This is a genomic window from Aeromonas veronii bv. veronii, from assembly GCF_000820225.1.
GTDB classification, from domain to species: domain Bacteria; phylum Pseudomonadota; class Gammaproteobacteria; order Enterobacterales; family Aeromonadaceae; genus Aeromonas; species Aeromonas veronii.
In genome coordinates, this window is record NZ_CDDK01000029.1 from 1 (window position 1) to 57,671 (window position 57,671).

Annotated in this window: 48 protein-coding genes and 1 riboswitch (1 of these 49 running past the window's edge); of the genes, 28 read left to right on the top strand and 20 right to left on the bottom strand. The window is 59.5% G+C overall.

Annotation, left to right across the window (positions count from 1 at the left end):
- Window positions 1–163: 163 nt before the first annotated feature.
- Genes hemG through pepQ form a run of 4 tightly spaced genes read right to left on the bottom strand, consistent with a single transcriptional unit; the run spans window position 164 to window position 4,129 of the window.
- Entirely contained in the window at window positions 164–688 is a 525-nt protein-coding gene (gene hemG / locus BN1139_RS12215) for a menaquinone-dependent protoporphyrinogen IX dehydrogenase (protein ID WP_005339483.1), read from the bottom strand.
- Window positions 689–695: 7 nt separating this feature from the next.
- Window positions 696–2,153, bottom strand: a complete 1,458-nt coding sequence (locus BN1139_RS12220; RefSeq protein WP_005339482.1) for a TrkH family potassium uptake protein — start codon at window positions 2,151–2,153, stop codon at window positions 696–698.
- A gap of 36 nt (window positions 2,154–2,189) precedes the next feature.
- A complete protein-coding gene (locus BN1139_RS12225; RefSeq protein WP_005355964.1) occupies window positions 2,190–2,807 on the bottom strand; it encodes a YigZ family protein in 618 nt (205 codons plus the stop codon).
- Entirely contained in the window at window positions 2,807–4,129 is a 1,323-nt protein-coding gene (gene pepQ / locus BN1139_RS12230; protein ID WP_005355963.1) for a Xaa-Pro dipeptidase, read from the bottom strand. Before pepQ ends, BN1139_RS12225 begins: the two co-directional genes overlap by 1 nt.
- Before the next feature lie 191 nt (window positions 4,130–4,320).
- Between pepQ and BN1139_RS12235 the strand changes: the two genes are divergently transcribed.
- The 6 genes from BN1139_RS12235 to BN1139_RS12260 all read left to right on the top strand — a co-directional run bounded on the left by BN1139_RS12235 (window position 4,321) and on the right by BN1139_RS12260 (window position 13,481).
- A complete protein-coding gene (locus tag BN1139_RS12235; RefSeq protein WP_005355961.1) occupies window positions 4,321–6,258 on the top strand; it encodes an acetoacetate--CoA ligase in 1,938 nt (645 codons plus the stop codon).
- A 204-nt stretch (window positions 6,259–6,462) separates the two neighbouring features.
- Window positions 6,463–8,610: a fatty acid oxidation complex subunit alpha FadB gene (gene fadB / locus BN1139_RS12240; protein ID WP_005355959.1), complete on the top strand. Its 2,148-nt coding sequence runs from the start codon at window positions 6,463–6,465 to the stop codon at window positions 8,608–8,610.
- A gap of 21 nt (window positions 8,611–8,631) precedes the next feature.
- The gene (fadA, locus tag BN1139_RS12245) at window positions 8,632–9,795 is read left to right on the top strand and encodes an acetyl-CoA C-acyltransferase FadA (RefSeq protein ID WP_005355952.1); all 1,164 of its coding nucleotides are present in this window, start codon (window positions 8,632–8,634) and stop codon (window positions 9,793–9,795) included.
- Window positions 9,796–10,073: 278 nt separating this feature from the next.
- A complete protein-coding gene (locus BN1139_RS12250) occupies window positions 10,074–10,796 on the top strand; it encodes a response regulator (RefSeq protein WP_005339475.1) in 723 nt (240 codons plus the stop codon).
- Window positions 10,793–12,238 (top strand): ATP-binding protein, encoded by a 1,446-nt coding sequence (locus tag BN1139_RS12255; protein WP_005355948.1) that lies wholly within the window; start codon window positions 10,793–10,795, stop codon window positions 12,236–12,238. The genes BN1139_RS12250 and BN1139_RS12255 overlap by 4 nt, the downstream gene beginning before the upstream one ends.
- 4 nt (window positions 12,239–12,242) lie before the next feature.
- A complete protein-coding gene (locus BN1139_RS12260; RefSeq protein WP_005355946.1) occupies window positions 12,243–13,481 on the top strand; it encodes an ABC transporter substrate-binding protein in 1,239 nt (412 codons plus the stop codon).
- 75 nt (window positions 13,482–13,556) lie between these two features.
- On the opposite strand, the gene BN1139_RS12265 is transcribed toward BN1139_RS12260, so the two are convergent.
- Window positions 13,557–13,748 carry a hypothetical protein gene (locus BN1139_RS12265; RefSeq protein WP_005339471.1) on the bottom strand — a complete coding sequence of 64 codons (192 nt, stop codon included), beginning with the start codon at window positions 13,746–13,748 and terminating at the stop codon, window positions 13,557–13,559.
- A gap of 169 nt (window positions 13,749–13,917) precedes the next feature.
- Here BN1139_RS12265 and tusA point away from each other — a divergent pair, with 169 nt between their 5' ends.
- Window positions 13,918–14,163 carry a sulfurtransferase TusA gene (gene tusA, locus BN1139_RS12270; RefSeq protein WP_005342448.1) on the top strand — a complete coding sequence of 82 codons (246 nt, stop codon included), beginning with the start codon at window positions 13,918–13,920 and terminating at the stop codon, window positions 14,161–14,163.
- 21 nt (window positions 14,164–14,184) lie between these two features.
- Complete coding sequence (locus BN1139_RS12275; protein ID WP_005355943.1) at window positions 14,185–14,532, top strand: RidA family protein; 348 nt, start codon at window positions 14,185–14,187, stop codon at window positions 14,530–14,532.
- 134 nt (window positions 14,533–14,666) lie between these two features.
- Here the strand turns inward: BN1139_RS12275 and BN1139_RS12280 are convergent, their stop codons facing one another.
- Both BN1139_RS12280 and BN1139_RS12285 read right to left on the bottom strand, forming a co-directional pair.
- The gene (locus BN1139_RS12280) at window positions 14,667–15,323 is read right to left on the bottom strand and encodes an OmpA family lipoprotein (protein WP_005339468.1); all 657 of its coding nucleotides are present in this window, start codon (window positions 15,321–15,323) and stop codon (window positions 14,667–14,669) included.
- Window positions 15,324–15,452: 129 nt separating this feature from the next.
- Window positions 15,453–16,025: a DNA-3-methyladenine glycosylase I gene (locus tag BN1139_RS12285; RefSeq protein ID WP_005355941.1), complete on the bottom strand. Its 573-nt coding sequence runs from the start codon at window positions 16,023–16,025 to the stop codon at window positions 15,453–15,455.
- 222 nt (window positions 16,026–16,247) lie between these two features.
- On the opposite strand from BN1139_RS12285, the gene glyQ reads away from it, so the two are divergent.
- The 5 genes from glyQ to BN1139_RS12310 all read left to right on the top strand — a co-directional run bounded on the left by glyQ (window position 16,248) and on the right by BN1139_RS12310 (window position 21,633).
- Window positions 16,248–17,171 carry a glycine--tRNA ligase subunit alpha gene (gene glyQ / locus BN1139_RS12290; protein ID WP_005339464.1) on the top strand — a complete coding sequence of 308 codons (924 nt, stop codon included), beginning with the start codon at window positions 16,248–16,250 and terminating at the stop codon, window positions 17,169–17,171.
- A 9-nt stretch (window positions 17,172–17,180) separates the two neighbouring features.
- Complete coding sequence (gene glyS, locus BN1139_RS12295; protein WP_005355939.1) at window positions 17,181–19,250, top strand: glycine--tRNA ligase subunit beta; 2,070 nt, start codon at window positions 17,181–17,183, stop codon at window positions 19,248–19,250.
- 230 nt (window positions 19,251–19,480) lie between these two features.
- Window positions 19,481–20,050, top strand: coding sequence for a hypothetical protein (locus BN1139_RS12300; RefSeq protein ID WP_013724220.1), 570 nt, complete (start codon window positions 19,481–19,483; stop codon window positions 20,048–20,050).
- Window positions 20,051–20,260: 210 nt separating this feature from the next.
- On the top strand, window positions 20,261–21,025 hold the full coding sequence (locus tag BN1139_RS12305; protein WP_005355934.1) for an EAL domain-containing protein: 765 nt from the start codon (window positions 20,261–20,263) through the stop codon (window positions 21,023–21,025).
- A gap of 113 nt (window positions 21,026–21,138) precedes the next feature.
- Window positions 21,139–21,633 carry a DM13 domain-containing protein gene (locus BN1139_RS12310; RefSeq protein ID WP_005355933.1) on the top strand — a complete coding sequence of 165 codons (495 nt, stop codon included), beginning with the start codon at window positions 21,139–21,141 and terminating at the stop codon, window positions 21,631–21,633.
- A gap of 74 nt (window positions 21,634–21,707) precedes the next feature.
- On the opposite strand, the gene BN1139_RS12315 is transcribed toward BN1139_RS12310, so the two are convergent.
- Window positions 21,708–23,972: a methyl-accepting chemotaxis protein gene (locus tag BN1139_RS12315; protein ID WP_005355932.1), complete on the bottom strand. Its 2,265-nt coding sequence runs from the start codon at window positions 23,970–23,972 to the stop codon at window positions 21,708–21,710.
- 219 nt (window positions 23,973–24,191) lie between these two features.
- Window positions 24,192–24,896: a GntR family transcriptional regulator gene (locus BN1139_RS12320; protein WP_005355931.1), complete on the bottom strand. Its 705-nt coding sequence runs from the start codon at window positions 24,894–24,896 to the stop codon at window positions 24,192–24,194.
- Window positions 24,897–25,178: 282 nt separating this feature from the next.
- Between BN1139_RS12320 and BN1139_RS12325 the strand changes: the two genes are divergently transcribed.
- Both BN1139_RS12325 and BN1139_RS12330 read left to right on the top strand, forming a co-directional pair.
- Window positions 25,179–26,768, top strand: a complete 1,590-nt coding sequence (locus BN1139_RS12325; RefSeq protein WP_013724222.1) for an alpha-glucoside-specific PTS transporter subunit IIBC — start codon at window positions 25,179–25,181, stop codon at window positions 26,766–26,768.
- Complete coding sequence (locus BN1139_RS12330; protein ID WP_013724223.1) at window positions 26,765–28,090, top strand: 6-phospho-alpha-glucosidase; 1,326 nt, start codon at window positions 26,765–26,767, stop codon at window positions 28,088–28,090. Before BN1139_RS12325 ends, BN1139_RS12330 begins: the two co-directional genes overlap by 4 nt.
- Window positions 28,091–28,154: 64 nt before the next feature.
- Here BN1139_RS12330 and BN1139_RS12335 read toward each other — a convergent pair whose 3' ends face one another.
- The gene (locus tag BN1139_RS12335; RefSeq protein WP_005355925.1) at window positions 28,155–29,159 is read right to left on the bottom strand and encodes a substrate-binding domain-containing protein; all 1,005 of its coding nucleotides are present in this window, start codon (window positions 29,157–29,159) and stop codon (window positions 28,155–28,157) included.
- Window positions 29,160–29,593: 434 nt separating this feature from the next.
- Here BN1139_RS12335 and BN1139_RS12340 point away from each other — a divergent pair, with 434 nt between their 5' ends.
- The 7 genes from BN1139_RS12340 (at window position 29,594) to glpG (ending at window position 35,837) form a co-directional block, all read left to right on the top strand.
- On the top strand, window positions 29,594–30,715 hold the full coding sequence (locus BN1139_RS12340; protein ID WP_005339442.1) for a branched-chain amino acid ABC transporter substrate-binding protein: 1,122 nt from the start codon (window positions 29,594–29,596) through the stop codon (window positions 30,713–30,715).
- 65 nt (window positions 30,716–30,780) lie between these two features.
- The gene (gene livH, locus BN1139_RS12345; RefSeq protein ID WP_005339439.1) at window positions 30,781–31,707 is read left to right on the top strand and encodes a high-affinity branched-chain amino acid ABC transporter permease LivH; all 927 of its coding nucleotides are present in this window, start codon (window positions 30,781–30,783) and stop codon (window positions 31,705–31,707) included.
- Complete coding sequence (locus BN1139_RS12350) at window positions 31,707–32,975, top strand: high-affinity branched-chain amino acid ABC transporter permease LivM (RefSeq protein ID WP_005355922.1); 1,269 nt, start codon at window positions 31,707–31,709, stop codon at window positions 32,973–32,975. Before livH ends, BN1139_RS12350 begins: the two co-directional genes overlap by 1 nt.
- 100 nt (window positions 32,976–33,075) lie before the next feature.
- Window positions 33,076–33,849 (top strand): high-affinity branched-chain amino acid ABC transporter ATP-binding protein LivG, encoded by a 774-nt coding sequence (gene livG / locus BN1139_RS12355; RefSeq protein ID WP_005355916.1) that lies wholly within the window; start codon window positions 33,076–33,078, stop codon window positions 33,847–33,849.
- A 10-nt stretch (window positions 33,850–33,859) separates the two neighbouring features.
- A complete protein-coding gene (locus BN1139_RS12360) occupies window positions 33,860–34,561 on the top strand; it encodes an ABC transporter ATP-binding protein (RefSeq protein ID WP_005339433.1) in 702 nt (233 codons plus the stop codon).
- A 122-nt stretch (window positions 34,562–34,683) separates the two neighbouring features.
- The gene (gene glpE, locus BN1139_RS12365) at window positions 34,684–35,007 is read left to right on the top strand and encodes a thiosulfate sulfurtransferase GlpE (RefSeq protein WP_005355913.1); all 324 of its coding nucleotides are present in this window, start codon (window positions 34,684–34,686) and stop codon (window positions 35,005–35,007) included.
- The gene (gene glpG, locus BN1139_RS12370; protein ID WP_005355910.1) at window positions 35,004–35,837 is read left to right on the top strand and encodes a rhomboid family intramembrane serine protease GlpG; all 834 of its coding nucleotides are present in this window, start codon (window positions 35,004–35,006) and stop codon (window positions 35,835–35,837) included. The genes glpE and glpG overlap by 4 nt, the downstream gene beginning before the upstream one ends.
- Before the next feature lie 66 nt (window positions 35,838–35,903).
- On the opposite strand, the gene BN1139_RS12375 is transcribed toward glpG, so the two are convergent.
- Complete coding sequence (locus tag BN1139_RS12375; protein ID WP_005355908.1) at window positions 35,904–38,339, bottom strand: VolA/Pla-1 family phospholipase; 2,436 nt, start codon at window positions 38,337–38,339, stop codon at window positions 35,904–35,906.
- A gap of 300 nt (window positions 38,340–38,639) precedes the next feature.
- On the opposite strand from BN1139_RS12375, the gene ubiK reads away from it, so the two are divergent.
- A complete protein-coding gene (ubiK, locus tag BN1139_RS12380; protein WP_005339429.1) occupies window positions 38,640–38,897 on the top strand; it encodes a ubiquinone biosynthesis accessory factor UbiK in 258 nt (85 codons plus the stop codon).
- Between the two features lie 54 nt (window positions 38,898–38,951).
- On the opposite strand, the gene BN1139_RS12385 is transcribed toward ubiK, so the two are convergent.
- The 6 genes from BN1139_RS12385 to trxA all read right to left on the bottom strand — a co-directional run bounded on the left by BN1139_RS12385 (window position 38,952) and on the right by trxA (window position 45,430).
- The gene (locus BN1139_RS12385; RefSeq protein ID WP_005355901.1) at window positions 38,952–39,965 is read right to left on the bottom strand and encodes a GGDEF domain-containing protein; all 1,014 of its coding nucleotides are present in this window, start codon (window positions 39,963–39,965) and stop codon (window positions 38,952–38,954) included.
- A 219-nt stretch (window positions 39,966–40,184) separates the two neighbouring features.
- Window positions 40,185–40,883, bottom strand: a complete 699-nt coding sequence (fre, locus tag BN1139_RS12390; RefSeq protein ID WP_005355899.1) for an NAD(P)H-flavin reductase — start codon at window positions 40,881–40,883, stop codon at window positions 40,185–40,187.
- Between the two features lie 146 nt (window positions 40,884–41,029).
- Complete coding sequence (gene ubiD / locus BN1139_RS12395; protein ID WP_005339421.1) at window positions 41,030–42,499, bottom strand: 4-hydroxy-3-polyprenylbenzoate decarboxylase; 1,470 nt, start codon at window positions 42,497–42,499, stop codon at window positions 41,030–41,032.
- 33 nt (window positions 42,500–42,532) lie between these two features.
- Window positions 42,533–43,525: a hypothetical protein gene (locus BN1139_RS12400; protein WP_005355898.1), complete on the bottom strand. Its 993-nt coding sequence runs from the start codon at window positions 43,523–43,525 to the stop codon at window positions 42,533–42,535.
- A gap of 108 nt (window positions 43,526–43,633) precedes the next feature.
- Window positions 43,634–44,899, bottom strand: coding sequence for a transcription termination factor Rho (gene rho / locus BN1139_RS12405; RefSeq protein ID WP_005339417.1), 1,266 nt, complete (start codon window positions 44,897–44,899; stop codon window positions 43,634–43,636).
- Window positions 44,900–45,103: 204 nt separating this feature from the next.
- Complete coding sequence (gene trxA / locus BN1139_RS12410) at window positions 45,104–45,430, bottom strand: thioredoxin TrxA (protein WP_005339416.1); 327 nt, start codon at window positions 45,428–45,430, stop codon at window positions 45,104–45,106.
- A 113-nt stretch (window positions 45,431–45,543) separates the two neighbouring features.
- Between trxA and rhlB the strand changes: the two genes are divergently transcribed.
- The 3 genes from rhlB to BN1139_RS12425 are packed head-to-tail and all read left to right on the top strand — an operon-like array spanning window position 45,544 to window position 48,620.
- Window positions 45,544–46,833 (top strand): ATP-dependent RNA helicase RhlB, encoded by a 1,290-nt coding sequence (gene rhlB, locus BN1139_RS12415; RefSeq protein WP_005339414.1) that lies wholly within the window; start codon window positions 45,544–45,546, stop codon window positions 46,831–46,833.
- Window positions 46,834–46,844: 11 nt separating this feature from the next.
- Window positions 46,845–48,335 carry a guanosine-5'-triphosphate,3'-diphosphate diphosphatase gene (gppA, locus tag BN1139_RS12420; RefSeq protein WP_005355894.1) on the top strand — a complete coding sequence of 497 codons (1,491 nt, stop codon included), beginning with the start codon at window positions 46,845–46,847 and terminating at the stop codon, window positions 48,333–48,335.
- A 30-nt stretch (window positions 48,336–48,365) separates the two neighbouring features.
- Complete coding sequence (locus tag BN1139_RS12425; RefSeq protein ID WP_005355890.1) at window positions 48,366–48,620, top strand: Rho-binding antiterminator; 255 nt, start codon at window positions 48,366–48,368, stop codon at window positions 48,618–48,620.
- Between the two features lie 71 nt (window positions 48,621–48,691).
- On the opposite strand, the gene BN1139_RS12430 is transcribed toward BN1139_RS12425, so the two are convergent.
- On the bottom strand, window positions 48,692–49,441 hold the full coding sequence (locus BN1139_RS12430; protein ID WP_005355887.1) for a class I SAM-dependent methyltransferase: 750 nt from the start codon (window positions 49,439–49,441) through the stop codon (window positions 48,692–48,694).
- Window positions 49,442–49,517: 76 nt separating this feature from the next.
- Here BN1139_RS12430 and BN1139_RS12435 point away from each other — a divergent pair, with 76 nt between their 5' ends.
- Window positions 49,518–50,258, top strand: a complete 741-nt coding sequence (locus BN1139_RS12435; RefSeq protein WP_005355886.1) for a substrate-binding periplasmic protein — start codon at window positions 49,518–49,520, stop codon at window positions 50,256–50,258.
- A gap of 6 nt (window positions 50,259–50,264) precedes the next feature.
- Here the strand turns inward: BN1139_RS12435 and BN1139_RS12440 are convergent, their stop codons facing one another.
- Both BN1139_RS12440 and prlC read right to left on the bottom strand, forming a co-directional pair.
- On the bottom strand, window positions 50,265–52,811 hold the full coding sequence (locus BN1139_RS12440; RefSeq protein ID WP_005355885.1) for a putative bifunctional diguanylate cyclase/phosphodiesterase: 2,547 nt from the start codon (window positions 52,809–52,811) through the stop codon (window positions 50,265–50,267).
- 207 nt (window positions 52,812–53,018) lie between these two features.
- Window positions 53,019–55,061, bottom strand: coding sequence for an oligopeptidase A (prlC, locus tag BN1139_RS12445; protein ID WP_005355884.1), 2,043 nt, complete (start codon window positions 55,059–55,061; stop codon window positions 53,019–53,021).
- 437 nt (window positions 55,062–55,498) lie between these two features.
- Window positions 55,499–55,584, top strand: a riboswitch (cyclic di-GMP riboswitch).
- Window positions 55,585–55,634: 50 nt separating this feature from the next.
- On the opposite strand from prlC, the gene BN1139_RS12450 reads away from it, so the two are divergent.
- Window positions 55,635–57,671: the 5' portion of an immunoglobulin-like domain-containing protein gene (locus BN1139_RS12450; RefSeq protein WP_005355882.1), read on the top strand. Its footprint extends 153 nt past the window's final position; the window shows 2,037 of its 2,190 coding nt (coding positions 1–2,037); it begins with the start codon at window positions 55,635–55,637; its stop codon lies off the right edge, out of view.

The window sequence follows — 57,671 nt, forward strand, 5'->3', positions numbered from 1 at the left end:
CTGGTAGGGGCGCATTATAGAGAGCCGCGCCGTGAAGACAAGAGGAAAACTGCAAAAATTGGCACTTTTTACAGTTTTCCGGTTCAACCGTTGTTTTATTAAACAAAAGCCCCGCATCGGCGGGGATGTTTCGGGCAAGAAACCCTGATTTCACATCACGCTGCTACCTTTTCGACCAGAATTCGCGTGCAAAGCTGCGCACCTTTTCCCAATCGGTAAACTCAATGTCCTTACTAGTGTCAGTACTGCCACCGGTAATCTTCATGATCAGCTGGATGATGCGAGTCTGCCACCAGTTATAGCGGGAGTACTGCAGCGCGCCGGCAAACACCCCCAGAGTTTTCGGCTTCCAGGGGGAGAGGCGCAGGAACTTCTTCATATAGGCATTGGTTTGCGGCGTCTGCTTCTCTGGCTTGCGGGCCGTCAGGTTGACACAGAAGAAGGCCGCATTGGCCACCTCCAGCTGCTCCTGATGAGCGTGAATAAAGCTGAACAGGCTGGGGTGGAAGTTGCCATAACGAATGGAGGCGCCGATCAAGACCTTGGCATACTTGCTGAGGTTGCACATCGGCAAGGTGTGCAGGTCGTGCATCACCACTTCGCATCCCGGCATCTGCTCCAGCATGACATCGACTATTTTGCGGGTTTGGCCATCCCGAGAGGAATAAAGCACCAGAATCTTGTCCATAACAACCTCAACTACGCCAGAATGCAGGAGTAAACAGTACCAGAAGCGTGAAAATTTCCAATCGACCAAACAACATGGCCAACACCAGTACCCACTGGGCCGCTGGCGAGATATTGCCGAAGTTGGCTGATACCTCTCCCAAACCCGGGCCTACGTTGGTGAAAGCCGCAGCCACAGCGGTGAATGCGGTCACTTCGTTCAGCCCCGTCATCAGCAACAGCAGCATGAACATAAAGAAGAGAATAATATAGGTGGCAAAGTAGCCCCACACTGCCTCGACGATGCGCTCGGGCACCGCCCGATTCCCCAGCTTCAAGGTATAGATGGCTCTGGGGTGAACCAACCGCTTCAACTCGCGCATCCCCTGCATGAACAGGATCATAAAACGCATCACCTTGATGCCACCGCCGGTACTGCCCGCACAACAGCCGATAAAGGCGGAGAACATCAGCAGCATGGGCAAGAACGAGGGCCAATCTGCATAGGTCGTGGTGCTGTAGCCGGTGGTGGTACCCAGAGAGACTGCCTGGAAAAGGCCGTGGTTGAGCGCCTCTTGCCAGGTGGCGTAGTGCCCGTGGGTCAGCAAAGCGACAAAGCAGATCATCACCAGGGTCGCCTGAATGGCCAGGAACACCTTGAGTTCAGAATCATAGAGGTAGCGCCCGAGCCGAACCGGGCGGTGAGAGAAAACGGTAAAGTGGAGCGCAAAGTTCACGCTGGCCAGCAGCAGGAACACCACGGTAATCAGGTTGATGACCGGACTGTTGAAGAAACCGATGCTGGCATCGTGAGTGGAGAAGCCACCGACCGACAGCGTCGAGAACGAATGGCAGACCGCATCGAACAGCGTCATTCCGGCGAGCCAGTAGGCCAGCGCACAGAGCGCGGTCAGCAGCAGATAGATGAACCAGAGCGCCTTGGCCGTTTCGGCGATGCGCGGCGTCACCTTGGTATCCTTCACCGGCCCCGGGATCTCGGCGCGATAGAGCTGCATGCCCCCGATACCCAGCAGTGGCAGAATGGCCACCGCCAGTACGATGATCCCCATGCCCCCCAGCCACTGCAGCAGCTGGCGATAGAACAGAAACGCCTTGGGCAGATTATCGAGCCCGGTCAGTACCGTTGCCCCTGTGGTGGTCAGGCCGGAAAAAGATTCGAAGAAAGCCTCCGAGACCGACATATCCGGCACATCGCTCATGATAAAGGGCACCGCCCCCACACTGCCCAGCACGGTCCAGAACAGCACCACAATCAGAAAGCCCTCTTTCGAGCGCATCTCCTTCTTGTGATAGCGATTGGGAAACCAGAGCACCACGCCGAGCAGCAGGGCGATCAGAAAAGAGCTGACGAACTCGGCACCACCACCATCCCGATAACCAAAGGCCACCAGTGCAGGCAACAGCATGGTCGAGCTGAACAGCGCAACCAGCAGGCCAACAATGCGAATAATGCTCAGAATGTGCATTACAGCTCCCTTTCCCCAATTAAAGAGCGATGGATTCTAGCCATCTAAGGGGCTGAGGGATACCCGCCCATGAGTCCGGTCGGTCAATTCACGGTCCACCTGAGCCCAAACTGAGGACTCCCACGCAACCTGCAAGGTGACCTGCTGACCGTAATCCGCCGCCAGCAATTCGCCATTATGGCTGCTGATCAGCGACTCGACCGTCCCCATGTCACCGTAATCGCAGTGAATGAGAGAGGGAGTGCGTGGCACCTTGAGCAGGGTGGGCAGTTGCTTGAGGGCGGCACCAACGCCGCCTCCATAGGCTTTGACCAGCCCACCGGTACCAAGCTGGATGCCGCCGTAGTAACGCACTACCACGGCGCAGATTTCACCGATCCCCGACCCCATCAGTTGGGCCAGGATCGGCTTGCCCGCGGTACCGGACGGTTCGCCATCATCGCTGAAGCCATAGACTTGGCTATCTTGCGGCGCACCCGCCACAAACGCCCAGCAGTGGTGGCGAGCGGTCGGATGTTGGCGCTTGATCTCGTTGACCCACCCCTTGGCCGCCTCGACGGTCGGGGTGTGGGCGATCAGGGTAATGAAGCGACTCTTCTTTATCTCTTCGGTCAACTCCAGCGGGGCAGCCGGAATGGAGTACGCTGCCGCCATCAGAGTCCTGCTTGTCTGGTCATGTTCTCCACCCCGTTGGCGTGCAGCACCACGTTGTCTTCGATGCGGATGCCGCCGAACGGACGCAGTGCCTCCACCTTGTTCCAGTTGACCCTCTTGCCCTGTTCGCCCTGACGCAGCGGCTCCAGCAAACTGTCGATGAAGTAGAGACCCGGCTCGATGGTGAACACCTGATCAACCTCCATCACCCGGGTGCAGCGCAGATAGGGGAACAGCTCGGGCGCCGCCAGATGAGTGCCGCGCTCATCCTGCATGAAACCGCCCGCATCGTGTACCTGCAAACCGAGGAAGTGGCCGAGGCCGTGAGGGAAGAAGACGTTGGTCACCCCGGTGTGGATCATCTCGTCTACCGACATATCCACCAGTTCGGTGGTTTGCAGCAGGCGCGCCAGCTTGTGGTGCATCTGCAGATGCAGCTCGCTGTAACGGCGACCCGGTTTGATCTCCTTGATAATCTCCTGCTGCTGCTCGTCGAGGGCAGCAATCAGATCGGCAAACTCGCCGCGCCGCCACGCCCAGCTACGGGTGATGTCGGAGGCATAACCGTGAAAATCGACACCGGCATCGATCAGGAAGGAGTAGCGCTCCGCATCGGGCACCCGCACGGCGGACAAGTGGGTGTAGTGAAGGATAGCTGCGTTGCGGTTGATGGCGACGATATTGCCGTAGGGCGCCTCATTGGCTCCCTGTCCGACCGCTTTCATATAGGCCAGATTGATCTCGAACTCGCTCGCCCCCGCCATAAAGGAGTCCTTGGCGGCGATATGGCCGCGTACCCCAATCCGGTTCGCCTCGCGCAGGCACTCCAGCTCGTAGGGGGTCTTGTAGGCGCGGTGATAGTGCAGGTAGTTGAGTACCGCCTCGGGATTGGGCTGGGTCAGCCCCAGCAGTTCAGCCACTTCCAGATGGCCGCCCAGATAGGCCCACTCCTGTTTGTTGCCAGGCAGGTGATCAGCCACCTGTTCCGGCCTTGTCAGGAAACGGATATCGAAGAACTCGACCCAGAAGGCATTGGGCAGATCCGCCACCTTGTGCCAGAAATCCACTGGACGATAGAACAGCAGGATTGGTTTGTTCACCCCGCCCACCAGCAGCCAGCAGTGGGGATTGTCCAGCACCGGCAACCAGGCTTTGAAATGCGGGTTTACCTTGAACGGGTAATCCTGATCATCGAGGAAGATGCGGTGAGTCTGGCCGGAGTGGATGGCCAGTCCGCTGAGCCCCTGTTGTTGCAGAATGTCGCGGGTGCGCTGCTGCAAGGTATCGAGGTGCTGGGCAAAAAGTTGGCTGTAGCTGCTCATGGCGTCCTGCTCCGAGGTGAATGTGATTGCAGCATAACATCAAGCGCTTGGCGGCTCGACCCGTCAAGCTGCCGCTTCGTGAGGTAACGCATACGTTACAAACGTGTTTGTTATCAACAGAAAACCGATCATTAACAAATCAAAAACAATTCAATACACTGCCGGTAGATACATGAAGTCAGGGATTACTCATGGACAACCTCTGCCTGTGGCAACCGGATCCGCTCGGGATGCAGCAATCCAACCTCTACCGTTTTATGGCGGAGGTGAACCGTTTCCACGGCTTGCAATTGCAGAACTACCCGCAGCTTTATCAATGGTCGGTGGAGAAGACCACCCGTTTCTGGCCGCTGGTATGGCAGCACTGCGGCGTCAAGGGCGAGCTCGGCAACATAGTGGCGGAGAACCGTCAGGATATGCAGCGCACCCGCTGGTTCCCCGACAGCCGCCTCAACTTCGCCGAAAACCTGCTGCGCCGTCAGGACGAGAGCCCGGCCATCATCTCCCGTATCGAAGGTAGCCCAAGTCGCACTCTGAGCTGGGGTGAGTTGGGGGAACAGGTTGCCCGGCTGGCTCAGTGGCTGCGTCATCAGGGGATTGGTCGTGGCGATGTGGTCGCCGCCTATCTGCCCAATATTCCGGAAACCGTGGTTGCCATGCTGGCAACCACCAGCCTCGGGGCGATCTGGACCTCCACCAGCCCCGACTTCGGTGAAGCCAGCGTGGTGGAGCGCTTCGGCCAGACCCGGCCGCGGGTGCTGTTTGCGGTGGATGGCTATCGCTACAACGGCAAAGCTATCGACATTCAGGACAAAGTGGCAGGGGTCGTCAGCCAGATCGGCAGCATAGAGCAGACGGTGATGATCCCTCTGCTCGGCAACCCGCTGCTACTTGGTCACGACTGGCAGCAAGTGCTGGCGAGCCAGCCGGACGCCGGCCTCCAGTTCGAGCCAATGGCTTTCAACGATCCGCTCTATATCCTTTACTCCTCCGGCACCACCGGCAAACCCAAGTGCATCGTGCACGGGATTGGCGGCACCCTGCTGCAACATCTGAAAGAGCACCAACTGCACTGCGACATCAAGCCGGGGGAGCGGATCTTCTACTTCACCACCTGTGGCTGGATGATGTGGAACTGGCTGGTGAGCGCCCTCGCCTCCGGTGCCACCCTGGTGCTCTATGACGGCTCGCCGTTTTATCCGGACGGCAACGTGCTGTGGGATCTCGCCCGTGACGAGCAGGTCAGCTTGTTCGGTACTTCGGCCAAGTATCTCGATGCGCTGCACAAGCAGGGTTATGCCCCCATCAAGAGCCACGATTTGCCGCACTTGCGGCTGATCTGCAGCACCGGCTCCGTGCTGTCGCCGGAGGGATTTGACTACGTCTACCAGCAGATCAAGCAGGATGTGCAGCTCAGCTCCATCTCAGGCGGTACCGATATCTGCTCCTGCTTCGTCATCGGCAATCCGCTCAGCCCTGTCCATCGCGGCGAGAGTCAGGGGCGCGGCCTCGGTCTCGCGGTGCAGGTATTCAACGAGGCGGGCCAGCCGGTGCAGGGGGAGAAGGGCGAACTGGTCTGTACCAAGCCGTTCCCGGCCCAACCCATTTACTTCTGGGGTGACGAGAATGGCGACAAGTACCATGCCGCCTACTTCGAGCGGTTCGACAACATCTGGTGCCACGGCGACTGGATCGAGCTGACCCCGACCGGCGGCATTCTGTTCTACGGCCGCTCCGACGCCACCCTCAACCCGGGCGGCGTGCGCATCGGCACCAGCGAGATCTATCGCTACGTCGAACAGCTCGACGAAGTGGAAGAGAGCATCGTCATCGGCCAGCAGTGGCAGCAGGACGAGCGGGTGGTGCTGTTCGTCAAGCTCAAGGCGGGTTGCAAGCTGGATGAGCCGCTGCGCGAGCGGATCCGCCAGCAAATAAAGCAACATTGCACCGCCCGCCACGTGCCCGCCCGCATCCTGCAGGTGGATGCTATCCCCCGCACCAAGTCCGGCAAGATCGTCGAACTTGCAGTGCGGGAAGTGGTGCACAACCGGCCCGTCAACAATACCCACGCCCTCGCCGACCCCGAGGTGCTGAACCAGTATCGCAACCGGCCGGAACTGGCCAGTTGATAACAAACTCACAGTCATCCGAGGCGCCGCAAGGCGCCTCTCTTTTGCCCGTTTTGTGATGAGGAGCTTTTACTCGAGAACTGTTAAACAAATGTTTTAAATAGGTGTTGAAAATGTCTCCTTTTGGATCAATAGTGAGCCTCGCCCCCTGCTGGGGATTAAGGAGCACCACTCCCCACTGAGTGGGAACAAGGAGACACTCTCATGATCTACCAAGGCGAAACCCTGTCGGTCAGCTACCTCGAAAACGGCATTGCCGAACTGAGGTTTGATGCCCCGGGTTCAGTCAACAAGCTGGATCGCGCTACCCTGCTCTCCCTGAGCGAAGCGATCGCCGCATTACAACAAGAACGTGAACTAAAAGGTCTGATCCTCACCTCCGGCAAAGACGCCTTTATCGTCGGTGCCGACATTACCGAATTCCTGGAACTGTTCGATCTGCCGCAAGAAGATCTGCTCGGCTGGCTGAAAAAGGCCAACGACATCTTCAATGCCATCGAAGATCTGCCGGTTCCGACCCTCTCCGCCATCAAGGGCCACGCCCTGGGCGGCGGCTGCGAGACCATTCTCTCCACCGACTTCCGTCTGGCTGACACCAGCGCCAAGATTGGCCTGCCCGAGACCAAACTCGGCATCATGCCGGGCTTTGGCGGCACAGTCCGTCTGCCGCGGGTGATCGGCGCCGACAACGCGCTTGAGTGGATCACCACCGGCAAGGATTACCGTGCCGATGACGCCCTCAAGGTGGGTGCCATAGATGCCGTGGTCGCCCCCGACGCGCTGCAGAGCGCTGCGCTGCAGATGATCAAGGACGCCATCGCGGGCAAGCTGGACTGGCAGAGCCGTCGCGCCGCCAAAAAAGCGCCGCTGCGCCTCTCCAAACTGGAAGCTATGATGAGCTTCACCACCGCCGCCGGCATGGTTGCCGCCGTGGCGGGCAAACACTATCCGGCACCGATGACTGCGGTGAAAACCGTCGAGGCCGCCGCAGGTATGGGCCGTGACGAAGCGCTGGTCGTTGAAGCACAGGGCTTTATCAAGCTGGCCAAGACCGACGTGGCCAAGGCGCTGGTCGGTATCTTCCTGAACGATCAACACATCAAGGCGCTGGCCAAGAAGGCTGCCAAACAGGCAAGCAAAGCCACTGGCCACGCCGCCGTACTGGGTGCCGGCATCATGGGCGGCGGCATCGCCTACCAGTCTGCCAGCAAGGGCATTCCGGCGGTGATGAAGGACATCAACGAGAAGGCGCTGGCACTTGGCATGGGCGAAGCCACCAAGCTGCTCAACGGCCAGCTCGAAAAGGGCCGCATCGATGGCATCAAGATGGGCCAGGTGCTCTCTGCCATCACTCCCACCCTCAGCTATGACAACGTCAAGCATGTGGACGTCGTGGTCGAAGCCGTGGTCGAGAATCCCAAGGTGAAAGCCGCCGTACTGGGCGAAGTGGAAGGGATCATTGGCGAAGACGCCGTGCTCGCCAGCAACACCTCCACTATCCCAATCTCCCTGCTGGCCAAGGGGCTGAAGCGCCCGCAGAACTTCTGCGGTATGCACTTCTTCAACCCGGTGCACCGCATGCCACTGGTGGAGATCATCCGCGGCGAGCAAACCTCCGATGAAACCATCAACCGCGTGGTGGCCTACGCCGCCGCCATGGGCAAGTCCCCGGTCGTAGTCAACGACTGCCCTGGCTTCTTCGTCAACCGGGTGCTGTTCCCCTACTTCTTCGGCTTCAACAAACTGGTTGCCGATGGCGCCGACTTTGCCGCCGTCGACAAGGTGATGGAGAAGGAGTTTGGCTGGCCGATGGGCCCCGCCTACCTGCTGGATGTGGTCGGCATCGACACCGGTCACCATGCCGGTGACGTGATGGCGCAAGGCTTCCCGGCGCGGATGAGCAAGGAAGGCCGCACCGCCATCGACGTGATGTACGAAGTGAACCGCTTCGGTCAGAAGAACGGCAAGGGCTTCTACGCCTACGAGCAGGACAAGAAGGGCAAGCCGAAGAAGGTGGCTGACGCAGCTGCTTACGAGCTGCTGGCCCCCATTGCCAAGCCGAAACAGGATTTCGACAAGGACGCCATCATCGCTCGCATGATGATCCCGATGATCAACGAAGTGGTGCTCTGTCTGGAAGAGGGCATAGTCGCCACGCCAGCCGAAGCCGACATCGCACTGGTCTACGGTCTGGGCTTCCCTCCCTTCCGCGGCGGCGTGTTCCGCTATCTGGACACCATTGGTCTGGATCGCTACGTGGCCATGGCCGACCAGTATGCCGACTTGGGTCCGCTCTACCGCGTCAGCGACAAGCTGCGCGAGATGGCGGCCCAGGGCAAAACCTTCTACTGATTGCGGAAAGGAGATCCATTCATGAAAGACGTAGTCATTGTCGACTGTATCCGGACCCCGATGGGCCGGTCCAAGGGCGGCGCCTTCCGCAACGTGCGTGCAGAAGATCTGTCCGCGCACCTGATGAAATCCATCCTGCTGCGCAACCCCAACCTCGACCCGAACGAGATCGAGGATATCTACTGGGGCTGCGTGCAGCAGACCCTGGAGCAGGGCTTCAACATCGCCCGCAACGCCGCCTTGCTGGCCGGCATTCCGAAGCAGGTGGGTGCGGTCACCGTCAACCGTCTGTGCGGCTCCAGTATGCAGGCGCTGCATGACGCCTCTCGCGCCATTCAGGTAGGTGATGGGGATATCTTCATCATTGGCGGCGTTGAGCACATGGGTCACGTGCCGATGAGCCACGGCGTCGACTTCCACCCCGGCATGGCCAAGTCGGTGGCGAAAGCCTCCGGCATGATGGGATTGACCGCCGAGATGCTCGGCAAGCTGCACGGCATCAGCCGTCAGCAGCAGGACGAGTTTGCCGCCCGCTCCCACCGCCGCGCTCACGCCGCCACCGTGGAAGGCCGTTTCGCCAAGGAGATCGTCGGGCTGGAAGGCCATGACGCCAGCGGCGCCCGCTTCTTCTACGACTATGACGAGGTGATACGCCCGGAGACCACGGTCGAAACCCTGAGCCAGCTGCGCCCGGTGTTTGACCCGGTCAACGGCACCGTCACCGCCGGCAGCTCCTCGGCGCTGTCCGATGGCGCCGCCGCCATGCTGGTGATGAGCGCGGATCGCGCCAAGGCCCTCGGCCTCACGCCGCGCGCCAAGGTACGTGCCATGGCCATCGCCGGCTGTGACGCCGCCATCATGGGTTACGGCCCGGTGCCGGCGACCCAGAAGGCGCTCAAACGTGCCGGTCTGACTGTCGGTGATATCGACCTGTTCGAGCTGAACGAGGCGTTTGCCGCCCAGTCTCTGCCCTGCGTGAAGGATCTGGGTCTGCAGGATCAGGTGGACGAGAAGGTGAACCTGAACGGCGGCGCCATTGCGCTGGGCCACCCGCTCGGCTGCTCCGGCGCCCGCATCTCCACCACCCTCATCAATCTGATGGAGGAGAAGGATGCCACCCTGGGGGTTGCCACCATGTGTATCGGTCTGGGTCAGGGCATCGCCACCGTGTTTGAACGGGTGTGATAACCAACCGGATCGACGGGATGCACTACTGAGAGTTGTCCCTTTTCGGGGCCAGTCTGACTGGCCCCTTTTCAAGTCTGTGACGATCGCCACACGGGGTGCTCGTCAGTGGTCAGAAGCTGTCTGTTGGCCGTCCCGTTTGGGTCGGCCTTTTTTCGTTTTAATCTTATCAATAGGCTGTTATTGCCTTAAACCTCACATTAGATAGGGGGCTTGCTTGCTTTTTACTCCCCCGACAGGTTCAATCTGCACAAAAAAATGGGTGGATGCACATACATATGTCAATGAGCAAACAACTGCTGATCGTCGATGACGACCAAGAGATCCGCGAGCTGCTCAATGAGTACCTGACCCGGGCGGGCTTTCAGGTATTGACGGCGGCGGAGGGCAACGAAATGCGCCAGCAACTAGCCCAGCACAGCCCGGACCTGATTATTCTGGACATCATGATGCCCGGCGAGGACGGTTTTACCCTCTGCCAGCAGATCCGTCGTGACTCCCAGGTGCCCATCATCATGCTGACCGCCGCCTCCGACGAAGCGGATCGGGTGATCGGCCTGGAACTCGGCGCCGACGACTATATCGCCAAGCCGTTCAGCCCCCGCGAACTGCAGGCCCGCATCAAGGCGCTGCTGCGCCGCGCCGAATTCCGCCAGCCGGAAAAAGAGAAAGAGCCGAGCCGCCGCCTGCGTTTTGCCGAGTGGACCCTCGACACCCTGAGCCACCAGCTGACCCATGACGATGGCAGCCTGCTGGATCTCTCCGGCAGCGATGCCATGCTGCTCGGCATGTTCCTGCAACAGCCCGGCGTGGTGCTGGATCGGGACACCATCTCGGATGCCACCCGCGGCCGCGAAAGCCTGCCGATGGAGCGCGGTATCGACGTACAGATCAGCCGTCTGCGCCAGAAGCTGGGCGACAACGGCAAGAGCCCGCGCATCATCAAGACCATTCGCGGCAGTGGCTACATGCTGATCGCCGAGGTGCACGAGCTGCCATGAGCAACAAGTGGTCCTGGGGGGCGCTGGTGCCCCGCTCCCTGTTGTCACGGATGATCCTGCTGCTGTTGCTGGCCATCCTGCTCTCCCAGACCATTCTGACCGGCATCTGGATGCAGCAGATCCAGAAGCGGGAGCTGGAGGGGATGCTCAGCACCACCCGCAACCTCGCCATGTCTGCCGCCTCCACCGTCAACTTCTTCAAATCCCTGCCGCTGCAATATCGCCACATCGCGCTGGACCAACTGCGCAACATGGGGGGCAGCCGCTTCTTCGTCTCGCTCAACGAGGAAGAGATACACATCAACGCCATCCCCGACAGCGAACGCAAGACGCAGGTGCTGGAGGAGGTTCAGGGAGTGCTGACCCGCAAGCTCTCCGACGCCATGGCGATCAAGGTGGACTTCTCCCGACCCGATGACCTCCATGTCTTCAATAACGACACCCTGCTGGCGGATCTCCCCTCCTCCTGGGCCCGTTACACCCTGTCGCTGGAGCCGCTCAATCCACCGGTACTGGTGACCCAGATCGAGATTGAAAAAGGGGAGTGGCTCTATCTGGCGGCCCTGCTGCCCGCCCCCTACATGACCCTCGACGATACCGTGATGCCGAGCAACCAGGTGCGTTTCATCGCCCTGATGACGGTGTTCCTCTGCTTCTTCACCTTTATGCTGGTGCGCTGGCAGACCCGCCCGCTGCGCCGTCTCGCCAAGGCGGCGGTGAATCTCGGCAAGGATATCGATCAGCCTTCACTCAAGGAGGAAGGAGCATCGGAAATCGTGGCGGCCACCCGCGCCTTCAACATCATGCAGCACCGCATTCGCCGCTATATCGACGATAGAGAGCGGCTGTTCAGCTCCATCTCCCACGACCTCAAGACCCCCATCACCCGGCTGCGGCTGCGGGTCGAACTGCTCGACGACGAGGTGCAGATCGGCAAGTTCAACAAGGATCTCGACGAACTGGAGCTGATGGTGAAAGGGGCGCTGCAGACGGTCAAAGAGACCGACATTCACGAGAATATCGAGGAGATCGACATCAACGCCCTGCTTGAGCAGATGGCGGAGTCGATGAACCTGCACGACGAGCGGCTGACCATCGAAGGGCACTGCAAGTGGCCCTATCGCGGCAAGCTGCTGGCGCTCAAGCGCTGCATCGGCAATCTGGTGGACAACGGCATCAAATATGGCCAGCGGGTGCGCATCATCATCATGGATGACGAGGAGATGCTGATCCTCTTTATCATGGATGAGGGCCCCGGCCTGCCGGACGATCAGTTCGAGCGCATCTTCGAACCCTATTACCGGCTCAGCACGGATCAGGCCGGCACCGGCCTCGGCCTTGGCATCGCCCGCAACATTGCCCACGCCCACGGTGGCGATCTGGTGCTGGAAAATCGTCCGCAAGGTGGCCTGCAGGCCACGCTCTCCCTACCAAGGCAGTAACCTTATGAAGTGGTTGTCTTTTTCTGTCATCGCCCTGCTCTCTGCTCCAGTTGCCGCTTCCCAGGTGGAGGTACTGCACTGGTGGACATCCGGCGGCGAAGCGAAAGCGGTCGAAGTGCTCAAATCCGAGTGGACCAAACAGGGCAACCAGTGGAACGACTTCGCGGTACAGGGCGGCGGCGGCAAGAGCGCCATGACGGTATTGAAGAGCCGGGCATTGGCCGCCAACCCGCCAGAAGCGGCCCACCTCAAGGGCTATGAGCTCAAGGAGTGGGCCGGACTCGGCTTTTTGCGCGATCTCAGCCCGATGGCCGAACACCTCGGCTGGTACAGTCAGATGCCGCCCATGGTGCGGGCTACCCTCAGCCAGAATGGCGCCTTGATGGCGGTGCCCACCGGCATCCACCGGGTCAACTGGCTGTGGCTCAACCGCAAGGTGTTCGAGCGCAACAAGCTGACTCCGCCCACCAGCTGGGCCCAGTTTGTCACCGTCGCCGACCAGCTTAAAAAACGGGGCATCACCCCGCTCGCCATCGGCAACGAGCCCTGGCAGCTGGCGGTACTGTTTGAAACAGTGGCACTCGGTGAGGGCGGAAAAGAATTCTATCGCAAGGCGTTCCTCGAGCAGGACAGCGCCACCCTGACCGGCCCCGACATGGTGCGGGTGCTGACCCGCTTCCAGCAGCTGCGCGCCTATGTGCCGCAAAAATACGCCGGTCTGAAGTGGCATCAGGCCACCAATCTGCTGGAGAGCGGTGGCGCCGCCATGCAGGTGATGGGGGACTGGGTGAAGGGTGAACTGAGCGCGGGCAACTACCGGCCGGGTGAGGATATCGCCTGCCTGCCGAGCCCGGGCAGCGCCGGACTGTTCAGCTACAACCTCGACTCCATCGCCATGTTCAAACAGCGGGATCCGGCCCAGCTGCAGGCGCAGGGGGATCTGGCCCAACTGCTGATGACGCCGCAATTTCAGGAGGAGTTCAATCGGGTGAAGGGGTCGATCCCGGCGCTGACCAATCCCGACATGAGCAAGTTCGACCGCTGCGCCGTCCGCTCCTATCAGGATTTCCTGCTGGCGGAAAAGCAGGACAACCTGCTGCCCAGCATGGCGGAAGGGATGGCGACGCCGACCAATATGCGACAGGCGATCCTCGATGTGCTGAGCAACTTCTTCAACGACCCCAAGGCCAACCCGGAGCAGACGGCGCTGCATCTGGAGCGGGCGATGCGCTCGACCCGCTGATCCGGGCACATTGCCAAACGGCAGAAATGACAAAGGCGGAGTTACTCCGCCTTTGTTGTTGAATCGTCATCCGATTCAGGATTGATCGTTCTCGTCCTCATCCTCGTCATAGTAATCGCTGAGCTCGATCCAGAGCCCCAACCCGACCATCACCATGGAGCCGAACCAGGTACCGGTATTCCCGATCGGGCTGCCCATCACTATCATGGCGAAGGACAAGAACCCCATGCCTGCATAGGCTTGTAATCTGCCGTAGGAGACCTGCATATTCACCTCCTTGTTGAATATGGTTCAATTTTTATATTACTCGTCCGGCGCAAGCTGGATAGGGCCGAATAACATTTCGGTTACATATGCTGGTTAATGGGTCGTTTGTTTGATTATTTTTTAGCCCTGAGTATCATTGGTAGCCGAATAGGTTGAAGGTTGATAATAGATGAGTGATTTATTCTGCGACGCGACTCACGAGTTGGACGCAATCGGGCTTCGTTGCCCGGAACCCGTTATGATGGTTCGCAAGAAAGTGCGGCTGATGGCGGATGGCGAGACCCTGCTGGTCAGTGCCGACGATCCTTCAACCACCCGCGACATCCCCAGTTTCTGCCGCTTTATGGATCACACCCTGGTCGCCAGCGAGACAGAGCAGGCCCCCTACCGCTATCTGATCCGCAAGGGTCAATAAGCCCCTGTACCGGAGCACTCCATGACAACCATTACCCGAATCGGCACCACCCAGCGTTGGTCAGACGTGGTCATCCACAATGGCACCCTCTACGTGGTGGAAGTGCCCGTCAGCGAAGAGGCCGACATCCACCAGCAGACCCGTGAAGTGCTGGCAAGCCTGCAGCGCCTGCTGGAAGCCAACGGCTCCGGCGTCGACAAGATCCTGATGGCCAATATCTATCTCAAAGACATTCAGGACATCGCTGCCTTCAACGAGCAGTGGGATGCCTGGATCCCGGCTGGCACCGCGCCGGTTCGCGCCTGCGTACAGGCCCGTCTGGCCCACGAAGGCTACAAGGTCGAAGTACAGCTGACAGCGGCTGTCTAAGAGGCGCTTATCCCCGCCCCCTCTCCCACAAGGGAAAAGGGAGCAAACAACAGGGCGCTATTGCCAGCAACGGCTCCAATAGAAAGGCCCCGCCATTACTGGCGGGGCCTTTTCGTTACCGAAACCTGAGCGACTTAGGCGGTCGGGGTCAGGGTAATGGTCACGCGGCGGTTCTGGGCTTTGCCAGCGGCGGTGCTGTTGGTAGCAACCGGCTGATCCGGGCCCACGCCGGTGGTGGAGATGCGGCTGCCTGCTACGCCCTGACCAATCAGCTGGGCGGCAACGGCATCGGCACGATCGCGGGAGAGCTTCATGTTCAGGTCGCGGGAACCGGTACTGTCGGTGTGACCGACCACGTTCAGGCGGGTCTTGTCGAACTCGGCAACCACCATGGCCACACCGGAGAGGGTGTTGGCACCGGCCGCTTTCAGCTGGGAGCTGGAGCTGTCGAAGGTCACGTTGTTCGGCATGTTGAGGATCAGCTCATTGCCATTGCGGGTCACGCTGACGCCGGTGCCCTGCAGCTTCTCGCGCAGCTTGGCTTCCTGCACGTCCATGTAGTAGCCGATACCGCCACCCAGCGCCGCGCCGGCAGCAACGCCGGTCAGGATGCCCTTCTTGCGGTCACCCTTGCTGGAGGAGAGCGCACCTACGGCCGCACCGGCAGCGGCGCCAGCCAGCGCGCCCCAGGCACCTTTGGAGGTCTGGGATTCACCTGTGTAGGGGTTGGTGGTACAGCCGCTCAGGGCAACGGTCAGTGCCAGAGCTGGCACCAGGATCTTGGCTCGCATGAAAAAACCTCTGTGAAAACAATCCGGCACCATGCCGGGGGCCGGATTGTAACGCGCTGGCACGCCATTGTCTGACGCAAGCCTGAACAGATGGCGAGAGTGGTGTTTTTTTGGCCAATCGGCGGGCTGTCAGCGCGATAACTGGCACTCGGCGTGGCAAGGACAGCTGACCAGATGATCGTTCACCATCCCCACTGCCTGCATAAAGGCGTAACAGATGGTGCTGCCAACGAAGTTGAAGCCGAGCTTCTTGAGCGCTTTCGACATGGCATCTGACTCCGGCGAGGTCGCCGGAATGTCGCCGTTGCCCTGCCGCTGGTTGACGATGGGGGCACCGCCAACAAAGCCCCACAGGTAGTCGGCGAAGTCGATCCCCTGCTCCTGTAACGCCAGATAAGCGCGGGCATTTCTGATGATCGACTGCACCTTGAGCCGGTTGCGGATAATGCCGCTGTCCTGCATCAGCCGCTCCACATCCTGCTCGTCGAAGCGGGCAATCTGCACCGGATCAAAGTCGACATAGGCGCGGTAGTAGCTCTCGGTGCGCTTGAGGATGGTGATCCACGACAGCCCCGCCTGCTGGCCGTCGAGGCAGAGCTTGGCAAACAGCTCGCGGGGGTCATAGACCGGCCTGCCCCACTGTTTGTCATGGTATTCAATGTATTCCGGGTCCTTGGTCACCCAGGCGCAGCGCAGTTCCATTTCCTCTCCCTCGTTATTTCAGCGGTGTGCCCGACCCTGCCCACTGTGCAGGCGGCACTGCTCACATCATATACCGGACATCCCGCCCGACCAGCCAGAGCGCAGCACCATCCCGCGAATCCGCTGCAATTTCGCCTATTATCCGACCATGCCAGACGGTATACTCCCTCGGTTCACATTCAGCAAATCTTGCTCTGATTTTCACTTCGCGCGAAAAAAATTATGCAAAAATTCGATGTCAAAACCTTTCAGGGCCTGATCCTGCAGCTGCAGGACTATTGGTCCCGCCAGGGCTGTACCATCATTCAGCCGCTGGATATGGAAGTGGGTGCCGGTACCTCCCACCCCATGACCTGTCTGCGTGCCCTGGGCCCGGAGCCCATCGCCTGCGCCTACGTGCAACCGTCCCGCCGTCCGACTGACGGCCGCTACGGTGAAAACCCGAACCGCCTGCAGCACTACTACCAGTTCCAGGTGATCATCAAGCCTTCCCCCGACAACATTCAGGAACTCTATCTGGGCTCCCTGAAAGAGCTGGGCATGGATCCTGAAATCCATGACATCCGCTTCGTGGAAGACAACTGGGAAAACCCGACTCTGGGTGCCTGGGGTCTGGGTTGGGAAGTGTGGCTGAACGGCATGGAAGTGACCCAGTTCACCTACTTCCAGCAGGTCGGCGGCCTCGAGTGCAAGCCGGTCACCGGCGAGATCACCTACGGTCTCGAGCGTCTGGCCATGTACATTCAGGGCGTGGACAGCGTCTACGATCTGGTCTGGTCTGACGGCCCGCTGGGCAAGACCACCTACGGCGACGTGTTCCACCAGAACGAAGTGGAGCAATCCACCTACAACTTCGAACACGCCGATGTGGAGTTCCTGTTCCACTGCTTCGAGCAGTACGAGAAGGAAGCCCAGAATCTGCTGGCACTGGAAAAACCGCTGCCGCTGCCTGCCTACGAGCGCATCCTCAAAGCCGCTCACTCCTTCAACCTGCTGGATGCCCGCAAGGCCATCTCGGTCACCGAGCGTCAGCGCTACATCCTGCGCATTCGCACCCTGACCAAGGCCGTGGCAGAGGCATACTACGCCTCCCGCGAAGCGCTGGGCTTCCCTATGTGTCAGCGCAGTGAGAACAAGCAAGGTTAAGGAACGGACATGGCACAACATACATTTCTGGTAGAGATCGGTACTGCTGAGCTGCCGCCCAAAGCCCTGCGCTCCCTGGCCGAAGCCTTTGCCGACAACTTCAAAGCCGAACTGACCAAGGCCGATCTGGCCTTCGGCGACGTCGAGTGGTTTGCCTCCCCGCGCCGTCTGGCGCTGAAGGTAAGCGAGCTGGCCGGCGAACAGCCGAGCAAGAGCGTCGAGAAGCGCGGCCCGGCCGTGGCGCAGGCGTTCGATGCCGAAGGCAAGCCGACCAAGGCTGCCGAAGGCTGGGCCCGTGGCAACGGCATCACCGTTGAGCAGGCCGAGCGTCTGGTCACCGACAAGGGTGAGTGGCTGGTTCACACCGCCAAGGTCGAAGGCCGTCCGGCCAAAGATCTGCTGGGCGAGCTGGTTAGCCAAGCACTGGCCAAGCTGCCGATCCCGAAAATGATGCGCTGGGGCGACAAGACCATCCAGTTCGTGCGTCCGGTGTTCACCGTGACCCTGCTGCTGGATGGGGATCTGGTGCCCGCCCACATTCTGGGTATCGACTCTGCCCGCACCATCCGCGGTCACCGCTTTATGGGCGAGAGCGAATTCACCATCGACAACGCCAGCCAGTACCCGCAGATCCTGCAGGAGCGCGGCATGGTGATTGCCGACTTTATGGCGCGCAAGGCCAAGATCAAGGCTGACGTCGAAGCGGCCGCTGCCGCCTTCGGTGGCGTTGCCGACCTGGACGACGCCCTGCTGGAAGAAGTGACCGCACTGGTCGAGTGGCCGGTGGTGCTGACCGCCAACTTCGAAGAGAAGTTCCTGGCCGTTCCGGCTGAAGCGCTGGTGCACACCATGAAGGGTGACCAGAAGTACTTCCCGGTCTACGACAAGAGCGGCAAGCTGCTGCCGAAGTTCATCTTCGTCACCAACATCGAGTCCAAAGACCCGAGCCAGATCATCAGCGGCAACGAGAAGGTGGTTCGCCCCCGTCTCTCTGACGCCGAGTTCTTCTTCAAGACCGACCTCAAGCAAACTCTGGCCTCCCGCCTGCCGCGCCTTGAAACCGTGCTGTTCCAGCAACAGCTGGGCACCGTCAAGGCCAAGGTCGAGCGTATCGAGACCGTTGCCGGCTTTATCGCCGAGCGTATCGGCGCCGACGTAGCTCAGGCCAAGCGTGCCGGTCTGCTCTCCAAGTGTGACCTGATGACCAACATGGTCGGCGAGTTCACCGACACCCAGGGTGTCATGGGGATGCACTACGCCCGTCACGATGGCGAAGACGAAGCGGTGGCCGTGGCCCTCAACGAGCAGTACATGCCGCGCTTTGCCGGTGATGCCCTGCCGTCCGGTCTGGTTGCCTGCGCCGTCGCGCTGGCCGACAAGTTCGACACCCTGGCCGGTATCTTCGGCATCGGCATGCTGCCGAAGGGTGACAAGGACCCGTTCGCCCTGCGTCGCGCCGCCATCGGTGCCCTGCGCATCATGACCGAGAAGCAGCTGGATCTGGATCTGGTTGAACTGGTTGAAGAAGCGGTACGCGTCTACGGCGACAAGCTGACCAACAAAACCGTCGTCACCGACGTGGTCGACTTCATGCTGGGCCGCTTCCGCGCCGCCTATCAGGACGAAGGCATCGGTGCCGACGTGGTGCTGGCCGTACTGGCCCGCCGCCCGACCCGTCCGCTCGACTTCGATCGTCGCGTCAAGGCCGTCAGCCACTTCCGCACGCTGGATGCCGCCCTGGCACTGGCTGCCGCCAACAAGCGCGTGAGCAACATTCTGGCCAAGGTCGAAGGCGAATTGCCGACTGCCGTCAAACCGGAACTGCTGGTCGATGCCGCCGAGAAGGCGCTGGCCACCCAGGTTGCCGAACTGCAAGCCGAACTGGCCCCGCTGTTCGCTGCCGGTGACTATCAGGCTGCCCTCACCCGTCTGGCCGCCCTGCGCGAACCGGTCGACACCTTCTTCAACGAGGTAATGGTGATGGCCGACGATGAAGCCCTCAAGGCCAACCGTCTGGCACTGCTGAACAACCTGCGCAACCTGTTCCTGCAAGTCGCGGATATCTCCCTGCTGCAGTAACACTGTCTGTATCAAAAAAGGCACCTTAGGGTGCCTTTTTTATTTTCTACCACCGCATTCTCGGTATTCCTAGCTCACGACCTTGATAACCAAAATATGATATATATGGATGTGTCACACCTATTTCCTAAGTTTTCCAGAATAGTTAATAAGGAAGGTGATAAATTATATGTAAAACTATATTATCGGATCAGGTATATCTTCCATCTAATCACTGTTAGCCCTAAAAAATGAAACAATTAGCCAGTGCAGAAGTCACCAATAAAAAAGCTATCGATATCGATCAGAGGTTTGGGATCATGAATAAGTGGACTTTTCTCATGATGCAGGCCTTTGAAGCTAGGAGCTTTCTGGATCTCGCCGAGAGTACCCACAGAATAAGCCCTAAATCATCAATGAAAGAGCTACTAACTCAACTGGCATTATTCAAAGCCTTTCTATTGTCGTATGGCAAGTGTTTCTTATCAGCAGGGAAAGGCCGCAGTAAATTAGAAGAAAAACACGTTTTTGTGGATAGAGGTGATTTGCTCATCATTCATCATCGCATCATGGCACTTCGGAACACATTTGCGGCCCATAACGATATGTCAGGCCTCGATGATGCGATTCTCGATATTAAAGAAACGGAAGATGAGTTTATCCTGTCACATAGGTATGCCTTTGCCATTCCGCTGAATGAATATGAGGAATACAAAAAATGTACACAGGTGCTTGAAGAATATTTGTTCGATAAAACAAACAAGGCTGTGGACTCACTTCAAAAACAGCTAGGCAAGGCAATAAAGATGAAACAAGGCTAAACAGACACGTAGGTTCGATTAGCCGGAAGGCGTAATCGGACGTTCGCGTATATCACGTCAACGGTGCAGGCCGGTTTTAAACACTGGTGGGAGACAGACGCAATCTCATCCCCGATCCCGACCCGATCACCGGAATTGCCCCTCTCAGGAAAGATGAGCTGTTATCATTTGAGACAGTGCCCAGCGCCGCCACGCCCCGAGAGGAGAGTCATGGATATACCTGCCGCCCCGTCCCCCGCCATCTGCCAGCTGTGTCAGGAGAAAGCAGATCTCGATTTCGACTTCACCATGGCCTTTCAGCCCATCGTCGATTGCAGCCAGCGCACCATATTCGGTTACGAGGCGCTGGTGCGGGGGATCAACAACGAACCGGCGCAGAGCGTGATTGCCCGGGTCAACGACGACAACCGCTACCGCTTCGACCAGCTGTGCCGGATCAAGGCCATCGCGCTGGCCGCCCGGCTCGATATGCGGGGCATGCTGAGCATCAACTTTCTGCCCAATGCGGTCTACCGCCCGGAGCGCTGCATCCGCACCACCCTGCAGGCGGCCCGCGAGCACCACTTCCCCATCGAGCAGATCATGTTCGAGCTGACCGAGGTGGAGCAGGTGCAAGACAGCCAGCATCTTCGCGGTATCGTCGATCACTATCAGGCGCTCGGTTTCAAAACGGCGATCGATGACTTTGGCGCCGGTTACTCGGGCCTCAACCTGCTGGCCGATTTTCACCCCAACATCGTCAAACTCGATATGCACCTGCTGCGCGGCATCGACCATGACCCGACCCGACAAGCCATAGTGCGCCACTGTCTGGCCCTGTTTGCCGAGCTGCAGATCACCCCGCTGGCGGAGGGGATCGAGACCCGCGAAGAGATGGCCTGCCTGCGGGAGATGGGCATCAGCCTGATGCAGGGCTATCTGTTTGCCCGCCCCGGCTTTGAAACCCTGCCCGAGGTGGATTTCGCCAGCTTGTAAGCCATATCAACCGCGGCTGCGCAAACATCCGGCTCCATAGCGCTGGATGACAAGCGGTTTAGCCAGCACCACTGCTATGATGCTGGCACCTGTTCATCAACGACCGAGATATCATGAGACGCAAAACCATGGCCCTGCTGCTGGGCACCCATCTGCTGGTCGCGGCGGCAGGCTTTGCCGCCGGTGTCTATACCCTGCCGATCCTGATAGCGCCACCCGCACCTGATACCGAGCAGGTCGCGGCCAGCCAGCAGCAGGCGAGATTCCACGGCACCTTTCGCCGGGATCTGAAAGACAGCGATCGGCTGCACTGGGGGGAAGGCAAGGTGAGCATAGGGTCGGATGCCGTCAGTCTGATGGGCAAGCTGGCCCCCGGGCCGGACTACCAGCTCTACCTCTCCCCCGAGTTTGTCGAGACCGAAGCCGATTTTGCCCGCCTCAAGGATCAGATGGTGCGAGTGGGGCCGGTGAAGACCTTCGACAACTTTATCGTGCCGCTGCCCGCCACGATCGATCCGGCCCGCTTCAGCAGCGTGATCGTCTGGTGTGAAACCTTCGGCCAGTTCATCACCGCCGCCCGTTATCAGGATCTGCGTCCGGAGCAGTAACCTCGCCCCAGACCCGCACCATGCAAAAGGGCTGACATCGCTGTCAGCCCTTTGGCTATCCGGCCCGCTCGTCATTAACGCTCCGGCTTGGTCATCTCCCGCAGCAGCTGATCGATGCAGCCCACTACCTGCTCAGAGTTCTGCTCGATCTCGCGATAGAGCGCCTCCGCCTCTTCATGCTTGTGCTGATTTTTCAGCTCGATAACCTGCTGGATCACCTGATGCAATCTGGCGTGGGGGGCGGCCATCGCCCTGAAGGCGGGTTGATCGCCGCAGCATGCCTGCCCTTCGCTGAAGTACCAGTGGCCAAGACGGCACTCCTTGTCGCTAACCGCCTCGCTGCGCGACAGCCCCTCCTGCCCATCCAGATAGGCACGCACCCGAGTCTTCCAGCCCATATGAGCGGCGCGGGCGCGACTCAGCACCATCCGCACGTTGGAGCCATCCTGGAACTGTCCGGCCAGATCCCCCAGCTTGTCCACCAGGGTCGCCACATGGCTGGCGATATGGGCGGTATCCCGCGCCACCAGCGTGGTGGCCTGGGAGATCTCATGGACGCTGACGATATTGCGGGTGATCTCGTCGCTCACCGAGGACTGCTCCTCCGAAGCGGTGGCGATCTGGGTGTTCATGTCGCGAATGCTGTTGACCGCCCCCTTGATCCGACCGAGGGCTTCTCCCGCCTGATTGGCCCGCTCCACCGACTCCCCGGCCCGCGAGACGCTGTGTTCGATCATGGTCACCGTGGTACCCACCGCCCGTTGCAACTGCTCGATGGTGCCGCGGATCTCGGCGGTGGAGTGCTGGGTGCGCCCGGCCAGCGAGCGCACCTCGTCGGCCACCACCGCAAAACCGCGCCCCTGTTCACCGGCCCGGGCCGCCTCTATGGCGGCGTTGAGGGCCAGCAGGTTGGTCTGCTCGGCGATGGACTGGATCACCGCCAGCACCGAGCCAATCTGCTCGCTGGCCTTGGCGACCTCTTTCACCGTGTTTCCCGCGCTGGCGATCTCCTCCGCCAGTTGTTCGATCATGTTGACGCTCTGCTGCACCACCTCATCGCCGGTGACCGCCTGATTGTCCGCTTCGTTGGCCGCTTCGGCCGCCTGTGCCGTGTTGTTGGCCACCTCGTGTACCGTGCTGGTCATCTCGGTCATGGCGGTGGCGAGCTGGGTGGTCTGCTCCTGCTGGCGCGTCATGCTGCCAAGGTTGCCCGCCGCACTGCGCGAAAGCCGCTCACTCTCGCCAGCCAGTTCGCCCAGAGTGGCGGTGAGCTGGCTGATGGTGTCGCGGATCTTGGCAACAAAGCCATTGAACGCCGACCCGAGGCGACGGATCTCCTCCGGCCCTGCCACCGGCAGCTTGCTGCCGAGATCGCCGGAGCCATTGGCCAGCGCCTCCAGCGCCTTGACGCTGTCGAGCAGTGGTCGATTGATGCGATTGAGTGCAAACGCCATCACCATGGCAATCACCAGAGCCCCTACCAGAGAGATGATCGCCATCTGCCAGCCCTGACGCGCCAGATCGGCCGCGACCAGACTGTGATCCCGGGTCAACTCGATGATACCGACCGCCTTGCCGGAGTAATCGCGCAGGGGGGCCGCCATCACCAGCAAATCACTCCCCTGTTGCGTCATATTGACGAAGCGTTCCTCACCGGCCAGTACCGGCTGATACCACTCCATCACCTCACCAAGCCGGGATGTGCCAACCAGCGTCACCAGCTTGCCCTGCTCAAACAGATAGATGGCGAGCTGCACCTGCTTGTCCAGCAGTTGGCCAAACAGCTTTTCATCCAGAGCACGACCGAACTCCACCGAACCGACCGGCTGCCCGTTGAAGGTGACCGGCACGACCCCGCGCAAACCGGTACCAGCCACGCCAATCTCCAGTCCGCCAACGGCATGATGCTCGCGATTCACCTCAACCACAGTGGGGCGAATGGCAGAGAGGTCATCACCGTGCTTTTCAGGCTTGTGTACCCGATAGAGGGAGGTGGCAGGCGGCAGGTGGAACTGGAACTGCTCGATCCCCTGCGCCTTGAGGGCGGGCCAGAGCGGATCAAACAGATTGGCGAGGGTCTGCCAATCCTTGTCGGCCACCGCCTTTGCTGCATCCGGCCGCTGGGCGATCAGGGTCGCCGCCAGCACGGTTTCATGGCTGGTGTTTTTGATCACCGCTTCCACGTTCTGGAGCTGGCTCCGCAGTGCAGCCTGCTCGGCCGCGAGCGCCCGCTGGCGATTTTCAAACAGATTAAAGGTAAGCAGCACCACGGCGAGCAATACGATGCCGCCAATTGCCAGCAGCGTGATCTGGTGACCCAGCTTGCGAGGGGGGAACATAAGACACCATCCTTGACAGTCATACCCAACCTACAGGATGGAACGGTTAAGTCGGGAGTCCATCAGAACTTAACCCTTTGTTGATATTGATCAAACGATTAACAGGCAAAATGCGAGATGGGTCAAACAGGGGGAATATCCACCAGATAGAGGGCCATTCCCTGCTTCGTGAGAGGCCCTGCATCCAGCCAATAACCAACCCGCAGGCTGGCGAGCGGATTAACGAAAACGGTGCAGGTGGTAGTCGACATGGTAGTCGTTACCATTGCGGAACATGATGGAGTAGTTGAGGAACTCTCCGCTCTCGCTGTATGAGAGCGAGGTGAGCCGCAGGATAGGGGCCCCCTGCTCGATATGGAGCAGCTCGGCAGTAACCCGATCCGCCAGCACGGCACTGAAGCACTCATAGTTACCCGCAATCGCGATGCCGCACTCCCGTTCGATGTAGTCGAATTTGGACCCTTCCAGATGGGCGACCGACAGATTGCGAAACAGTCTGACCGGCATATAGCTCTCTTCCAGCAGCAGAGCCCGACCATCCACCGAGCGGATCCGGCTGGAGTAATAGACGGGTTCATTCACCTTCACCCTCAGCTGACTGGCGATGGCCGGTGGCGCAGGCATGGTGCGAAATTCCAACACCTGGCTGGCCAACGTGCGCCCCTGCTCGCGCATCAGTTCGGTAAACCCGCTCAGCCCTTTGGTCTCATGCTGGACATCCTTTTTCGTCACATAGGTGCCGCTGCCGTGGCGCCGCTCGACCAATCCCCACTCGATCAACATGTCTACCGCTTTGCGAATGGTCATGCGGGAGACACCATACTGTTCTGCCAGCGCTTTTTCGCCCAGCAACACATCTCCCACCCGGCACTCGGCACCGTTTACCCTGATCCTGAGTCGATCAGCCACCGATTTATAGATCACTGCTAGACATCTCCTGTGGTCACAACGCCAACCATCTTATTCTCAATCAAGTGGCTAAATTGCTTAAAAACAATAACTTAACTTTCAACTAAAGCTGCAAGAACATCACAAAACCAAGAGGTACAACAATATCGCAAAAGTTAGACATCTTTGTCTAAATAACTACATGCGTCAGATCACATTATTCCAAGATATTTCATGAGGTCTCTTTTTATCGTTGCTAATTTGCATCTGGCAACACCGGCAAGGATTCGATTAGCTATTTCAACCAAGGGACAATATATGCTCAGTCAAATTCAACGTTTTGGCGGAGCAATGTTCACTCCTGTACTGCTTTTTCCTTTTGCAGGTATGGTAGTAGGCATTGCAATTATGCTGAAAAACCCGATGTTTGTCGGTGAATCACTGGCAAACCAACAAGGATTATTCTTCCAGATCATCCATATTATTGAAGAGGGTGGCTGGACAGTATTCAGGAATATGCCGCTTATATTTGCGATTGGCCTGCCAATCGGTCTGGCAAATAAGGCACAAGCCAGAGCCTGTCTGGCTGTATTGGTCAGTTTCATGACCTGGAACTATTTTATCAACGCTATGGGCATGACCTGGGGCAGTTATTTCGGGGTCGACTTCAGTCAGGATGTGGGGGGGGAAAGTGGCCTCGCCATGGTGGCGGGGATCAAGACCCTGGATACCAGCATCATAGGGGCCATCGTCATCTCCGGCATCGTGACGGCACTGCACAACCGCCTGTTTGATCGCCAACTGCCGGTCTTTCTCGGCATCTTTCAGGGCAGCTCCTTTGTCACCATTGTCGCCTTCTTCGTGATGATCCCCTGCGCCTGGCTGACCCTGCTTGGCTGGCCAAAAGTACAGATGGGCATCGCCTCCCTGCAGAATTTCATGCTGGTCTCGGGTCCGGTCGGGGTGTGGGTATACACCTTCCTCGAGCGGATTTTGATCCCGACCGGCCTGCATCACTTTATCTACGGCCCCTTCATCTTCGGCCCAGCGGCAGTAGAGGGGGGCATTCAGCTCTACTGGGCGCAGCACATGCTGGAGTTCAGCCAGAGCACTCGCCCGCTGATTGAGCAGTTCCCTCAGGGTGGTTTTGCCCTGCATGGCAACTCGAAGATTTTCGGTGCCATGGGGATTGCCCTGGCCATCTATGCCACGGCAGCCAAAGAGAACAAGGCCAAGGTGGCAGGCCTGCTGATCCCGGCCACCCTGACCGCCATTCTGGTCGGCATCACCGAGCCGCTGGAGTTCACCTTCCTCTTCATCTCGCCGCTGCTGTTTGCCATCCACGCTCTGCTGGCAGCCACCATGTCGACTGTGATGTACCTGTTTGGTGTGGTCGGCAACATGGGTGGAGGTCTGCTCGACCAGTTCCTGCCGCAGAACTGGATACCCATGTTCCACAACCATGCGGGAATGATGTTCACCCAGATCGCCATCGGGTTGGTCTTTACCGGAATCTGGTTCCTGATATTCCGCGCGCTGATTATCAGGCTCAATCTTAAAACACCGGGCCGGGAAGACAGTGAAATAAAGCTTTATTCCAAGTCAGATTATCAGGCAGCCAAAAATCAGCGTGGCAGTGATAGTGCAACACAAATTATCGAAGCGCTTGGTGGAGTTAAAAATATACGCAGTCTGAATAATTGTGCCACGCGCTTAAGAATATCGCTGGTTAACAGCAAGCTAGCCGCTGCAGATGAGGCGTTTATTAAATTAGGGGCCCATGGTGTCGTCCGCCATGGCGATAGTATCCAGGTAATTATCGGTCTGCATGTACCTCAGGTACGTGAAAATATGGAATCGATTATGAACAACAGTCATCAACAATCGTCTTTAGTAATGGAGTCATGATCATGAAAAAATTCTCTGTAGTCATTGCCGGTGGTGGCAGCACTTTTACTCCTGGTATCGTTCTGATGTTGCTGGAAAATCAACATCGCTTCCCGCTCAAGGAGATCAAATTCTACGACAACGATGGTGACCGTCAGGAGATCATCGCCGAAGCCTGCAAAATCCTGCTGAAAGAGAAGGCTCCCGAGATCGCCTTCAGCTATGGCACCGACCCCAAAGCAGCGTTTAGCGATGTAGATTTCGTCATGGCCCATATCCGGGTTGGCAAATATCCGATGCGCGAGCTGGACGAGAAGATCCCGCTGCGTCATGGCGTGGTCGGTCAGGAGACCTGCGGCCCGGGCGGTATCGCCTACGGCATGCGCTCCATCGGCGGGGTGCTGGAGCTGGTCGACTATATGGAGCAGTACTCACCCAATGCCTGGATGCTCAACTACTCCAACCCGGCCGCCATCGTCGCCGAAGCGACCCGTCGCCTGCGTCCCAACGCCAAAATCCTCAACATCTGCGACATGCCGATCGGGATCGAGGGGCGCATGGCCCAGATTGCCGGTCTCAAATCCCGCAAAGAGATGCGGGTACGCTATTACGGCCTCAACCACTTTGGCTGGTGGACCCGCATCGAAGATCTGGAAGGCAACGACCTGATGCCGAAGATCAAGGAGCACGTCGCCCGCCACGGCTATGTGCCCAATAGCGCCAGCCATGCCGAAGCAAGCTGGAACGATACCTTCGCCAAGGCAAAGGATGTGTGGGCGCTCGACCCGGATACCCTGCCTAACACCTATCTGAAGTACTACCTCTACCCGGACTATGTGGTGGCCCACTCCAACCCGGAACACACCCGTGCCAACGAGGTGATGGAGCACCGCGAGAAGCAGGTCTTCACCGCCTGTAGCGACATCGTCAAGGCAGGTAATTCAACAGCGGGCGAGCTGGAGATCGATGAACACGCCTCCTATATCGTGGACTTGGCAACCGCCATCGCCTTCAACACCCAGGAGCGGATGCTGCTGATCGTTCCCAATCGCGGCGCTATCCCCAACTTTGACCCGGAAGCCATGGTCGAGATCCCCTGCCTGGTCGGCAGCAGCGGGCCAGAGCCGTTGCAAGTGGGCAGCATCCCGCTGTTCCAGCAAGGCATGATGGGCCAGCAGGTCGCGGTCGAGAAACTGGTGGTCGAAGCCTGGGTCGAGCACTCTTACCAGAAGCTGTGGCAAGCGATCACCCTATCCAAGACAGTGCCCAGTGCATCGGTGGCCAAGTCCATTCTCGATGACTTGATAGAGGCCAACAAAGCCTACTGGCCGGAACTGAAATAAACCGCCCATAAACAAAAACCCCCTCGTGACAGAGGGGGTTTTTCGTCTTGGCAACGGGTGCGGATTAACGCAGCGGTTTGACCGAGCGGCGGACGATCAGCTCGGGCTGTACCGTCATCGACTCCACTTCCAGCTCCTTGTTGCGGATCCGGCTGACCAGATGCTTCACCGCCAGCTGGCCCAGTTCGGCCTTCGGGTGGCGGATGGTGGTCAGCGGCGGGCTGGAGAAGCGCGCCATCTCCACATCGTCGTAGCCGATGATGGAGATATCGTCCGGCACCTTGACTCCGGCTTCCCAGGCAGCGCAAATCGCGCCGATCGCCATGGGATCGTCGAAGGCAAAGACCGCGGTCGGACGAGGCTGCAGGGCCAGGATGCGCTGCATGGCATCGAAGCCGCTCTGGCTCTCGTAATCCCCTTCAAAGACCTGCTCATCTTTGAGGGTCAGACCGTGCTCGCCCAGCGCATCACGTACCCCGTCCAGTCGCTGCTGGGTGGTCGGCTTGGAGAGCTGGCCAGTGATGCAGACGATGTCGCGGTGCCCCAGCTCCAGCAGATGGCGAACGGCCATGCGGGCGCCGATGCGGGCGTTGTCGTTGATGACGTTGGCGAAATCGCACTCCGTGCCCCAATCCAGTACCACCTGCGGCACGTTCTTGTGGATGCGCAGCATGTCACGCAACGGGGTGTCGATATCGGTACCCAATACCAGCAGTCCATCCACCCGTTTTTCCATCAGCATTCTCAGGTAATGCTGTTGGCGAGGCGGCTGGTTTTCGGTGTTGCAGAGGATCAGGCTGTAGCCCTGTTCGAAGCAGTACGCTTCAACCCCTTGCACCACTTCTGCGAAGAAGGGGTTTACGCTGGTGGTAACCAGCATGCCAATGGTCTTGGTCGAATTTATTTTAAGACTGCGCGCTACCGAGTTGGGCGCGTAGTTGAGTTCTGCCACCGCCTCAATCACTTTCTGGGTCGCGTCTTCGCTGACCCGCCGAGTGTGGTTGAGCACATGTGAGACGGTGGAGATGGATACGCCTGCGCGCGAGGCGACATCCTTGATAGTGGCCATCTCTGTCTCCTGACTGTCAAAGGCGGAACATTAGCAGATTTCCCGAATAAAGGCTTGGTTTTAACGAGCTCTGCCACGGAATTGTCAATGCCGGCTAATTTAGGCGCTCATTTTTGTTTGCGCAAATGGATTGTGGTCAAAATGGGAGCGCTGTCAGAGTAAAATATCGCCAGATTAATCCTCTGGCGTTTGTCAGAATCGCCTCTCGTTACCAAGATGTTAAGTCAACAAATCAAAATTAAGCTCTGATTAGCGGAAAATAACAGGTCATTTATTTCAAAATCCGCCCATCCAACCCCCTCTGGTTAGTATCTTTAACAGCTTGTTATTGCCCCGTGAGGAATGATAGAACCATACCTATAGCCGGATGCACGGGATGTAGATCCGGAATGGCACACGGAAATGAAACAATCCACTGATTAAGGGACGAATCAATGCATAAGTTGAGCAAAATCACAGTTGGCGCAGCGGTTTCTTTGGCTCTGTTTGGATCGATCTCCATCGCCCACGCGGCAGACACCATCAAGATCGGTATCGCAGGCCCGGTCACCGGCCCGGTCGCCCAGTACGGGGACATGCAGTTCACCGGCGGCAAGATGGCGGTAGAGCAGATCAACAAGGCTGGCGGCATTAATGGCAAGCAGATCGAAGCGGTCGTCTATGACGATGCCTGCGATCCCAAACAGGCGGTGGCCGTTGCCAACAAGGTGGTGAACGACGGCGTCAAGTTCGTGGTCGGTCACCTCTGCTCCGACAACACCCTGCCCGCCTCCGACATCTATGAAGACGAGGGGATCCTGATGGTCACCCCTGCCTCCACCAACCCCAAGATCACCGAGCGCGGTTACCAGCTGACCCTGCGCACCATCGGCCTGGATAGCGATCAGGGCCCGACTGCCGCCAAGTACATCATCGAGCAGGTCAAACCCCAGCGCGTGGCCGTTATCCACGACAAGAAGCAGTACGGTGAAGGAATCGCCTCCAGCGTCAAAGCGGCGCTCGACAAGGCTGGCGTGAAAGTGGTGGCCTTTGAAGGGATCACCGCCGGTGACAAGGACTTCTCCGCCCTGATCGCCAAACTGCAGAAAGAGAACGTCGATTTCGTCTACTACGGCGGCTATCACCCTGAGCTGGGTCTGATCCTGCGTCAGGCTGGCGAGAAGGGGCTGAAAGCAAAGTTCATGGGCCCGGAAGGGGTGGGTAACAAGGATATCTCCGCCATCGGCGGCCCGGCTTCCGAAGGCCTGCTGGTGACCCTGCCGAACAAGTATGATCTGGTGCCTGCCAACGCCCCGCTGGTGGCGGCGTTCAAGGCCAAGGGTCAGGACTCCTCCGGCCCGTTCGTCTGGACTACCTATGCCGCGGTGCAAACCCTGGCAGCCGGTATCGCCAAGGCGGGTGAAGATGACCCGGCTGCCGTTGCCGCCGCCATCAAGGCTGCGCCGATCGATACCGTGATGGGCCCCCTGACCTGGGCACCGAACGGTGACCTGAAAGGCTTCGAATTCGGTGTGTTCCAGTGGCACGCTGACGGTACTTCCAGCCAAGTCAAATAATCTGCCGATCGGGGTGAGTACGCTCACCCCCTCCTCTCTTTGCGGGCAAGTACAGGGAACGCAGTATGTCCGAACACCTCCTTTATCTCGTTCAGCAACTGCTGAACGGATTAACCATAGGCAGCACCTATGCGTTGATCGCCATTGGCTACACCATGGTCTATGGCATCATCGGCATGATCAACTTCGCCCACGGCGAGGTGTACATGATCGGCTCCTATGTCGCTTTTATGGTGATGGCGGGGCTCATGATGATGGGCATCGACAGCACCTTTCTACTGCTGGGAGGCGCCTTCCTGGTCAGTATCATCATCACCGGCACCTATGGCTGGAGCATCGAGCGGGTCGCCTACCGGCCACTGCGCGGTGGCAACCGGCTGATCCCCCTCATCTCCGCCATCGGTATGTCGATCTTCCTGCAGAACATGATGCGGATGGCACAGGGCTCGCGGGATATCGCCATGCCCAGCCTGATCTCCGGCGGCTGGACCCTGGGGGGTGAGGATGGCTTTCAGGCCAGCCTCTCCTATATGCAGCTGATCATCTTCGTGGTGACTTTCATCACCATGCTGGCGCTGACCCAGTTCATCGGCCGCTCCCGCATGGGCCGCGCCTGCCGCGCCTGTTCGGAAGATATCAAGATGGCCAACCTGCTGGGCATCGACACCCACGTGGTCATCTCCATCACCTTCGTGCTGGGGGCCGCGCTGGCCGCCGTCGCCGGGGTGCTACTCGGCATGTATTACGGCGTCATCAACCCCTACCTCGGCTTTATGGCCGGTCTGAAGGCCTTCACTGCCGCAGTGCTGGGCGGTATCGGCAGCATTCCGGGCGCCGTACTGGGCGGCCTGCTGCTCGGCGTGGTTGAAGCGCTCACCGCCGGTTATCTCAGCACCGAATACAAGGATGTGATGGCGTTTGCCCTGCTCATTTTTGTGCTGCTCTTTATGCCTACTGGCATCCTGGGTCGTCCGGAAGTGGAGAAAGTGTGATGAAACATCAATTTATCCACGCCTGTATCGCCAGCCTGGTGCTGCTGGTGCTCTCTTTCTGGCTGCTCGGCTTCAAGCTGGAGACCGATGGCTCCAGCCTGCAGGTAGTGAGCCGCCTCGATGTGTCGCTGGCCTGGCTACTGGGCGGCGCCACCCTCGTTTTCTGGTTCCAGATGCTGCGCGGCCAGATCGCCAAGCTGTTTCAGGCCTCCATCAGCGGCTTCTCGGTCGGCTTCACCAAGCTGGTGCTGCCGAGCCCGGAAGAGGCGCCCAAGCTCTATAACCTCACCGCCGTGCTGGTGCTGCTGTTCGCGGTGAGCTGGCCCTTTATGGCCTCTCGCGGCGCCATCGATCTCGCCACCCTCACCCTGATTTACATCATGCTGGGGCTGGGGCTGAACGTGGTGGTCGGCCTCGCCGGTCTGCTCGATCTCGGCTATGTCGGCTTCTACGCGGTCGGTGCCTACAGCTATGCCCTGCTCAACACCTACTTCGGACTGAGCTTCTGGGAGTGCCTGCCCATCGCCGGGCTGATGGCTGCGACCTTCGGCTTCCTGCTCGGTTTCCCGGTGCTGCGGCTGCGGGGGGACTATCTGGCCATCGTCACCCTGGGTTTTGGCGAGATCATCCGCATCCTGCTCAACAACATGACTACCCTGACCGGCGGCCCGAACGGCATATCCGGCATCCCCAAGCCGACGCTGGGGGGTCTGGAGTTCAACCGCACCGTCAAGGATGGGGGCTTTGATACCTTCCACAACTTCTTCGGCATTACCTACAACGCCAACCACAAGGTGATCTTCCTCTACCTGATGGCGCTGGTGCTGGTGGTGGTGACCCTGTTCGTCATCAACCGCCTGCTGCGCATGCCCCTTGGCCGCGCCTGGGAAGCGCTGCGGGAAGACGAGATCGCCTGCAAATCGCTGGGGCTCAACCCCACCATCATCAAGCTGACCGCCTTCACCATAGGCGCCACCTTCGCGGGCTTTGCCGGCAGCTTCTTTGCCTCACGGCAAGGCTTTATCAGCCCGGAATCCTTCGTCTTTATCGAGTCGGCCATCGTGCTCGCCATTGTGGTGCTGGGTGGCATGGGCTCCCAGATCGGGGTGGTGCTGGCTGCCATCGTGATGACGGTGCTGCCGGAGCTGGCCCGCGAATTCAACGAGTACCGCATGCTGATGTTCGGCCTCTTGATGGTGTTCATGATGATCTGGCGGCCACAGGGATTGCTGCCGATGACCCGTCCGCATCTGGAGTTGAAGAAATGAGTACTCATCAGAAGTTCATAGATGTCTCTGATCTGTCGATGCGCTATGTGGCTGAATGGCTGGTAGTGACTCGCTCCACCTTGAAACGGGAGCTGAGAAAATGAGTACTAATCAAAAGTTATTGGAAGTCTCTGATTTGTCGATGCGCTTCGGGGGCCTGCTGGCCGTCAACGGGGTCAAACTGGATATCGACAAGGGCGAGGTGATCTCCATCATCGGCCCCAACGGCGCGGGCAAGACCACCATCTTCAACTGCCTGACCGGCTTCTACAGCCCGAGCGGCGGCACCATCCGCTACAAGGGTGAGGAGATCCAGGGGCTGCCCGGCCACCTCATCGCCCGCAAGGGGATTGTGCGTACCTTCCAGCACGTGCGGCTGTTCAAGGAGATGACAGCGGTGGAGAACCTGCTGGTTGCCCAGCACCAGCACCTCAACACCAGCTTTATCGCCGGTCTGTTCAAGACCCCGGCCTTTCGCCGTGCCGAGCAGGAGGGGCTGGAGCGGGCCGCCTTCTGGCTGGATAAAGTGGGGCTCAAAGATCTCGCCAACCGCGCTGCCGGCAACCTGGCCTACGGTCAGCAGCGCCGGCTCGAGATCGCCCGCTGCATGGCGACCCGTCCCGAGCTGCTGATGCTGGATGAACCGGCCGCCGGCCTCAACCCGAAGGAGACCGACGAGCTGGATGAGCTGATCATGAGCCTGCGGGACGAATTCGGGGTCTCGGTGCTGCTGATCGAACACGATATGAAGCTGGTGATGGGCATCTCCAACCGCATCTTCGTGGTCAGCCAGGGCACCCCGCTGGCCCACGGCAAGCCGGATGAAATCCGCAACAATCCGGCAGTGATCAAGGCCTATCTGGGCGAGTCGTAAGGAAAACAAGATGTTAGAACTTCGCAACGTATCGACCCACTACGGCAAAATTCAGGCACTGCACGATGTCAGCGTCGAGGTGAAAGAGGGGGAAATCGTCACCCTGATCGGTGCCAACGGCGCTGGCAAAACCACCCTGCTGATGACCCTCTGCGGTGAGCCCAAGCCCAGCAGCGGCTCAATCTGGTTTGAGGGGGAACAGATCAGCTCCCTCACCACCGCCCGCATCATGCGCAAGGATATCGCCGTGGTGCCGGAGGGGCGTCGCATCTTCGCCCGCCTGACGGTGGAGGAGAACCTGCTGATGGGCGCCTTCTTCGTCGACAAGGCAGAGCAGCATGGCCTGCTGGATCAGGTGTTCACCCTGTTCCCGCGGTTGCACGAACGACTGGAACAGCGGGCGGGCACCATGTCCGGCGGCGAGCAACAGATGCTGGCCATCGGCCGCGCCCTGATGAGCAAACCGCGTTTGCTGCTGCTGGATGAACCCTCGCTGGGGCTGGCCCCCATCGTCATCCAGCAGATCTTCGACACCATAGAGCAGTTGCGGCAGAAGGGGATGACCATCTTTCTGGTGGAGCAGAACGCCAACCAGGCGCTCAAGCTGGCCGACCGCGGTTATGTGCTGGAGAACGGCCACGTGGTGCTGCAAGACACAGGAGCCGCCCTGCTGGCCAACCCGGCCGTGCGGCAGGCCTATCTGGGCGGTTAACCCACTGACCCGCATGCCATATCAACAAGGGAGCCGCTGGCTCCCTTATCTTTTGTGGGGTTAGTTTGCGCCCAAGCTTGCGGTACACTGGCCCGTAATCAACCTATTCGCAGGACATCCCGATGGACCAGTTTGCCCATATCAATGCCCATGATGCCCACCAGAAACTGAGCGCGGGTGAAGCCCGTCTGGTGGATATTCGCGACCCGCAATCCTTTGAAGCGGCCCACGCGGTCGGCGCCTTCCACCTCACCAATGGCACGCTGGTACGCTTTATGAATGAAGTGGATTTCGATACCCCGGTCATCGTGATGTGCTATCACGGCAACAGCAGTCAGGGGGCGGCCCAATACCTGCTGCAACAGGGTTATGACGAGGTCTACAGTCTGGATGGCGGCTTCGAAGCGTGGCGCCGGGAGTTTCCCATCGAGGCAGGCGAGGCATGATCCAGCTGCTGGTGCTCGACAACGCCCGCATGGCGCAGGCGCTGGTGGACTATCTGGCGACCTTGGGCATCTCCTGCGAGCTGACCCAGTCCGAGCTGGGGGTCACGATCTGGCTGGCGGACGAGCAACGCCTCGCTCAGGCCCAGCTGGAGGTGAAGCGCTTTCTGGCCGAGCCGGGCCACCCGCGCTACATGGAGGCCTCCTGGCAATCCGGCCGCGCCGATGCCCGCATCGACTACAGCAAGGGGATGACGGACCCCATCACCGATTTTCTCCATCAGGCGGGGCCACTGACGCTGGTGGTCATCATCGCCTGTCTGGCCATCTACGGGATCGAGACCATCGGCCTGCCCATCTACGATGAACTGGCATTCCACCCGACGCTGGCCCAGTTCACCGACTGGCAGGCGTGGCGCTATTTCACCCCCGCCCTGATCCACTTCTCGGTGCTCCATCTGGTATTCAACTTGCTCTGGTGGTGGTATCTCGGCGGCCAGATCGAGCAGCGCCTCGGCAGCGGCAAGCTGCTGATCCTGCTGCTGGTGGGCGCCGCCCTGCCCAATATCGCCGAGTTCTTTGCCAGCGGCCCGCTGTTTGGCGGCCTCTCCGGCGTGGTCTATGCCCTGCTCGGCTACTGCTGGCTGCGCAGCAAGCTGCAACCGGCCTGTGGCCTGACTCTGCCACCAGCATTGATGGGTTTTATGCTGTTCTGGATGGTGCTCGGCTTCTTCGACATGCTCGGCACCAGCACCGCCAACATCGCCCACCTGACCGGTCTGCTGGTCGGCCTGCTGCAAGGCTGGCTGGATCGCAACCACCAGCCGACCTGATTTTTCAGCAGCCGCAGAAACGAGAACGCCGCCCCGAAGGGCGGCGTTTTTTTACGCAATGGGCAGTTACTGCTTGATCAGGGTGTCGTCAGTCACCTTGACCGCCGCACCGCCACTCATAAAGAAGCTGGCGAACTGGGTCTGGATCTCGGTGGTGACCGCGCCAGCCTGATCGAAGTTCTCGTCAGGAGCCAGCAGCGAGCTGTGACCCCCTTTCAGGAAGCGCGCAGCATGGTGACCCGCCGGGAGCACGCCGGAACCCTTCAGCTCTTGCAAACCCAGCACCCGGAACAGCGGCTCGGTGCCACCCAGCGGCGCAGAGGCGATGCTGTTGGGGATCACCTGATCCGGCAGATTGAGCGCACCATCGCCAACAATTTCGGTCGCGAACAGCGGGAAGCTCTTGGCGATGCCACTGCCCAGATTGATCGGGTCGGCAGAGTCCAGCACTGACTGGGCGGCAAAGGTATAGCTCTGCAAGGTGCTCGCCGCACCCGCCTGCGTGGCGGCATCCAGACTGGGCAGGAACTCGTTGACGAAGCAAGTGGCGGCAGCCGTTTTGCAATTCGGTGCATAGGCGGTAAAGCCCGCTTTCAGCGCCGGACTGCCCGAGGTGAGCACGCTCATCTTGATGGTCGGCCCGAAGCTCGGCGAGTTGAGCAACAACGGCGCGATGCCGCCACCCGGCATCGCCAGACCACCGGTATCGAACTTGAACAGGGCATCAGCCTGAGCACTGCCGGTGGTCTGGTTGGCGACAGCCAGCAGATTGGCCCCGGTAATGGCACCGAGTGAGTGACCGAGGAAGTGAACTTTCAGACCGGCACCACCCAATTGGCCACCCAGCCCCTTGGCATTGGCCAGGCCGACAGCCAGTCGCAGCCCCAGCAGATCCGCCACGCTCTGCTTCAGGTTGTCCCGCGCCACCGTCAGATAGCCCAGATTCAGGTAGGGAGTCGGGTTCTCGGAGGTGGTGACGGTATCCATGCTGCCGCTCAAGGCGTAGCCACGTTCGCCGTGCAGTGGGTGATCGATCACTACCACAGCGACGCTCTTGCTGGCTGTGGCACCGGCGCCGATTTGGCCCAGCGCCAGCGCATAGGCGTTCTCCTTGATGGAGGTAACCCCGTGCTGATAGATGATCACATCGGTGATGGTATTGAGCGGTGCGGCGGCGAAGATCCGCAGCGGTACCGATTGTACTTCGGTCAGGGTCGGCAACGGGTTGAAACGGCCGATATTGCGCTCGGCATCCAGCGGCTTGCCATCGGAGGTGAGGGTCACCCCGATCAGCTTGCTCGCCTCGGTCAGCAGTTCACTCTGACGGCTCGGGTCGGCGATCAGCTCACCCAGCAATGCCGGGTCCACGCCCGCCCCAACCAGCCCACCGATCACCTCGGTATCGCCCGCTTTCAGCGCGTTGGCGATGGCATAGAGGCTGGGAATGGCGCCGTGCCAGGATTGGGTCTTGGCCTTGTCCCATGAGCCAGCTATCGCGGGTGTAGAGAGGAAGTAAGGGAGTTTGACGGTGCCGGTATAAACCTTGGTCGCCGCTGCGACTCCGTTGAGGGTGCCATTAGCCGCCACAGCGGCAGCAATCGCATCACGATCTTTCTGCGGCAAGAATGGCTCATTCGCCAGCTGGGTCAGAAAATCCACCCCGCCATTAAGACCATTGATGGTATAGGTTGCTGGCAGGCTGGTGTTGCCCTTGGCATCCTGTTTCCACAGCGCCGCGGCGTCCAGGCTCGGGCTCTTCAGCACGGAAGCGGCGGCACTCTTCACCGCCAGCAGCACATCGGCACCAGATTGGGTGGCAAACCAGTCGGAGAAGATCACCCGGTCGCTGGTGATCCCGGTGGCCGCCTTGAACAGACCTTCCTGCAGCGAGATCAGGCCGTTGATGGTCTGCTCCTGAGTAGTTGCGCCAGCTGTCGATTTGAAGCTGCTGTAATCGCCTCCCGCCTTGAGCGGTGTGCCGCGACTGTCCTTGAGGGCATCGGTCGCCACGATCATGTAGTAAGAAGAGGGATTGAGCGGCTTGAGCGGAACCAGATTGAGCTTGCCGTCCCCGCCAGTGACCACAAAGTCGGTCCCATAAACCAGTGGCTTGCCGCCCTTGACTCCGTTGGGTTGCAGAGTGACCGGATCCAGCGTGAGCTCGAGCAGGTAGAGGGGCGCAACGGCAGAGGCATACTCGCTGGCCGCCGGTGCCGGCACAGAGACACCGGTCACGGTCGCCGGTACCAGCTGGACCGGTTGGGTGGTTGACCAGCCATCCAGGGTGGAGAGGGCAGATACCGGGTTCGACAGATCAGCAGTTTCTGTCGAAAACTTCAGGGTACCGTCGCTGGCACGGGGGGCCAGCACGCTCGGGCGCACCCCGTTGGCGCCACTCAGGACGTAGTCGAGGGAGCTGGTGGTGTCTCCCTTGTTGTCATCTCCACCACATCCGGCCAGCAGGGCGCTGACAACAGCTGCATAAATTAGCTTCTTCTTCATTTTTTATTCTCTTTTTATAAGGTTGTTATCCATCACAAGCCAACGGGGTCATCACGACCTCGACTGCAAAACGTTAACATAAAACCAACACCAAATAAGACTCATGCCGGACAGTTCTGGCTCAGCTTTGTGGTGCATGTCATGGTTTCAGGTTAACAAAGGGGCGCAAGGGTAGCAGTTGTGGCCCCATCACCAGACCCGACCAGCCAGCGGGCACCATCACGACTAAAAAGCCGCCGCGATCTCGGCAAAGTGGGGGAATTGTCGGTAGAATGTCCGCCAACGCTTAAGGAGGACATCATGATCGACCCGAAGAAACTGGAAGAGATCGCCAAGCAGGTGCACAACTCCCTGCCGCCCGGCATTCGCAGCATGGGTGAAGAGGCCGAGAAGAAGATGCGTCAGGTACTGCAAGCCCAGCTGGGCAAGCTGGATCTGGTCAGCCGCGAAGAGTTCGACGTGCAGACCAAGGTGCTGCTGCGTACCCGTGAAAAACTGGCCGCCCTCGAAAGCAAGCTGGCTCAGCTCGAGCAGCAGCTCGGCGCCAAAGGCGAATAACGAAAACCCCAGCTCGGCTGGGGTTTTTGCTTTGTATTGAACCTGTAAAAACCATCACACCTGAAGCAGATACCAGGCTCGCTTGCCGCGCGCCTTGGCCTCATACATGGCCCTGTCGGCCACCTCCAATGCCTGCCGGAAGCTCAATGGCTCCTCCTCCCAAAGGGCAATGCCGATACTCAGCCCCACCCGTTGCGGGCAACCGGGTTTGGGCACATAGCCATGCATCCGGCTGATCAGGGCGTCAGCCAGTTGCGCCAGGCCATGGCTCGACACATCCCGGTGCAGATGCACCACAAACTCGTCGCCGCCGTAACGGCCACATAGCGCCGAGCCAGGCATAATAAGGCGCAGCCAATCCGCCATCTGCTGCAACACCAGATCGCCGCAGGCGTGCCCCAGCTGGTCATTGATCCCTTTGAAATCATCCAGATCGATAAAGAGCAGCGCCCCCGCACCTTGCGGCTGCAGCTGGGCAAACGCCTTGCCAAACCCCTGCCGGTTGAGCAAGCCGGTCAGTGCGTCGCTGTTGGCTCGCTCAGCCAGTCGCTGCTCATAGGCCTTGCGCTGGGTGATATCGATATGGGAGCCCATGATCCGCAGCGGCTTTCCATCTCCATCCCGATCGACGACCCGTCCCCTATCCCACAGCCAGGTGACCTCGCCTTGCGGATTGATGGTGCGGTATTCGGCTTCATAGAAGGGAGTTTTGCCCTCAAGGTGGGCAAAGTAGCTGCCCATGGCATGGGCGCGATCGTCGGGATGGAGCTTGGCGCTCCACTGATCGAAATGAGGGGCCATGTCACCGGCCTGAAAGTTCTGCAGATTGAAGACCCGCAGCTCGCCGGTGGGAATGGTGCCCTGCCAGAGACAGATGCCGGTGCCATCGAGGGCGGCGTTGAGCTTCTCCTGCAACAGGCCGTTTTCATGCTGCAAAGCGGCGATCTCTGCCTGCAAACGAGCCATTTCACCGCCATGAGGGGACGGGATCAGCGTTGCGACCCGCTCGACAGAGCCGGTCTCTCCCCTGTCATCCTCCGCAGATGCCCTGCCCTCTTCACTCAACACTGCGCCTCCTTGTGCTTGCTCTATGGATGCTCTTGTCAATCCCCCACAAAGATGCCATCAGCTAGGCTCGATTAGTAGCCACTCATAGCCAAAATATTGAAAAATAATGGGATAACGCCGCGATAATCCAACCATTCGGTACGATCAGGTACTGCGGCGGCCACAAAAACAAAAGCCCCCGGCAAAACCGGGGGCTGCGTCATCCAAGCGGGGATCCCGTCAGATAAATTCGTAGGCGTCACCAAAGATGCGCTCCGGCTCGGCGCCAAGGATCTTGAACTCCTCCCGCGCGGCCCCCGCCATCTCGAAACGGCCGGCGACATAGATGTCGTAGTCGTGGAGGCTGACGAAGTCATCCATGATCGCCTTGTGCACCAGCCCGCACTTGCCGGTCCAGTCAGCCTCCGGCTCCTGCACCACCGGGATAAAGGTGAGCGGCGCATAGTCACGCTCCCACTGCTGCATCTGCTCCAGCTCATAGAGCCAGTGAGCCTGACGCACACCCCAGTAGAAGAACACCGGACGCTTGCTGCCCGTGTCGATCAGGTACTCCAGAATGGAGCGGGCGTAAGAGAAGCCGGTGCCGCCCGCCATCAGGATCAGCGGACGGGGAGACTCATCGCGCAGGAACGCCTTGCCAGCCGGCAATTCGACCTCGATCTCGCCCTGCTCGCGCATGCGGGCCAGCACCTGACCGGCGTAGGCGTTTTCGGGAGTGGCACCAATTTGCAGCTCCAGCACGCCCGGGCGGGTCGGCGAGTTGGCGATGGAGAAGGGGCGCTTGTCCGAATCGCTCATCACCACCAGCAGATACTGGCCCGGCTTGAAGCTGATCGCTTGCTGCGGCGTCAGGGCCACATGCCAGATGGTGTCGACATATTCGCGCAGTTCCTCTACGCGGCATTTGATACGTTGCATTCTTGTCCTTGTGGCGGGCTCGCTCGGCCCGCTTCGCTCATTGTTTCACTATGGAGTGACGACCAGCAGCCCTGGCCCCGTCAGTCGAGAATACTCAAATCAGTGCGGATCGCATCACTTTTTGCAGCAAAGCTGTCATGTTTGCCTCATCCGAGGATATTGAGCTCATCCCAGATGGCATCAACCTTCTGCTTCACCGCCTCATCCTGAACTATGGGCTGACCCCACTCCCGATTGGTCTCGCCCGGCCACTTGTTGGTGGCATCCAGCCCCATTTTGGAGCCGAGGCCGGAGACCGGCGAGGCGAAGTCCAGATAGTCGATCGGGGTGTGCTCGATCAAGGTGGTGTCCCGTGCCGGGTCCATCCGGGTGGTGATGGCCCAGATCACATCCTTCCAGTCGCGGGCGTTGACGTCATCGTCACACACCACCACGAACTTGGTGTACATGAACTGGCGCAGGAATGACCAGACCCCCAGCATCACCCGCTTGGCGTGGCCCGGGTAACGCTTCTTGATGGTCACCACCGCCATCCGGTAGGAGCACCCCTCCGGCGGAAGATAGAAGTCCACAATCTCGGGGAACTGCTTCTGCAGCAGCGGCACAAACACCTCGTTCAGCGCCAGACCCAGCACCGCCGGTTCATCGGGCGGACGGCCGGTGTAGGTGCTGTGATAGATGGCATCGCGCCGCTTGGTGATGTGGGTGATGGTGAAGACCGGGAACTCGTCCACCTCGTTGTAGTAGCCGGTGTGGTCGCCATAAGGGCCTTCCGGCGCCATCTCACCCGGCTCAAGATAGCCTTCCAGCACGATCTCGGCGCTGGCGGGCACCTCCAAATCGCAGCTGATGGCCTTGATCACTTCGGTACGGCTGCCGCGCAGCAGACCGGCAAAGGCATATTCGGAGAGGGTATCCGGCACCGGCGTCACCGCGCCGAGAATGGTCGCCGGATCGGCGCCGAGCGCCACCACCACCGGGAATCGCTCACCGGGATGGGCCTCCTGCCACTCGCGAAAATCGATGGCACCGCCACGATGATCCAGCCAGCGCATGATCAGCTTGTTTTTGGCGATCTTCTGCTGGCGATAGATGCCGAGGTTCTGGCGCTTCTTGTAGGGGCCGCGGGTGATGGTGAGGCCCCAGGTGACCAGCGGCGCCACATCGCCGGGCCAGCAGTGCTGGATCGGGATCTGGTCGAGATCGACCGCATCTCCCTCCTGCACCACCTGCTGGCAGGGGGCGGAAGAGAGGCGCTTGGTCGGCATGTTGAGCACCTGCTTGAAGATCGGCAGCTTCTCCATCAGCTCCTTGAATCCCTTGGGCGGCTCGGGCTCCTTGAGATAGGAGAGCCAGACCCCGACCTGACGCAGGGCGCCCACATCGGGCTGGCCCATGCCCATGGCAACCCGATCCGGGGTACCGAACAGGTTGGTCAGCACCGGCATGGTGTAGCCTTTGGGATTTTCGAACAGCAGAGCCGGGCCACCCGCACGCAGGGTGCGATCGCTGATCTCGGTCATCTCCAGATAGGGATCTATCTCGCGGGTGATGCGCTTGAGTTGTCCGTTTTGTTCCAGCTGCGCGATGAAATCACGCAAATCCTTGTATTTCATGCAAGTTCCCAACCGGGTTCAGGAGGTCACGCATTATAACCCTGGCTGCCCATCGGGTGTACCCGAATCGGGCAGCAGACTCGGTGCAATGGGTGGCATGTCACGCTGGCCAAGGCGTCTGGCCAGTGCAGAGAGCAGCTGGGGCTCGTCCACCTCCATCAACAGACCGGCCACCAGCGCCCCGTATTGGCGGTTGGAGAGTTCCGCCAGCAGGTATTTCTGGGCCTGCGGCGGCAAGGGGGAGAGCGCGCTCAGCTGGCGCAGGGCGGCCCCCTTCAACCCCTCGTTGCCACTGGCGGCAATCAGCAGATCGCTGGCAGCACTGCCGTGATGGAAGCGGTTGATGGTAGAGAGTGCACGCAGCGCATCCTGATCTGCCGGCCGCCGCCACAGCATGCCATACAGCGCCGGTTCCCCGGTGCGCTGCAACAGATGGAACAACAGGTGATTATCGGGCAGATAGATATTCTGACTGGCCAGCGCTTGCGCCTCCCGCATCCAGATCGGCTGCGGCAAGGTGTCGAGGGCCAGCAACAGGGCTTGCTGCTGCATGGCGAGATCGGGGTTACTGCTGTAGTAGATGGACTTTAGCTGGAAGCTACCCTGGGCAAGCTGCTGCCGATAGCGCTGCATCAGTGATTGCAGCTGCCACTCCCCCAGCAACTGACGGGCCTGCGCGGCAAAATCATAGACAGGTTGCTGCACCAGAAAACCGTCGACCTGCTGCTCCATGAGCCACTCGGGGGCCTTGTCGGCCTGAGCCTCGACCCATTGTTGCAACGCAGGGGATGCAGGGGTGGTAGCTGGAATATCCCGCAGCAGCTGCAACAGCAGGAACTCCCGCCGCTCGCGACTCAGGGTCGCCAACAGGGAGTCGATGGCTGCAAATTGCCCCTCCTGCAGACGGCCCGCCAGATAGCGCTGGTGCGTCTGCAACGTCTCGGCTGTCACCGCGACCGGAGCACTCTGCGCACAGACTGGCATTGCACTCAGCAACCCCAGCAATAACCAGAAAACAGGCTTCATGACGTCTCCATCCATGTGACATCGGGATCTCATACTACTAGGGCGACCGGAAAACAGATAAACAAAAACCGCGACCATGGCCGCGGTTTCGTCATTTTCTGACCGGACTTACTTCTGCTGGCGCCGCATGGCGTCGAAGAACTCGTCGTTGGTCTTGGTCATCGCCAGCTTGTCGATGAGGAACTCGATACCGTCGATCTCGCCCATCGGGTGGACAATCTTGCGCAGGATCCACATCTTCTGCAGCTCGTCACCTGAGGTGAGCAGCTCTTCTTTACGAGTACCTGAGCGGGTGATGTCGATAGCCGGGTAGACGCGCTTCTCGGCAATCTTGCGCGAGAGGTGCAGTTCCATGTTGCCGGTACCCTTGAACTCTTCGTAGATAACCTCGTCCATTTTGGAACCGGTATCGATCAGTGCGGTGGCGATGATGGTCAGGCTGCCGCCCTCTTCAACATTACGCGCGGCGCCGAAGAAGCGCTTGGGACGGTGCAGGGCGTTGGCGTCCACACCACCGGTCAGTACCTTGCCGGATGACGGGATAACGGTGTTGTAGGCACGGGCCAGACGGGTGATGGAGTCCAGCAGGATCACCACATCTTTCTTGTGCTCGACCAGACGCTTGGCCTTCTCGATCACCATTTCGGCAACCTGAACGTGACGGGAAGCAGGCTCGTCAAAGGTGGAAGCGATCACTTCACCTTTTACCATGCGCTGCATCTCGGTCACTTCTTCCGGACGCTCGTCGATCAGCAGAACGATCAGTTCACAGTCCGGGTGGTTGTAGGCGATGCTCTGGGCGATGTTCTGCAGCAGCATGGTCTTACCGGCCTTGGGCGGCGCCACGATCAGGCCACGCTGGCCCTTACCGATGGGGGAAGCCAGGTCCAGTACACGGGCGGTGATATCTTCAGTAGAGCCGTTACCCCGTTCCATACGCAGACGTTCGTTGGCATGCAGGGGGGTAAGGTTTTCAAACAGGATCTTGTTGCGGGAGTTTTCCGGACGGTCGTAGTTGACCTCATTGACCTTGAGCAGTGCGAAGTAGCGTTCGCCCTCTTTCGGTGGCCGGATCTTGCCGGAGATGGTATCGCCGGTACGCAGGTTGAAGCGGCGGATCTGGCTCGGGGAGACGTAGATATCGTCAGGGCCTGCCAGATAGGAGCCGTCTGCACTGCGCAGGAAGCCGAAACCATCGGTCAGGATTTCCAGCACACCGTCGCCAAAGATATCTTCACCACCCTTGGCGTGCGCCTTGAGGATTGCAAAAATAATATCTTTCTTGTGCGCCCGAGCCAGATTTTCCAACCCCATGGATTCGCCAAGCTTGACCAGCTCGGACACAGGAGTGTTCTTTAATTCAGTCAGATTCATAGTGGTGAAAGTCTGTAAGCAAGGATTGAAATGAGGAGACAGTCTGCTGGATTGATGCTGATCGGATTTGATTGCCAGGCTGTGGTTAGCAAAGAGTCAGGCAAAAAGGTTAGCAAACGAGCGATAAACTAGCACCAATCGGGATGAGCGTCTAGGTGATAAAACACAAGGAGCGCATTATTGCAATGCGCTCCTCTTTAATTATTACAGGTTGCCGTCCAGGAACTCTTTCAGCTGAGTCTTGGACAGTGCACCGACCTTGGTCGCTGCCACTTCGCCATTCTTGAACAGCAAGAGGGTCGGGATACCACGAATGCCGTACTTGGGCGGAGTATCAGAGTTATGGTCGATGTTCAGTTTGGCTACGGTCACGCGACCTTCGTACTCTTGGGCAACTTCTTCCAGGATCGGGGCAATCATCTTGCACGGACCACACCACTCGGCCCAGAAGTCGACCAGAACGGCGCCATCGGCTTTGATTACATCTGCCTCGAAGCTGGCATCGCTCAGCTGAACAATCTTGTCACTCATCTCCAACTCCAGTCAGTAATTAAGGCTTTATTGACATATCAACAAAGGCAATAGTTGCCCTATTTGAAATGATCCTGTTTATTATTGCAAGCCTAACCTGATAACCTACCGCCATGAGCAAAACACACTTAACGACCGACAAATTCGCCCAAATGGGCCTCGAACCCGAAGTTCTGGCTGGTCTGGAATCAAAGGGATTTCACTATTGCACGCCCATCCAGGCACTGTCTCTGCCACTGCTGGTAGAAGGTCATGACCTCGCCGGTCAGGCCCAGACAGGAACCGGCAAGACCATTGCCTTCCTGGCCGCGACATTCAACTATTTGCTGACTCACCCGCTGACCAAGCCCCGTCTGGTTAACCAACCCAGAGCCATCATCATGGCACCCACCCGGGAACTGGCAGTACAGATCTATAACGATGCCGACAGCATCGCCGCCTCTACCGGCCTGAAACTCGGCCTCGCCTACGGCGGCGAAGGTTACGACAAGCAGCTGGCCGTGCTGGAGCAGGGCGTCGACATCCTGATCGGCACCACTGGCCGCATCATCGATTACTTCAAGTCCAAGGTGATCGATCTGAGCAACATTCAGGTCGTGGTACTGGACGAAGCGGATCGCATGTTCGATCTGGGCTTCATCAAGGACATCCGCTTCCTGTTCCGCCGCATGCCGCCCGCCACCGAGCGTCTGAGCATGCTGTTCTCCGCCACCCTCTCCCTGCGTGTGCAGGAGCTGGCCTACGAACACATGAACCATCCGGAACATGTGCAGGTAGAGCCGGAGCAGATGACCGGCGTGCGGATCAAGGAGGAGCTGTTCTACCCCTCCAATGAAGACAAGATGTTGCTGCTGCTCTCCCTGATGGAAGAGGAGTGGCCGGAAAAAGCCATCGTCTTCGCCAACACCAAGCATGTCTGTGAAGACGTCCATGCCTGGCTGGAAAACGACGGCCACCGCGTCGGTCTGCTGACCGGTGACGTGCCGCAGAAGAAGCGGATGAAGATCCTCGAGGATTTCACCAAGGGTGCGCTCGATATTCTGGTCGCCACCGACGTGGCCGCCCGTGGTCTGCACATCCCTGACGTGACCCACGTCTTCAACTATGACCTGCCCGACGACGCCGAAGACTATGTACACCGTATCGGCCGTACCGGTCGTGCCGGCAAGAGCGGTCACTCCATCAGCCTGGCCTGTGAAGACTATGCCTTCAACCTGCCGGCCATCGAGGAGTACATCCACCACGCCATTCCGGTCAGCAAGTACGACCGTGAAGCGCTGCTGGATGACGTGACCCCGCCGAAACGGGTGTTCCGCAACCGTCAGCCGGTGAACCGCAACATGCGGGATCGCCAGGGCGGTGGCAACAGCAACAACCGTCGTCGTCCGCCGCGCAAGAGCTAAGGACAGGCCCGTTGCACAACTCGCCTCTCTATGCCGCTATCGACCTCGGCTCCAACAGCTTTCATATGCTGGTGGTGCGCGAGGTCGCCGGTGCCCTGCGCACCGTCGCCAAGGTCAAGCGCAAGGTTCGCCTCGCCGCCGGGCTCGATCCGGAATTTCGTCTCAGCCGTGCCGCCATGGAGCGGGGCTGGGACTGTTTGCGTCTCTTCTCCGAACAGTTGCAGGACATTCCGGCAGACAACATCCGGGTGGTGGGTACCGCCACCCTGCGGTTGGCTACCAACGTCGATGAGTTCCTCAGCGAAGCGGAACGGGTACTCAACCACAGCATCGAGATCATCTCGGGCGAGGAAGAGGCCAAGACCATCTATGAAGGGGTCTCCTGGACCTCTGCCGGGGAAGGCAACCGGCTGGTGATCGACATCGGCGGTGCCAGCACCGAACTGGTGATCGGCGAACATAGCGAAGCAAAACTGCTCAACAGCCTGCACATGGGCTGCGTCACCTGGCTCAACAATCACTTTGGTGATGGCGAGCTCTCTGAAGCCCGTTTCGAGCAGGCGATTGCTGCCGCCAAGGCGGTGCTGGAGAAGGTGGCGGAAGATTACCGCGCCCTCGGCTGGCGCACCTGCGTTGGCGCCTCCGGCACGGTACAGGCGCTGCAAGAGATCATGCTGGCGCAAGGGAAGAGCGAGCGGGTCACCCTGCCGAAACTGCAGGAGCTGATGGGTCAGGCCATCGCCTGCGGCAAGCTCGACCGGCTGCAACTGGAAGGGCTGGCGGCCGAGCGGCTGACCGTGTTCCCCTCCGGCCTCGCCATCCTGATTGCCATCTTCGAAACCCTCGATATCGAGAGCATGACCCTCGCGGGTGGCGCCCTGCGTGAAGGACTGATCTACGGTCTGCTTGGCAACAATCACGACTGTGATGCCCGGGATCGCACCGCCGACAGCCTGATCAGCCGCTATCAGCTGGATAAAGAGCACGCCGAACGGGTGCGCGATACCGCCGTCGAGGCGTTCAACCAGCTGCAACCGGCCTGGCGACTCTCCAAACGCTACGGTCGTCCGATCTTGCGTTATGCCGCCCTGCTGCACGAGATCGGCCTCTGTATCGAGTACAAGAAGGCGCCGCAACACGCCGCCTACATCATCGACAACATCGACATGCCGGGCTTTACCCCTGCGCAAAAGAAGCTGTTGTCGGCCCTGCTGTTCAACCAGCGGGACGAATTCAAGCTGGAACCGCTGGAAAAGCAGGGTGCAGTCACCGGTCGTCAGGCGATCCGGCTGGCCCGTATCCTGCGCATCGCGCTGATCCTCTGTATGCGCCGCACCCAGGGCACAGTGCCCAGCTTCACCCTGCAGGCAGAAGAGGAGTCACTGACCCTGACCCTGCCCAAGGGCTGGATGGATGAACACTACCTGCGCGCCAGCGAGCTGCGCTTTGAAGTGGAACGCCAGCAGAAGATGGGCTGGCCGACCCGCGTACAGGAAGCCTGACTCAGCAACCTGCCTGTTTTGGAGCCGATCATGCCGGATTATCAACCCATCAGCTGCGATCTCTACGACTGGCTCGAAATTGCTGCCAGCTGGCAACTGCCGGTGACCCTCACCGGCCGCGATGATCGCCAATGGGATGACAAGATCCGCACCATCGAAGCCAGCGAAGGGGTCGAGTATCTGTTGCTGCACAGTGGCGAGCGGCTCAGCCTGGCAGAACTGGCGACCCTGCGCCTGAACTGGCAAGGGGAAGAGAAGCTGATCCGCTTCGCGCCAACCAACTGAATCCAATACGAAAAAGGAGGGCCAACATGACGTTGGCCCTCCTTTTTTGCATCCGCAACTCGCACCGACCGTTAACTCGCCGCAAGCGCCGCCATCACATAGACATCGAAGCGGTTGCTCTTGGTTTCGATGGCCATGCTGGGCTTCTGTTCATTGAGCCAGCCGGCGTAGTCGGGGCGTTTCACCACCACCCGCTTGTTCGCCATCTTGAGCGCGGCAGGCAGCAGGGCATCCGCATCAAGATCCGGCCCCACCAGCGACTGGAACACCCGCATCTCTTTTTTTACCAGCGCCGACTTCTGCTTGTGCGGGAACATGGGGTCGAGGTAGATCACCTCGGGCCGCTCCGGCAGCGCCAGCAAGTTGTCCACCGCCGGGCCTTGCAGCAGGTGCATCCGCTCGCTGACCCAGGGGCCAATCTCGGGATCCTGCGCCGCCCGCGCCAGCCCGTCCTGCAACAGAGCGGCCACCACGGGGCTGCGTTCGATCAGGGTCACCTTGCAACCGAGAGAGGCGAGCACGAAGGCATCGCGCCCCAGCCCGGCAGTGGCATCCACCACGGTCGGAGTGGCTCCGGCCTTCAGCCCCACCGCCTTGGCGATGGACTGACCGCGACCACCACCAAACTTGCGGCGATGGGCCACCGCCCCTTCCACGAAGTCCACATAGACGGCTCCCAGCTTGGGCTCATCCAGCTTGCGCAGTTCCAACCTTTCCGGGGTAAACACCAGGGCAAACTGGGGAAGGTCGAGCTGGGCAAGCTGGCTGGCCAGCGCGTCTGCCTGCGCGGCCTTGGCGGGGTCTTCGAGGAGGATTTGCATGGTCTTTGGATGCGTTCTAAGTTCAGTGAACCGAGTGTACCACAGCCCCTTCAAGTCGCTGTAGGGAGGAAATCCCATGAACCTGTTCATTACCCTGCTCCTCGCCGCCCAGAGCGGCACAAACCTGAAGGTCTGCGGCGTAGACTGGCCTCCCTTTTCCTATGCCGAACAGGGCAACCTGAAAGAGGGCATTTCGGTGGAGATCCATCAAGAGGTGGCGCGCCGCCTTGGCATGAACCTCACCCTGCTTGAACTGCCTTGGGGGCGCTGCGAGCAGTATGTCAGCACCCAGCTAGCGGATGGCATTCTCGACAATGCCCCTCTCCCCGGTTGCTATCACTCTGACCTTGCCACCGCCTTCTATCCTCTGGCCGCCTATGTGCGTACCGACAGTCCGTTACAGAACTTCTCGTGGGAGATGGCCAAGGGGCTGAAAGTAGGAATTGTCAGGGGGTATGACTACACGGCCAAGATCAGGAACTTCACTGGCTGGGAGACCATCAAGGTTCACTCCGACAAACAGCTGCTACTGATGCTGGAAAAGAGCCGGGTCGATATGATCATCCTGGACTACTTCTCTGCCCCCATTCTGTCGAGGGAGCAGGACGTCAGGATCCGCGCCCTCACACCCTTTATCGATTCGACGCCGCTCTACCTCTGTTTTGGCAAACAGAAGGCTGACCTGCTGCCTGCCTACAACAAGGCGCTGCAACAGTTGCAGGATGAGGGAGTACTGGATCGCATCTATCTGCGCTATCTCGGCGAGGATTACCGGACATTGAAAACCAAACAGGAACAGATGACATCGAAGGAGTAAGCGCCACTAGCTGATCTGCAGAAACATCCCTTTGTCATTGAGCTGCAGATATTCGGTGAGATCGTCATAGGCCAGCGGGCGGCTAAGCAGATAACCCTGAGTGAAGGCGCACCCTTTCTGGCAGAGGAAGTTGAGCTGCTCGCGGGTCTCTACCCCCTCGATCACCACCTGCATGCCGAGGTTGTGCACTATGTTGATGATGCCATCGAGCAGCATCCGATCCTGCTCGTTGAAGGGGATATGGCGCACGAAGGAGCGGTCGATCTTGACCAGATCTACCGGGAAGGTGCGCAGATAGTTGAGGGCCGAGTAGCCGGTACCGAAATCGTCGATGGCCAGCTTGCAGCCCGCCTCGCGCAGGGCATCGATCCGCACCCTGTGCTGATCGCTGCTCTCCATCAGCAGAGATTCGGTGATTTCGATGACGATGTCGGCAGGATCGAGCCCGAAGTGCTGGATCACCTTGAGCCACTCACTCGCCTCGGGGTCGATGGTCTGGAACTCCATGGTGGAACGGTTGATCGACATCTGCAGATCAGGGAAGCCGGATTGCTGCAACCGCGCCAGATCCCGGCACGATTGCCATAATACCAGCGCACCCAGCCCCTGAATCAATCCCGCCTCTTCCGCCAGCGGAATAAACTCGGCAGGAGATACCTGCCCCCAGTGGGGGTGATACCAGCGCACCAGCGCCTCCAGCTTGGCGACCCGTCCGCTGCGATTGTCCCAGATCGGCTGGTAGGCCATGGTCAGCTGCTCCAGCTTGATCGCTTCGGCCAAATCCTGCTGCATCTGGTGGCGCTGGCGCACCTCTTCCCGCATGGATGAGCAGTAGGCTCCGAGCAACCTTCCCTGCCGCTTGGCCGCAAACAGCGCCTGTTCGGCATTGCGCAGCAGCTCGTCGCTCTCGCTGCCATCGACCGGACAGAGAGTCATGCCGATGGTCGCGGTCACATAGAGGTGCTGGTTGGCCAGCATAAAGGGGCGGGCGAAACTGCCGATCACCTGCTTGGCAAACACCTCGGCCTGACGGCGGGTGACGATGCCGGGCACCAGGAACGCGAACTCATCGCCACCGATGCGGGCCACCAGATCTTCGGTGCGCACCCGGCTCACCAGTCGATCCGAGACCTCCCGCAGCAGGGCATCGCCAGCATGGTGATCCATGCTGTTATTGACCGCCTTGAAGTTGTTGAGATCGAGCACCATGAGCGCGAAGCGCTCGCCCCGCTCGCAGAAGCGGGTGAGGCAGCGGCCAAACAGCCAGCGGTTGGGCAGGCTGGTAAGGTTGTCGTAGTTGGCCTGGGTCGCGATCTTCTGCTCGGCCACCTTGGTCTGGGAAAGATCGCTGAAAATGGCGATATATTGCTGAATTTTGCCAGCTTCGCGCAGAGTGCTGATCATCAGCTGCTGCGGATAGAGCTTGCCGTTCTTGCGCTTGTTCCACACCTCGCCACGCCACACCCCCACCCGCTCCAGCGCATGGTACATGTCGGCATAGAAGGTCTGATCGTGCAGCCCGGACTTGAGCATGCTGGGACGTTGGCCCCGCACCTCATCGCTGCTGTAGCCGGTGATCTGCTCGAAGGCCGGATTGACCGAGATGATGCGGCTGTCGGCGTCGCACACCAGAATCGCCTCGGAGAGGTTGTCGTAGACCCGGTGGGAGAGCTTGAGCTGCTCCGCATGACGCTTGAGGGGATCGATATTCTCCAGCAGTACCATCAGGTAGTCCGGCTGCTGCTGCTCGTCGCGGATCAGGGTGACAGTTACCCGCCCCCACAGGATCTCGCCCCCCTTGCAGAAGTAGCGCTTCTCCTGGGTGAAACTGCTGCGCTCGCCGCGCCGGATCTCTTCGTAGCACTCAAGGCTGCGCTGCCAATCCTCCGGGTGATTGATGTCGGAGATGGAGCGATGAAGCAGCTCGTCGAGGGGATAACCCAGCATCTTCTCGATGGCCGGATTGGCCCAGAGAATGCGGCCGGTGAGATCGAGCTTGCCGATCCCCACCGGGGCCTGAAACAGCATGCTCTGCAGCACATGGGGGGTATCAGGCAAGAGTTGCGGCAGCTGGCGTTGCAGCATCAGCGCCAGTTCGCGACCGGCCAGCGGCCCCAGCAACCGGAGCAGCCCCATCACCTTGGTCATATTGGCCTGCGGCTGACGATAGAGCAGGCAGCAGATGCCTATGGTCTCGCCATCCGCATCCTTGAGGGCGATCCCGGCGTAGGCCTGGGCCTGCCACGCATCGGCAAGCGGCATCGCGGGGAACAGCTGCAACAGACGATCGCTGAACCAGGCTTCCCCCTCCTGCCAGGTAATGGCATCGGGAGAGTCAGTCAGTGGCAGCGTCAGGGTATCGGGGTCAAGAGAGGAGGGATGGGCAGCCTGAACCGTCAGGTGGGTAGCATTTGATTCCCTGCTGGCGATCAGGACGACATCAGCCATCACAGCAGCGGCGATTTCACTCACAAAGGTATCGAAATATCCCTGGCCGCTCGAATGAGCCAGACTGGAGATGATTTGATAGACGGAATCGAGTGCTCGCCTCATGGCAAGTGGCTTTCTCTCCTTGAAGGTTAGAACACGACTCTACTGAAGAGCCGTGGGCAGTGCAAATATGCAATCAGCAAGATATTAAAAAGCCTTGAAAAAAGGGACCAAAAGGTCCCTTTTTGTCGCAGAAATCACGACTCGATCCCACTATGCCGCAAAACAGTGTACCTGCTTGAAGCTCACACAGGCGGCGGGCCAGGAATCTCAGGCAGCGATCCCGCTGTGTCGCAGCAGTGCATCCACCTTGGGCTCACGGCCACGGAAGGCTCGGAACAGCTCCATCGGCTCCTTCGAGCCCCCCTTCTCCAGAATATTCTTCAGGAAGGATTGGCCGGTCGCCGGGTTGAAGATCCCCTCCTCCTCGAAGCGGGAGAAGGCATCGGCAGAGAGCACCTCGGCCCACTTGTAGCTGTAGTAGCCCGCCGCATAGCCGCCCGCGAAGATGTGGGAGAAGCTGTGCTGGAAGCGGTTGAACGCTGGCGGCGTCATCACTGCTACCTGACTGCGCACCTCATCCAGCAGCGCCGGGAGCTGTGCCGGATTGGCCGGATCAAACTCCTGATGGAGACGGAAGTCGAACAGGGCGAACTCCAGCTGGCGCAGCATCTGCATCGCCGCCTGGAAGTTGCGGGCGGTCAGCATCTTCTCCAGCAGATCGGCAGGCAACGGCTCGCCGGTCTCGTAGTGGCCGGAGATAAAGGCCAGCGCCTCAGACTCCCAGCACCAGTTCTCGAGGAACTGGCTCGGCAGCTCCACCGCATCCCAGGCCACGCCGTTGATACCGGCCACGCCGGCCACATCGATGCGGGTCAGCATGTGGTGGATGCCGTGGCCAAACTCATGGAACAGGGTGACCACTTCGTTGTGGGTGAACAGCGCAGGCTTGCCATCCACCGGGCCGTTGAAGTTGCAGGTCAGGTAGGCCACCGGTTTTTGCAGCGAGCCATCCTGACGGTAGCGACGACCCAGACAGACATCCATCCAGGCCCCGCCCTGCTTGTGCTCGCGGGCGTAGAGGTCGAGATAGAAGCTGCCGCGCAGCTCATCCTCGCTATCGAAGATGTCGTAGAAGCGCACGTCAGGATGCCAGGTGTCGATGCCGAGGCGCTCACGCACCTTCATGCCGAACACCCGCTTCACCACTTCGAACAGCCCTTTCACCACCTTGCTGGCGGGGAAGTAGGGGCGCAGCTGCTCATCGGAGATGGAGAACTTGTGCTGCTTGAGCTTCTCGGCGTAGTAGGCGAGATCCCAGGCGGCCAGCTCGCTCTGACCATGCTGCTCGGCGGCGAAGGCGCGAATCTCCTCCAGCTCGGCCTTGCCTTGCGGCAGGGATTTGGCCGCCAGATCGGTGAGGAAGCTCACCACCTGTTCGGTCTTGTCCGCCATCTTGGTGGCCAGGGAGAGCTCGGCATAGTTGGCAAAGCCCAGCAGCTGGGCCAGTTCGCGGCGCAGGGTGAGCAGCTCGCTCATGATGGCGGAGTTGTCCCACTTGCCCGCATTGGGGCCCTGATCGGAGGCGCGAGTGGTGAAGGCTTCGTACATCTCGGCGCGCAGCTCGCGGTTGTCGGCATACATCATCACCGGCAGGTAGGAAGGGATATCCAGCGTGAACAGCCAGCCCTCTTTGCCTTTAAGTTCAGCCATCTGACGGGCAGCGGCACGCACGCTGTCGGGCAGACCGGCCAGTTCGGCTTCATCGGCCACCAGCTTGTGCCAGCCCTGAGTTGCATCCAGCACGTTGTTGCTGAAACGGGAGGCCAGCTCGGAGAGGCGGGCCTGAATCTCGCCATAGCGCAGCTGCGCCTCGGCAGGCAGACCGATACCGGAGAGGCGGAAGTCACGCAGGGTATTCTGGATCTCCTTACGCTGGGCGCCGCTCAGCAGCGGGAAATCATCGCTCTGGGAGAGGGCCAGATAGGCCTGATAGAGCCCTTCATGCTGACCGACATAGGTCTGGAATTCGGAGAGCAGCGGCAGGCAGGCATCATGGGCCTCGCGCAGCGCTTCGCTGTTGAGTACGGAGTTGAGGTGGCTGACCGGTGACCAGATCCGTGACAGGCGGTCATTTACCTCTTCCAGCGGGGCAATCAGGCTATCCCAGGTATGGGGATCACGCTGGGCCAGCACATCGCTGATCTTCTGCTTGCAATCAGCAATCGCCTGAATCACGGCAGGCTGCACCTGCTCCGGCTTGATCTGGCTGAAAGGGGGCAGCGAATCCATTGTCAGCAAAGGGTTATTCATCCCGGTTACCTCTTGTTTGGTCTTGAACAGACCGCTTTAGCAGCTCTGTATGGCTTTCTAACATGTGGCCAAGCCACGCAATAATCAAGCGGGAATCCGCCGCAACCCTGTACTTTTCCAGCCATTGCGACCCGGATCTCTGCCGTTGCTGCAGTTTTGCTATCAACAGCCAGTAACAGAATGAATCTGTGGGCCTTTTTTGGCTCTTACCGCTACTTTCAAGGGGCAAAAAGTCGCCATTTACCGGCGCCACAGCAGCCAGCCAAGTACCGTCATGCCCAATCATGGAAACGGACAAAATGTGGTGAATGTAACAAATTATCAATATTTTTCAGTCAATTAGAATCAAAACCAACTATTGATTAATTTATTTTCAAGCATCTATCATAGGCAACCTGCCATGCAGGTCACTTGATTCTCTGTGCTGCACAGAAATCGGGTGAAAAAGGCAAAGTGACCCGAAAGGGCGCGACGCAAAGCCACCGGTCTAAGGGAAAACACCTATGACAGCGGGGCTGCCCCCGGGGACGTCCGATCACAACCGACGCCCCATTTGCACTGTACGGAGAGACGATGAACAAACTCAAATTATCCCTGCTTGGCTGCCTGCTCGGCATGGGCGCCCCCATGGCATATGCCGCCAGTGCCGGTCAGGCGATGGTCAACCCCCAGTCCGGCGTAGTGGTCGGCTATTGGCACAACTGGTGTGACGGCTCGGGCTACAAGGGCGGTATCGCCCCCTGCGTCAAGCTCGATCAGGTCAACCCGCAATACAACGTGGTCGATGTCTCCTTCATGAAGGTCTATGGCAGCGATCCCATCCCCACTTTCAAACTCGACCCGGCCATCGGCATGAGCGAAAGCCAGTTTATCGAGCAGATTGCCGAGCTGAACCGTCAGGGCCGTGCCGTGCTGCTGGCGCTGGGCGGTGCCGATGCGCACATCGAGCTGCGCAAGGGTCAGGAGCAGGCCTTTGCCGACGAGATCATCCGTCTGGTGGAGACCTATGGCTTCGACGGGCTGGATATCGATCTGGAACAGGCCGCCATCACTGCCGCCGACAACCAGACCGTGATCCCGGCGGCCCTGCGTCTGGTCAAGGATCACTACCGCGCCCAGGGGAAAAACTTCCTCATCACCATGGCACCGGAGTTCCCCTATCTGACCCAGACTGGCGCCTACATCCCCTATATCCGCAATCTGGAAGGCTACTACGACTGGATCAACCCCCAGTTCTACAACCAGGGTGGCGACGGTATCTATATCGATGACATCGGCTGGATTGCCCAGAACAACGATGCCCTGAAAGAAGAGTTCATCTACTACATGGCGGATTCGCTGAGCAACGGAACCCGCGGCTTCTACAAGATCCCCCATGACAAGCTGGTGTTCGGCATTCCGACCAACATCGACGCCGCCGCCACCGGCTATGTGCAGGATCCGCAGAAGCTCTACAACGCCTTCAACCGCCTGAAGAGCGAGGGGCAACCGCTGCGTGGCGTGATGACCTGGTCCATCAACTGGGACATGGGCCGCAACGCCGCCGGTCACTCCTACAACGAATCCTTCATCAAGAGCTACGGCCCCTTCATCCACGATCAGGAGATCACGCCCCCGGTCGACAACGGCAAGCCGGTGTTCAGCGGCCTGAGCGATACCCGCATCAAGCAGGGCACCGCCTTTGATCCGCTGGCCGGTGTCAGTGCCAACGACAAGGAAGATGGCGACCTGACTGGCCAGATCCAGGTGGAAGGTTCGGTAGACAGCCAGCGCATCGGCCTATACCCCCTCACCTACAAGGTGAGCGATCGCGACAACAACGTCACCGAGCAGGTACGTACCATCGAGGTCTACAGCATGAAGCCGGTATTCAGTGGGGTCACCGACACCACGCTGGAACTGGGTACCGCTTTCGATCCGATGGCTGGCGTCAGCGCCCATGATGAAGAAGATGGCGACCTGACCACCCAAATCAAGGTCAGCGGCAACGTCGACAGCAGCAAGGTCGGCCGCTACACCCTCACCTATCAGGTGAGCGACAGCGCCGGTCAGCAGGTAACCCAGCAGCGCAACGTGACCGTCAGGGAGCAGGGCGCCGTCTGTGAAAACAGCTGGGATGCCAAGAAGGTCTACGTGGGCGGCGACATCGTCAGCCACAACGGCAAGAACTGGCTGGCAGGCTGGTGGACCCAGAACGAAGAGCCGGGCACCACGGGTGACTGGGGCGTCTGGCGCGTACAGGGCGACAGCGACTGCGGCGGCACAACGCCACCCGCCGAAGGCAGCAGCGACTTCACCGTCAGCGCCATGGCGAGCGAGTACACCATAGTCAACGGTCAGGTCAGCATCCGCTTCAACCTGACCACCGCCAACCCGGTACAGATCACCGCGACTCTGGAGCAGAGCGGCCACAGCCACGGTACCACCAGCAGCCAGGTGAACGGCACCAGCACCCAGGTACTGCAGGGCAGCAATGTCACCGATGGCAGCTACGAAGTAGTCATCACCGGCTTGGCAGATGGCCAGCAGCCGGTGGTGCAGCGCTTCCAAGTTGCGCTGACCGAAGAGAGCAGCGGGGGTGGCGAGGGTGACTACCCGGCCTACGCCCCC

Bases quoted from the DNA above. Each gene is read 5' to 3' on its own strand.
- BN1139_RS12375 (WP_005355908.1), bottom strand. From the start codon at position 38,339: ATGAAGAAGAAGCTAATTTATGCAGCTGTTGTCAGCGCCCTGCTGGCC.
- prlC (WP_005355884.1), bottom strand. From the start codon at position 55,061: ATGAATAACCCTTTGCTGACAATGGATTCGCTGCCCCCTTTCAGCCAG.
- glpG (WP_005355910.1), top strand. From the start codon at position 35,004: ATGATCCAGCTGCTGGTGCTCGACAACGCCCGCATGGCGCAGGCGCTG.
- BN1139_RS12430 (WP_005355887.1), bottom strand. From the start codon at position 49,441: ATGCAAATCCTCCTCGAAGACCCCGCCAAGGCCGCGCAGGCAGACGCG.
- BN1139_RS12440 (WP_005355885.1), bottom strand. From the start codon at position 52,811: ATGAGGCGAGCACTCGATTCCGTCTATCAAATCATCTCCAGTCTGGCT.
- BN1139_RS12220 (WP_005339482.1), bottom strand. From the start codon at position 2,153: ATGCACATTCTGAGCATTATTCGCATTGTTGGCCTGCTGGTTGCGCTG.
- BN1139_RS12235 (WP_005355961.1), top strand. From the start codon at position 4,321: ATGGACAACCTCTGCCTGTGGCAACCGGATCCGCTCGGGATGCAGCAA.
- BN1139_RS12400 (WP_005355898.1), bottom strand. From the start codon at position 43,525: ATGAAGCCTGTTTTCTGGTTATTGCTGGGGTTGCTGAGTGCAATGCCA.
- BN1139_RS12315 (WP_005355932.1), bottom strand. From the start codon at position 23,972: ATGTTCCCCCCTCGCAAGCTGGGTCACCAGATCACGCTGCTGGCAATT.
- BN1139_RS12310 (WP_005355933.1), top strand. From the start codon at position 21,139: ATGAGACGCAAAACCATGGCCCTGCTGCTGGGCACCCATCTGCTGGTC.
- BN1139_RS12360 (WP_005339433.1), top strand. From the start codon at position 33,860: ATGTTAGAACTTCGCAACGTATCGACCCACTACGGCAAAATTCAGGCA.
- BN1139_RS12435 (WP_005355886.1), top strand. From the start codon at position 49,518: ATGAACCTGTTCATTACCCTGCTCCTCGCCGCCCAGAGCGGCACAAAC.
- BN1139_RS12250 (WP_005339475.1), top strand. From the start codon at position 10,074: ATGTCAATGAGCAAACAACTGCTGATCGTCGATGACGACCAAGAGATC.
- rhlB (WP_005339414.1), top strand. From the start codon at position 45,544: ATGAGCAAAACACACTTAACGACCGACAAATTCGCCCAAATGGGCCTC.
- BN1139_RS12325 (WP_013724222.1), top strand. From the start codon at position 25,179: ATGCTCAGTCAAATTCAACGTTTTGGCGGAGCAATGTTCACTCCTGTA.
- BN1139_RS12225 (WP_005355964.1), bottom strand. From the start codon at position 2,807: ATGGCGGCAGCGTACTCCATTCCGGCTGCCCCGCTGGAGTTGACCGAA.
- ubiD (WP_005339421.1), bottom strand. From the start codon at position 42,499: ATGAAATACAAGGATTTGCGTGATTTCATCGCGCAGCTGGAACAAAAC.
- livG (WP_005355916.1), top strand. From the start codon at position 33,076: ATGAGTACTAATCAAAAGTTATTGGAAGTCTCTGATTTGTCGATGCGC.
- BN1139_RS12285 (WP_005355941.1), bottom strand. From the start codon at position 16,025: ATGGAACTGCGCTGCGCCTGGGTGACCAAGGACCCGGAATACATTGAA.
- glyQ (WP_005339464.1), top strand. From the start codon at position 16,248: ATGCAAAAATTCGATGTCAAAACCTTTCAGGGCCTGATCCTGCAGCTG.
- BN1139_RS12255 (WP_005355948.1), top strand. From the start codon at position 10,793: ATGAGCAACAAGTGGTCCTGGGGGGCGCTGGTGCCCCGCTCCCTGTTG.
- BN1139_RS12275 (WP_005355943.1), top strand. From the start codon at position 14,185: ATGACAACCATTACCCGAATCGGCACCACCCAGCGTTGGTCAGACGTG.
- trxA (WP_005339416.1), bottom strand. From the start codon at position 45,430: ATGAGTGACAAGATTGTTCAGCTGAGCGATGCCAGCTTCGAGGCAGAT.
- BN1139_RS12330 (WP_013724223.1), top strand. From the start codon at position 26,765: ATGATCATGAAAAAATTCTCTGTAGTCATTGCCGGTGGTGGCAGCACT.
- BN1139_RS12340 (WP_005339442.1), top strand. From the start codon at position 29,594: ATGCATAAGTTGAGCAAAATCACAGTTGGCGCAGCGGTTTCTTTGGCT.
- BN1139_RS12305 (WP_005355934.1), top strand. From the start codon at position 20,261: ATGGATATACCTGCCGCCCCGTCCCCCGCCATCTGCCAGCTGTGTCAG.
- BN1139_RS12350 (WP_005355922.1), top strand. From the start codon at position 31,707: ATGAAACATCAATTTATCCACGCCTGTATCGCCAGCCTGGTGCTGCTG.
- BN1139_RS12260 (WP_005355946.1), top strand. From the start codon at position 12,243: ATGAAGTGGTTGTCTTTTTCTGTCATCGCCCTGCTCTCTGCTCCAGTT.
- glpE (WP_005355913.1), top strand. From the start codon at position 34,684: ATGGACCAGTTTGCCCATATCAATGCCCATGATGCCCACCAGAAACTG.
- BN1139_RS12265 (WP_005339471.1), bottom strand. From the start codon at position 13,748: ATGCAGGTCTCCTACGGCAGATTACAAGCCTATGCAGGCATGGGGTTC.
- ubiK (WP_005339429.1), top strand. From the start codon at position 38,640: ATGATCGACCCGAAGAAACTGGAAGAGATCGCCAAGCAGGTGCACAAC.
- fadB (WP_005355959.1), top strand. From the start codon at position 6,463: ATGATCTACCAAGGCGAAACCCTGTCGGTCAGCTACCTCGAAAACGGC.
- fadA (WP_005355952.1), top strand. From the start codon at position 8,632: ATGAAAGACGTAGTCATTGTCGACTGTATCCGGACCCCGATGGGCCGG.
- BN1139_RS12300 (WP_013724220.1), top strand. From the start codon at position 19,481: ATGAAACAATTAGCCAGTGCAGAAGTCACCAATAAAAAAGCTATCGAT.
- BN1139_RS12280 (WP_005339468.1), bottom strand. From the start codon at position 15,323: ATGCGAGCCAAGATCCTGGTGCCAGCTCTGGCACTGACCGTTGCCCTG.
- glyS (WP_005355939.1), top strand. From the start codon at position 17,181: ATGGCACAACATACATTTCTGGTAGAGATCGGTACTGCTGAGCTGCCG.
- BN1139_RS12335 (WP_005355925.1), bottom strand. From the start codon at position 29,159: ATGGCCACTATCAAGGATGTCGCCTCGCGCGCAGGCGTATCCATCTCC.
- fre (WP_005355899.1), bottom strand. From the start codon at position 40,883: ATGCAACGTATCAAATGCCGCGTAGAGGAACTGCGCGAATATGTCGAC.
- rho (WP_005339417.1), bottom strand. From the start codon at position 44,899: ATGAATCTGACTGAATTAAAGAACACTCCTGTGTCCGAGCTGGTCAAG.
- hemG (WP_005339483.1), bottom strand. From the start codon at position 688: ATGGACAAGATTCTGGTGCTTTATTCCTCTCGGGATGGCCAAACCCGC.
- BN1139_RS12425 (WP_005355890.1), top strand. From the start codon at position 48,366: ATGCCGGATTATCAACCCATCAGCTGCGATCTCTACGACTGGCTCGAA.
- tusA (WP_005342448.1), top strand. From the start codon at position 13,918: ATGAGTGATTTATTCTGCGACGCGACTCACGAGTTGGACGCAATCGGG.
- pepQ (WP_005355963.1), bottom strand. From the start codon at position 4,129: ATGAGCAGCTACAGCCAACTTTTTGCCCAGCACCTCGATACCTTGCAG.
- livH (WP_005339439.1), top strand. From the start codon at position 30,781: ATGTCCGAACACCTCCTTTATCTCGTTCAGCAACTGCTGAACGGATTA.